Source organism: Streptomyces sp. NPDC059524, from assembly GCF_042749255.1.
Lineage (GTDB): Bacteria > Actinomycetota > Actinomycetes > Streptomycetales > Streptomycetaceae > Streptomyces > Streptomyces xanthii.
Genome location: NZ_JBHYTK010000018.1, coordinates 9915 through 64783, shown reverse-complemented (window position 1 = coordinate 64783; position 54869 = coordinate 9915). Strand labels below are relative to the sequence as shown.

57 protein-coding genes and 1 pseudogene (1 of these 58 only partly in view) are annotated in these 54869 nt (G+C 70.9%); 16 read left to right on the top strand and 42 right to left on the bottom strand.

Annotated elements, in window-relative coordinates:
• The 7 genes in view from ACFW9D_RS08205 to ACFW9D_RS08175 are tightly spaced (at most 35 nt apart) and all read right to left on the bottom strand, a layout consistent with a single transcriptional unit that may run on beyond the window.
• Positions 1–1355 carry the 5' portion of an NADH-quinone oxidoreductase subunit G gene (locus ACFW9D_RS08205; RefSeq protein ID WP_384619220.1) on the bottom strand. Its footprint begins 1147 nt before the window's first position, so 1355 of the gene's 2502 nt are visible here — the first part of the coding sequence; the start codon lies at positions 1353–1355; the stop codon falls past the left edge of the window.
• Positions 1352–2713 (bottom strand): NADH-quinone oxidoreductase subunit NuoF, encoded by a 1362-nt coding sequence (gene nuoF, locus ACFW9D_RS08200; protein WP_188337453.1) that lies wholly within the window; start codon positions 2711–2713, stop codon positions 1352–1354. Before nuoF ends, ACFW9D_RS08205 begins: the two co-directional genes overlap by 4 nt.
• Complete coding sequence (gene nuoE / locus ACFW9D_RS08195; protein ID WP_384619217.1) at positions 2710–3570, bottom strand: NADH-quinone oxidoreductase subunit NuoE; 861 nt, start codon at positions 3568–3570, stop codon at positions 2710–2712. The genes nuoF and nuoE overlap by 4 nt, the downstream gene beginning before the upstream one ends.
• Positions 3567–4889: an NADH-quinone oxidoreductase subunit D gene (locus tag ACFW9D_RS08190; protein WP_188337455.1), complete on the bottom strand. Its 1323-nt coding sequence runs from the start codon at positions 4887–4889 to the stop codon at positions 3567–3569. Before ACFW9D_RS08190 ends, nuoE begins: the two co-directional genes overlap by 4 nt.
• Positions 4889–5626: an NADH-quinone oxidoreductase subunit C gene (locus ACFW9D_RS08185; RefSeq protein ID WP_188337456.1), complete on the bottom strand. Its 738-nt coding sequence runs from the start codon at positions 5624–5626 to the stop codon at positions 4889–4891. Before ACFW9D_RS08185 ends, ACFW9D_RS08190 begins: the two co-directional genes overlap by 1 nt.
• Positions 5623–6177, bottom strand: coding sequence for an NADH-quinone oxidoreductase subunit B family protein (locus ACFW9D_RS08180; protein ID WP_016640165.1), 555 nt, complete (start codon positions 6175–6177; stop codon positions 5623–5625). The genes ACFW9D_RS08185 and ACFW9D_RS08180 overlap by 4 nt, the downstream gene beginning before the upstream one ends.
• A 35-nt stretch (positions 6178–6212) precedes the next feature.
• Complete coding sequence (locus ACFW9D_RS08175) at positions 6213–6572, bottom strand: NADH-quinone oxidoreductase subunit A (protein WP_003956195.1); 360 nt, start codon at positions 6570–6572, stop codon at positions 6213–6215.
• A gap of 686 nt (positions 6573–7258) precedes the next feature.
• On the opposite strand from ACFW9D_RS08175, the gene ACFW9D_RS08170 reads away from it, so the two are divergent.
• Positions 7259–8074: a C40 family peptidase gene (locus tag ACFW9D_RS08170; protein ID WP_384619214.1), complete on the top strand. Its 816-nt coding sequence runs from the start codon at positions 7259–7261 to the stop codon at positions 8072–8074.
• A 110-nt stretch (positions 8075–8184) separates the two neighbouring features.
• Here ACFW9D_RS08170 and ACFW9D_RS08165 read toward each other — a convergent pair whose 3' ends face one another.
• Both ACFW9D_RS08165 and ACFW9D_RS08160 read right to left on the bottom strand, forming a co-directional pair.
• The gene (locus tag ACFW9D_RS08165) at positions 8185–8511 is read right to left on the bottom strand and encodes a putative quinol monooxygenase (RefSeq protein WP_188337458.1); all 327 of its coding nucleotides are present in this window, start codon (positions 8509–8511) and stop codon (positions 8185–8187) included.
• Between the two features lie 77 nt (positions 8512–8588).
• On the bottom strand, positions 8589–9884 hold the full coding sequence (locus tag ACFW9D_RS08160) for a geranylgeranyl reductase family protein (protein WP_188337459.1): 1296 nt from the start codon (positions 9882–9884) through the stop codon (positions 8589–8591).
• A 96-nt stretch (positions 9885–9980) separates the two neighbouring features.
• Here ACFW9D_RS08160 and ACFW9D_RS08155 point away from each other — a divergent pair, with 96 nt between their 5' ends.
• Complete coding sequence (locus ACFW9D_RS08155) at positions 9981–10484, top strand: GNAT family N-acetyltransferase (protein WP_188337460.1); 504 nt, start codon at positions 9981–9983, stop codon at positions 10482–10484.
• Positions 10485–10499: 15 nt separating this feature from the next.
• Here ACFW9D_RS08155 and ACFW9D_RS08150 read toward each other — a convergent pair whose 3' ends face one another.
• The 10 genes and pseudogenes from ACFW9D_RS08150 to ACFW9D_RS08105 form a co-directional block, all read right to left on the bottom strand.
• A complete protein-coding gene (locus ACFW9D_RS08150; RefSeq protein WP_384619233.1) occupies positions 10500–12917 on the bottom strand; it encodes a hypothetical protein in 2418 nt (805 codons plus the stop codon).
• A gap of 162 nt (positions 12918–13079) precedes the next feature.
• Positions 13080–13148: pseudogene (locus ACFW9D_RS08145) on the bottom strand (zinc-ribbon domain-containing protein); the annotation flags it as partial.
• 125 nt (positions 13149–13273) lie between these two features.
• Complete coding sequence (locus tag ACFW9D_RS08140) at positions 13274–13963, bottom strand: demethylmenaquinone methyltransferase (protein ID WP_188337462.1); 690 nt, start codon at positions 13961–13963, stop codon at positions 13274–13276.
• Between the two features lie 457 nt (positions 13964–14420).
• Positions 14421–15017: a hypothetical protein gene (locus ACFW9D_RS08135; protein ID WP_384619209.1), complete on the bottom strand. Its 597-nt coding sequence runs from the start codon at positions 15015–15017 to the stop codon at positions 14421–14423.
• A 1-nt stretch (position 15018) separates the two neighbouring features.
• Entirely contained in the window at positions 15019–16224 is a 1206-nt protein-coding gene (gene mqnC, locus ACFW9D_RS08130) for a cyclic dehypoxanthinyl futalosine synthase (RefSeq protein WP_188337464.1), read from the bottom strand.
• Between the two features lie 68 nt (positions 16225–16292).
• Complete coding sequence (locus tag ACFW9D_RS08125; RefSeq protein WP_384619206.1) at positions 16293–16994, bottom strand: prepilin peptidase; 702 nt, start codon at positions 16992–16994, stop codon at positions 16293–16295.
• 1 nt (position 16995) lies between these two features.
• The gene (locus ACFW9D_RS08120; RefSeq protein WP_384619203.1) at positions 16996–17532 is read right to left on the bottom strand and encodes a hypothetical protein; all 537 of its coding nucleotides are present in this window, start codon (positions 17530–17532) and stop codon (positions 16996–16998) included.
• Positions 17533–17612: 80 nt separating this feature from the next.
• Positions 17613–19304, bottom strand: coding sequence for a serine/threonine-protein kinase (locus ACFW9D_RS08115; RefSeq protein WP_384619201.1), 1692 nt, complete (start codon positions 19302–19304; stop codon positions 17613–17615).
• 54 nt (positions 19305–19358) lie between these two features.
• Positions 19359–20714, bottom strand: a complete 1356-nt coding sequence (gene gdhA, locus ACFW9D_RS08110; RefSeq protein WP_384619198.1) for an NADP-specific glutamate dehydrogenase — start codon at positions 20712–20714, stop codon at positions 19359–19361.
• 351 nt (positions 20715–21065) lie between these two features.
• The gene (locus ACFW9D_RS08105; protein WP_188337469.1) at positions 21066–21962 is read right to left on the bottom strand and encodes a menaquinone biosynthetic enzyme MqnA/MqnD family protein; all 897 of its coding nucleotides are present in this window, start codon (positions 21960–21962) and stop codon (positions 21066–21068) included.
• Between the two features lie 350 nt (positions 21963–22312).
• Here ACFW9D_RS08105 and ACFW9D_RS08100 point away from each other — a divergent pair, with 350 nt between their 5' ends.
• Complete coding sequence (locus tag ACFW9D_RS08100; protein ID WP_003998944.1) at positions 22313–22516, top strand: cold-shock protein; 204 nt, start codon at positions 22313–22315, stop codon at positions 22514–22516.
• A 120-nt stretch (positions 22517–22636) separates the two neighbouring features.
• Here the strand turns inward: ACFW9D_RS08100 and ACFW9D_RS08095 are convergent, their stop codons facing one another.
• Positions 22637–23215, bottom strand: coding sequence for a helix-turn-helix domain-containing protein (locus tag ACFW9D_RS08095; protein WP_384619194.1), 579 nt, complete (start codon positions 23213–23215; stop codon positions 22637–22639).
• 99 nt (positions 23216–23314) lie between these two features.
• Between ACFW9D_RS08095 and ACFW9D_RS08090 the strand changes: the two genes are divergently transcribed.
• On the top strand, positions 23315–24046 hold the full coding sequence (locus tag ACFW9D_RS08090) for an AzlC family ABC transporter permease (protein ID WP_384619192.1): 732 nt from the start codon (positions 23315–23317) through the stop codon (positions 24044–24046).
• Complete coding sequence (locus tag ACFW9D_RS08085; RefSeq protein ID WP_188337472.1) at positions 24043–24357, top strand: AzlD domain-containing protein; 315 nt, start codon at positions 24043–24045, stop codon at positions 24355–24357. The genes ACFW9D_RS08090 and ACFW9D_RS08085 overlap by 4 nt, the downstream gene beginning before the upstream one ends.
• Here the strand turns inward: ACFW9D_RS08085 and ACFW9D_RS08080 are convergent.
• Together ACFW9D_RS08080 and ACFW9D_RS08075 are read right to left on the bottom strand one after the other, a co-directional pair.
• Entirely contained in the window at positions 24323–25549 is a 1227-nt protein-coding gene (locus ACFW9D_RS08080; protein ID WP_384619190.1) for an MFS transporter, read from the bottom strand. The two genes, ACFW9D_RS08085 and ACFW9D_RS08080, sit on opposite strands and share 35 nt — an antisense overlap.
• Positions 25550–25636: 87 nt before the next feature.
• Positions 25637–26107, bottom strand: coding sequence for a DUF2000 family protein (locus ACFW9D_RS08075; RefSeq protein WP_384619188.1), 471 nt, complete (start codon positions 26105–26107; stop codon positions 25637–25639).
• A 49-nt stretch (positions 26108–26156) separates the two neighbouring features.
• Here ACFW9D_RS08075 and ACFW9D_RS08070 point away from each other — a divergent pair, with 49 nt between their 5' ends.
• The gene (locus ACFW9D_RS08070) at positions 26157–26984 is read left to right on the top strand and encodes an AraC family transcriptional regulator (protein ID WP_384619185.1); all 828 of its coding nucleotides are present in this window, start codon (positions 26157–26159) and stop codon (positions 26982–26984) included.
• Positions 26985–27973: 989 nt separating this feature from the next.
• Here ACFW9D_RS08070 and ACFW9D_RS08065 read toward each other — a convergent pair.
• Positions 27974–29392: an MFS transporter gene (locus tag ACFW9D_RS08065; protein ID WP_384619182.1), complete on the bottom strand. Its 1419-nt coding sequence runs from the start codon at positions 29390–29392 to the stop codon at positions 27974–27976.
• A 219-nt stretch (positions 29393–29611) separates the two neighbouring features.
• On the opposite strand from ACFW9D_RS08065, the gene ACFW9D_RS08060 reads away from it, so the two are divergent.
• The gene (locus ACFW9D_RS08060; protein WP_384619179.1) at positions 29612–30451 is read left to right on the top strand and encodes a helix-turn-helix domain-containing protein; all 840 of its coding nucleotides are present in this window, start codon (positions 29612–29614) and stop codon (positions 30449–30451) included.
• 25 nt (positions 30452–30476) lie between these two features.
• On the opposite strand, the gene ACFW9D_RS08055 is transcribed toward ACFW9D_RS08060, so the two are convergent.
• Positions 30477–31781, bottom strand: coding sequence for an acetyl-CoA C-acetyltransferase (locus ACFW9D_RS08055; protein ID WP_384619177.1), 1305 nt, complete (start codon positions 31779–31781; stop codon positions 30477–30479).
• A gap of 88 nt (positions 31782–31869) precedes the next feature.
• Here ACFW9D_RS08055 and ACFW9D_RS08050 point away from each other — a divergent pair, with 88 nt between their 5' ends.
• Complete coding sequence (locus ACFW9D_RS08050; RefSeq protein ID WP_384619174.1) at positions 31870–33213, top strand: 3-oxoacyl-ACP reductase; 1344 nt, start codon at positions 31870–31872, stop codon at positions 33211–33213.
• Positions 33214–33245: 32 nt separating this feature from the next.
• Positions 33246–34112: a MaoC/PaaZ C-terminal domain-containing protein gene (locus ACFW9D_RS08045; protein ID WP_384619172.1), complete on the top strand. Its 867-nt coding sequence runs from the start codon at positions 33246–33248 to the stop codon at positions 34110–34112.
• On the opposite strand, the gene ACFW9D_RS08040 is transcribed toward ACFW9D_RS08045, so the two are convergent.
• The 3 genes from ACFW9D_RS08040 to ACFW9D_RS08030 form a co-directional block, all read right to left on the bottom strand.
• The gene (locus ACFW9D_RS08040; protein ID WP_384619230.1) at positions 34109–34732 is read right to left on the bottom strand and encodes a TetR/AcrR family transcriptional regulator; all 624 of its coding nucleotides are present in this window, start codon (positions 34730–34732) and stop codon (positions 34109–34111) included. The genes ACFW9D_RS08045 and ACFW9D_RS08040 overlap by 4 nt on opposite strands.
• Positions 34733–34892: 160 nt before the next feature.
• Positions 34893–36239, bottom strand: coding sequence for a dicarboxylate/amino acid:cation symporter (locus tag ACFW9D_RS08035; RefSeq protein WP_384619169.1), 1347 nt, complete (start codon positions 36237–36239; stop codon positions 34893–34895).
• Between the two features lie 427 nt (positions 36240–36666).
• Positions 36667–36960, bottom strand: coding sequence for a DUF4229 domain-containing protein (locus ACFW9D_RS08030; protein WP_384619167.1), 294 nt, complete (start codon positions 36958–36960; stop codon positions 36667–36669).
• Positions 36961–37067: 107 nt separating this feature from the next.
• Between ACFW9D_RS08030 and ACFW9D_RS08025 the strand changes: the two genes are divergently transcribed.
• A complete protein-coding gene (locus ACFW9D_RS08025; protein ID WP_384619165.1) occupies positions 37068–37592 on the top strand; it encodes a GNAT family N-acetyltransferase in 525 nt (174 codons plus the stop codon).
• Between the two features lie 19 nt (positions 37593–37611).
• On the opposite strand, the gene mqnE is transcribed toward ACFW9D_RS08025, so the two are convergent.
• Together mqnE and ACFW9D_RS08015 are read right to left on the bottom strand one after the other, a co-directional pair.
• Positions 37612–38775 carry an aminofutalosine synthase MqnE gene (mqnE, locus tag ACFW9D_RS08020; RefSeq protein ID WP_384619164.1) on the bottom strand — a complete coding sequence of 388 codons (1164 nt, stop codon included), beginning with the start codon at positions 38773–38775 and terminating at the stop codon, positions 37612–37614.
• A gap of 92 nt (positions 38776–38867) precedes the next feature.
• Entirely contained in the window at positions 38868–39323 is a 456-nt protein-coding gene (locus ACFW9D_RS08015) for an Lrp/AsnC family transcriptional regulator (RefSeq protein WP_188337482.1), read from the bottom strand.
• Positions 39324–39472: 149 nt separating this feature from the next.
• On the opposite strand from ACFW9D_RS08015, the gene ACFW9D_RS08010 reads away from it, so the two are divergent.
• Positions 39473–39607, top strand: coding sequence for a hypothetical protein (locus tag ACFW9D_RS08010; RefSeq protein WP_262928338.1), 135 nt, complete (start codon positions 39473–39475; stop codon positions 39605–39607).
• Here ACFW9D_RS08010 and ACFW9D_RS08005 read toward each other — a convergent pair.
• The gene (locus tag ACFW9D_RS08005) at positions 39604–40284 is read right to left on the bottom strand and encodes a UbiX family flavin prenyltransferase (protein ID WP_384619162.1); all 681 of its coding nucleotides are present in this window, start codon (positions 40282–40284) and stop codon (positions 39604–39606) included. The genes ACFW9D_RS08010 and ACFW9D_RS08005 overlap by 4 nt on opposite strands.
• 91 nt (positions 40285–40375) lie before the next feature.
• Here ACFW9D_RS08005 and ACFW9D_RS08000 point away from each other — a divergent pair, with 91 nt between their 5' ends.
• A complete protein-coding gene (locus ACFW9D_RS08000; protein ID WP_384619160.1) occupies positions 40376–40978 on the top strand; it encodes a rhomboid family intramembrane serine protease in 603 nt (200 codons plus the stop codon).
• Here the strand turns inward: ACFW9D_RS08000 and ACFW9D_RS07995 are convergent.
• The 3 genes from ACFW9D_RS07995 to ACFW9D_RS07985 form a co-directional block, all read right to left on the bottom strand.
• Complete coding sequence (locus tag ACFW9D_RS07995) at positions 40969–41547, bottom strand: Uma2 family endonuclease (protein ID WP_384619157.1); 579 nt, start codon at positions 41545–41547, stop codon at positions 40969–40971. The two genes, ACFW9D_RS08000 and ACFW9D_RS07995, sit on opposite strands and share 10 nt — an antisense overlap.
• A gap of 76 nt (positions 41548–41623) precedes the next feature.
• Positions 41624–41887: a hypothetical protein gene (locus tag ACFW9D_RS07990; RefSeq protein WP_384619155.1), complete on the bottom strand. Its 264-nt coding sequence runs from the start codon at positions 41885–41887 to the stop codon at positions 41624–41626.
• The gene (locus ACFW9D_RS07985; protein WP_384619152.1) at positions 41884–42207 is read right to left on the bottom strand and encodes a hypothetical protein; all 324 of its coding nucleotides are present in this window, start codon (positions 42205–42207) and stop codon (positions 41884–41886) included. The genes ACFW9D_RS07990 and ACFW9D_RS07985 overlap by 4 nt, the downstream gene beginning before the upstream one ends.
• Before the next feature lie 155 nt (positions 42208–42362).
• On the opposite strand from ACFW9D_RS07985, the gene ACFW9D_RS07980 reads away from it, so the two are divergent.
• The gene (locus ACFW9D_RS07980; protein WP_188341391.1) at positions 42363–42638 is read left to right on the top strand and encodes a GntR family transcriptional regulator; all 276 of its coding nucleotides are present in this window, start codon (positions 42363–42365) and stop codon (positions 42636–42638) included.
• Between the two features lie 260 nt (positions 42639–42898).
• Here the strand turns inward: ACFW9D_RS07980 and ACFW9D_RS07975 are convergent, their stop codons facing one another.
• The 8 genes from ACFW9D_RS07975 to ACFW9D_RS07940 form a co-directional block, all read right to left on the bottom strand.
• Positions 42899–43534, bottom strand: coding sequence for a hypothetical protein (locus tag ACFW9D_RS07975; protein WP_384619151.1), 636 nt, complete (start codon positions 43532–43534; stop codon positions 42899–42901).
• Between the two features lie 3 nt (positions 43535–43537).
• Positions 43538–45880, bottom strand: coding sequence for a hypothetical protein (locus ACFW9D_RS07970; protein ID WP_384619149.1), 2343 nt, complete (start codon positions 45878–45880; stop codon positions 43538–43540).
• A gap of 13 nt (positions 45881–45893) precedes the next feature.
• Complete coding sequence (locus ACFW9D_RS07965) at positions 45894–46361, bottom strand: hypothetical protein (protein ID WP_384619146.1); 468 nt, start codon at positions 46359–46361, stop codon at positions 45894–45896.
• A 67-nt stretch (positions 46362–46428) separates the two neighbouring features.
• Complete coding sequence (mycP, locus tag ACFW9D_RS07960) at positions 46429–47760, bottom strand: type VII secretion-associated serine protease mycosin (RefSeq protein ID WP_384619143.1); 1332 nt, start codon at positions 47758–47760, stop codon at positions 46429–46431.
• Between the two features lie 14 nt (positions 47761–47774).
• The gene (locus ACFW9D_RS07955; RefSeq protein ID WP_384619141.1) at positions 47775–49313 is read right to left on the bottom strand and encodes a hypothetical protein; all 1539 of its coding nucleotides are present in this window, start codon (positions 49311–49313) and stop codon (positions 47775–47777) included.
• Between the two features lie 55 nt (positions 49314–49368).
• The gene (locus ACFW9D_RS07950; RefSeq protein WP_384619138.1) at positions 49369–49782 is read right to left on the bottom strand and encodes a hypothetical protein; all 414 of its coding nucleotides are present in this window, start codon (positions 49780–49782) and stop codon (positions 49369–49371) included.
• Between the two features lie 327 nt (positions 49783–50109).
• A complete protein-coding gene (mqnP, locus tag ACFW9D_RS07945; protein WP_384619136.1) occupies positions 50110–51012 on the bottom strand; it encodes a menaquinone biosynthesis prenyltransferase MqnP in 903 nt (300 codons plus the stop codon).
• The gene (locus ACFW9D_RS07940) at positions 51009–52466 is read right to left on the bottom strand and encodes a menaquinone biosynthesis decarboxylase (RefSeq protein ID WP_384619134.1); all 1458 of its coding nucleotides are present in this window, start codon (positions 52464–52466) and stop codon (positions 51009–51011) included. Before ACFW9D_RS07940 ends, mqnP begins: the two co-directional genes overlap by 4 nt.
• A gap of 88 nt (positions 52467–52554) precedes the next feature.
• On the opposite strand from ACFW9D_RS07940, the gene ACFW9D_RS07935 reads away from it, so the two are divergent.
• The 3 genes from ACFW9D_RS07935 (at position 52555) to ACFW9D_RS07925 (ending at position 54228) form a co-directional block, all read left to right on the top strand.
• Positions 52555–52944, top strand: coding sequence for a PLD nuclease N-terminal domain-containing protein (locus tag ACFW9D_RS07935; protein WP_188337492.1), 390 nt, complete (start codon positions 52555–52557; stop codon positions 52942–52944).
• A gap of 2 nt (positions 52945–52946) precedes the next feature.
• Positions 52947–53402, top strand: coding sequence for a nucleoside deaminase (locus tag ACFW9D_RS07930; protein ID WP_384619132.1), 456 nt, complete (start codon positions 52947–52949; stop codon positions 53400–53402).
• Between the two features lie 232 nt (positions 53403–53634).
• Entirely contained in the window at positions 53635–54228 is a 594-nt protein-coding gene (locus ACFW9D_RS07925) for a TetR/AcrR family transcriptional regulator (protein ID WP_384619130.1), read from the top strand.
• Positions 54229–54271: 43 nt separating this feature from the next.
• Here ACFW9D_RS07925 and ACFW9D_RS07920 read toward each other — a convergent pair whose 3' ends face one another.
• Positions 54272–54775, bottom strand: coding sequence for an SRPBCC domain-containing protein (locus tag ACFW9D_RS07920; RefSeq protein ID WP_384619128.1), 504 nt, complete (start codon positions 54773–54775; stop codon positions 54272–54274).
• Positions 54776–54869 lie beyond the last annotated feature (94 nt).

Genomic DNA, 54869 nt, shown 5'->3' with positions numbered 1-54869 from the left:
GGCAGCAGCGTGCCGCCGGCCTTCTCCAGGCCGCGCGTCTCGTGCGTGGCCAGCGAGAACACCTTCTGGCCGTGCTGACGCCACGCCTTGCGGAGCTTCAGGAAGACGCCGGGCGCCTCCTCCTCGGACTCGAAGCCGACGAGCAGCACGGCGGGCGCCTGCTCCAGCTTCGTGTACGTGACGCCGCTGCCGTCGAGGTCGCGGCCCCGTCCGGCCACGCGCGCGGCGAGGAAGTCGGACTCCTCGCCGCTGTGCACGCGCGCGCGGAAGTCGATGTCGTTCGTGGCGAGCGCGACCCGGGTGAACTTGCTGTACGCGTAGGCGTCCTCGACGGTGAGCCGGCCGCCGGTGAGGACACCGGCCCGGCCGCGCGCCTCGGTGAGCCCGCGCGCGGCGGCCTCCAGGGCCTCCGGCCAGGACGCGGCGCGCAGTTCGCCGGTCTCCGCGTCCCGCACCTGCGGCGTGGTGAGCCGGTCGGGCTTCTGCGCGTACCGGAAGCCGAAGCGGCCCTTGTCGCAGATCCACTCCTCGTTGACCTCGGGGTCGTTGGCCGCGAGGCGGCGCATGACCTTGCCGCGCCGGTGGTCGGTGCGGGTGGCGCAGCCGCCCGCGCAGTGCTCGCACACCGACGGCGAGGAGACGAGGTCGAAGGGCCGGGAGCGGAATCGGTACGCCGCCGAGGTGAGCGCGCCGACCGGGCAGATCTGGATGGTGTTCCCGGAGAAGTACGACTCGAAGGGGTCGCCCTCGCCGGTGCCGACCTGCTGGAGCGCGCCGCGCTCGATCAGCTCGATCATCGGGTCGCCCGCGATCTGGTTCGAGAAGCGGGTGCAGCGGGCGCACAGGACGCACCGCTCGCGGTCGAGCAGCACCTGGGTGGAGATCGCGACCGGCTTCTCGTAGGTGCGCTTCCTGCCCTCGAAGCGGGAGTCGGCCTGTCCGTGCGACATCGCCTGGTTCTGCAGCGGGCACTCGCCGCCCTTGTCGCAGACCGGGCAGTCCAGGGGGTGGTTGATGAGCAGCAGCTCCATGACCCCCTTCTGCGCCTTCTCGGCGACCGGGGAGGAGAGCTGGCTCTTGACGACCATGCCGTCGGTGCAGGTGATCGTGCAGGAGGCCATCGGCTTGCGCTGGCCCTCGACCTCGACGATGCACTGGCGGCAGGCGCCGGCCGGGTCGAGGAGCGGGTGGTCGCAGAACCGGGGGATCTCGATGCCGAGCAGTTCGGCGGCGCGGATGACCAGGGTCCCCTTGGGGACGCTGATCTCGATGCCGTCGATCGTCAACGAGACGAGGTCCTCGGGCGGGACCGCCGCCGCGCCGCCCCCGGAGGGAGCGCCCGTGGTCACAGTCATGCGTTCACCTCCGTGCGGTGCTGGTCGGCCCACAGGGTCGACTTGGCCGGGTCGAAGGGGCAGCCCTTGCCCGTGATGTGCTGCTCGTACTCGTCGCGGAAGTACTTGAGCGAGGAGAAGATCGGCGAGGCGGCGCCGTCGCCGAGGGCGCAGAACGACTTGCCGTTGATGTTGTCGGCGATGTCGTTCAGCTTGTCGAGGTCGTCCATGGAGCCCTTGCCGGCCTCGATGTCGCGCAGCAACTGGACGAGCCAGTAGGTGCCTTCGCGGCAAGGCGTGCACTTGCCGCAGGACTCGTGGGCGTAGAACTCGGTCCAGCGGGTGACGGCGCGCACGACGCAGGTCGTCTCGTCGAAGCACTGCAGGGCCTTGGTGCCGAGCATGGATCCGGCGGCGCCGACGCCCTCGTAGTCGAGGGGCACGTCGAGGTGCTCCTCGGTGAACATCGGGGTGGAACTGCCGCCCGGGGTCCAGAACTTGAGGCGGTGGCCCGGCCGCATGCCCCCGCTCATGTCGAGCAGCTGGCGCAGCGTGATGCCGAGCGGCGCCTCGTACTGGCCGGGCGAGGCGACGTGGCCGCTGAGCGAGTAGAGCGTGAAGCCCGGGGACTTCTCGCTGCCCATCGACTTGAACCAGTCCTTGCCGCGGTTCACGATCGCGGGAACCGAGGCGATGGACTCGACGTTGTTCACGACAGTGGGGCACGCGTACAGGCCCGCGACGGCCGGGAAGGGGGGACGCAGTCGCGGCTGGCCGCGGCGGCCCTCGAGCGAGTCCAGGAGCGCGGTCTCCTCACCGCAGATGTACGCGCCGGCGCCCGCGTGCACGGTGAGTTCCAGGTTGAGGCCGGATCCCAGGACGTTCTCGCCGAGGAAGCCGGCTTCGTAGGCCTCGCGGACGGCCTCGTGCAGACGGCGCAGTACGGGGACGACCTCGCCGCGCAGGTAGATGAAGGCGTGCTCCGAGCGGATCGCGTAGCAGGCGATCACGATGCCCTCGATGAGGCTGTGCGGGTTGGCGTACAGGAGCGGGATGTCCTTGCAGGTGCCCGGCTCCGACTCGTCGGCGTTGACGACGAGGTAGTGGGGCTTGCCGTCGCCCTGCGGGATGAACTGCCACTTCATGCCGGTGGGGAAGCCCGCGCCGCCGCGTCCGCGCAGGCCCGAGTCCTTCACGTAGGCGATGAGGTCGTCCGGTGTCATCGCGAGGGCCTTGCGCAGTCCCTCGTAGCCCTCGTGCCGGCGGTAGACGTCCAGGGACCAGGACCGGTCCTCGTCCCAGAACGCCGACAGGACCGGCGCGAGCAGCTTCTCGGGGCTGGACTCGTTGTTCTCGATCTCGGCTGCCAAGGTCATCACTCCCCCTCCTCGGCGGTCGGACCCGCTGGGTGGTCGGGGTCGGAGGCCGATGTGTCCTGCGGCGCGTCGTGCGAGCTCAGGTGTTCCGTGGGCGAGGGCTCGTGGGGCTGTTCGCCCTCGGGCGCCGCCGCGCGCGGGTGGACCACGCGGGCGGGCGGGGTCTCGCCCTTGGCCAGGCGCAGGCCGACGAGCGAGGCGGGGCCCGCGCTGCCGCCGGCCTCGACGGCGCCCTCGCGCGCGTCGGGGAAGCCGGCGAGGATGCGCGCGGTCTCCTTGAAGGTGCACAGCGGGGCGCCGCGGGTGGGCGACACCTCGGCGCCGGCGCGCAGGTCGTCGACGAGCCGGGTGGCGGACTCCGGCGTCTGGTTGTCGAAGAACTCCCAGTTGACCATCACCACGGGAGCGAAATCACAAGCGGCGTTGCACTCGATGTGCTCCAGCGTGATCTTGCCGTCCTCGGTGGTGCCGTTGTTGCCGACGCCGAGGTGCTCCTGGAGCGTCTCGAAGATGGCGTCGCCGCCCATGACCGCGCACAGGGTGTTGGTGCAGACGCCGACCTGGTAGTCGCCGCTCGGCTTCCTGCGGTACATCGTGTAGAAGGTCGCGACCGCGGTGACCTCGGCGGTGGTGAGGTCGAGCAGGTCGGCGCAGAACTGCATGCCGGTGCGCGTGACGTGCCCCTCCTCCGCCTGCACGAGGTGCAGCATCGGCAGGAGCGCCGAGCGGGAGCCGGGGTAGCGGGCGATGATCTCGCGCGCGTCGGCCTCCAGGCGGGCGCGGACGTCGTCCGGGTAAGCGGGCGCGGGCAGTTGCGGCATGCCCAGGCTGACGCCCTGCTCCGAAGAACTGGTGGTCACCGGTCGACGCCTCCCATCACGGGGTCGATGGAGGCGACGGCGACGATGACGTCGGCGACCTGGCCGCCCTCGCACATCGCCGCCATGGCCTGCAGGTTGGTGAAGGACGGGTCGCGGAAGTGGACCCGGAAGGGGCGGGTGCCGCCGTCGGACACGGCGTGCACCCCGAGCTCGCCCTTGGGCGACTCCACGGCGGCGTACGCCTGTCCCGGCGGGACGCGGAAGCCCTCGGTCACCAGCTTGAAGTGGTGGATGAGGGCCTCCATGGAGGTGCCCATGATGTTCTTGATGTGGTCGAGCGAGTTGCCGAGCCCGTCGGGCCCGAGGGCCAGCTGGGCGGGCCAGGCGATCTTCTTGTCGCCGACCATGACCGGGCCCGGGGCGAGCCGGTCCAGGCACTGCTCGACGATGCGCAGCGACTGGCGCATCTCCTCCAGGCGGATCAGGAAGCGTCCGTAGGAGTCGCAGGTGTCGGCGGTCGGGATCTCGAAGTCGTAGTTCTCGTAGCCGCAGTACGGGTCGGTCTTGCGCAGGTCGTGCGGCAGGCCCGCCGAGCGCAGGATCGGTCCGGTGGCGCCGAGGGCCATGCAGCCGGCCAGGTCGAGGTAGCCGACGTCCTGCATACGGGCCTTGAAGATGGGGTTGCCGGTGGCGAGCTTGTCGTACTCCGGCAGGTTCTTCTTCATCTTCTTCACGAACTCGCGCAGCTGGTCCACCGCGCCGGGCGGCAGGTCCTGGGCGAGTCCGCCGGGCCGGATGTACGCGTGGTTCATGCGCAGGCCGGTGATGAGCTCGTAGATGTCGAGAATCAGTTCACGATCACGGAAGCCGTAGATCATGATCGTGGTCGCGCCGAGCTCCATGCCTCCGGTGGCGATGGCGACGAGGTGGGAGGACATCCGGTTCAGCTCCATGAGGAGCACGCGGATGACCGAGGCCCGGTCGGGGATCTCGTCGGTGATGCCGAGCAGCTTCTCGACGGCGAGGCAGTACGCCGTCTCGTTGTAGAACGGCGTCAGGTAGTCCATGCGGGTCACGAACGTGGTGCCCTGCGTCCACGTCCGGTACTCGAGGTTCTTCTCGATGCCCGTGTGCAGGTAGCCGATGCCGCAGCGGGCCTCGGTGACCGTCTCGCCGTCGATCTCCAGGATCAGCCGCAGCACGCCGTGCGTGGAGGGGTGCTGGGGACCCATGTTGACGATGATGCGCTCGTCGTCGGACTTGACCGCGGACTGGACGACCTCGTCCCAGTCTCCGCCGGTGACCGTGTAGACGGCACCTTCGGTGGTCTCGCGGGGCGATGCAGAAGGAGTAGACATCAGCTGTACGACCTCCGCTGGTCCGGAGCCGGGATCTGGGCGCCCTTGTACTCGACGGGGATGCCGCCGAGTGGGTAGTCCTTGCGCTGCGGGAAGCCCTGCCAGTCGTCCGGCATCATGATCCGCGTCAGCGCGGGGTGGCCGTCGAAGACGATGCCGAAGAAGTCGTACGTCTCGCGCTCGTGCCAGTCGTTCGTGGGATACACGGAGACCAGGGACGGGACGTGCGGGTCCGTGTCCGGCAGCGAGACCTCGAGGCGGATCAGCCGGCCGTGGGTGAGCGAGCGCAGGTGGTACACGCAGTGCAGCTCGCGGCCCTTGTCTCCGGGGTAGTGCACGCCGGAGACGCCGGTGCACAGCTCGAAGCGGAGCGCCGGGTCGTCGCGCAGGGTCTGGGCGACCCGCACCAGGTGCTCGCGCTCGATGTGGAAGGTGAGCTCGTCGCGGTCGACGACCGTCTTGTCGATGGCGTTCTCGGGGACGAGGCCCTGTTCCTCCAGGGCGCCCTCCAGCTCGTCGGCCACCTCGTCGAACCAGCCGCCGTAGGGGCGGACGGCCTCGCCGGGCAGCCGGATCGAGCGGACAAGTCCGCCGTAACCCGACGTATCGCCACCGTTGTTGGCGCCGAACATGCCGCGCTGGACGCGGATCTCCTCGCCCTGGTCGCCTCGCTGCCCCGGGAGGTTGGAGGCGCTGAGGTCCTTCTCGGGGTTCACCCCGTTGTTCTCGCCGCTCACCGCAGCAGCCCCTTCATCTCGATCGTCGGGAGCGCCTTGAGCGCCGCTTCCTCCGCCTCGCGGGCCGCCTCCTCGGCGTTCACGCCGAGCTTGGAGGTCTGGATCTTCTGATGGAGCTTGAGGATCGCGTCCATCAGCATCTCGGGCCGCGGCGGGCAGCCGGGCAGGTAGATGTCCACCGGCACGACGTGGTCGACGCCCTGCACGATCGCGTAGTTGTTGAACATCCCGCCGGACGAGGCGCAGACACCCATGGAGATGACCCACTTGGGGTTGGGCATCTGGTCGTAGACCTGGCGCAGGACGGGGGCCATCTTCTGGCTCACGCGTCCGGCGACGATCATCAGGTCCGCCTGGCGGGGCGATCCGCGGAACACCTCCATGCCGAACCGCGCCAGGTCGTAGCGGCCCGCGCCGGTCGTCATCATCTCGATGGCGCAGCAGGCGAGCCCGAACGTGGCGGGGAAGACGGACGACTTGCGCACCCATCCCGCGGCCTGCTCGACGGTGGTCAGAAGGAATCCGCTCGGCAGCTTTTCTTCGAGTCCCATAGCTCAGTGGCTCCTGTCCTCCCCTGTACGGGGGCTCAGTCCCATTCCAGGCCGCCGCGCCGCCACACGTACGCGTAGGCGACGAAGACGGTGAGCACGAAGAGCAGCATCTCCACGAGCCCGAAAAGCCCCAGGGCGTCGAAGGAGACGGCCCAGGGGTAGAGGAAGACGATCTCGATGTCGAAGACGATGAAGAGCATCGCCGTCAGGTAGTACTTGATGGGGAAGCGCCCGCCGCCGGCCGGCGTGGGGGTGGGCTCGATGCCGCACTCGTACGCTTCGAGCTTCGCCCGGTTATACCGCTTTGGACCGATAAGCGTGGCCATGACCACGGAGAAGATCGCAAAGCCTGCCCCGAGGGCTCCCAGTACGAGGATGGGCGCATACGCGTTCACCGCTCCTCGCTCCTCTCAGTCGGCGCTGACTGCTGGCGGTTGCAACGGACTCGGGACCCCCCTTCCCCTGCGCGCGATCCGAAGATCGCTTACATGTGAAGCAGGTCACAAGCCCGACGTGTCCCGCATCCTATGCCCGGGACTCTGTGATCTGCGACACGGGGTGCGCCAACTAGTTTGTGATCTCCACCACCTGACGAAGGATCATGAAGTCGGATGAGCGGTGATCTTCACACGCGAAGCACCTGAGTGATCACCAGAGGTGACAACTTGCCGCGTTACTGCTGGCAGAAGGCTCGGTGCACTATCAAGCCAGTGCCTCGGCAGGCAAATTGGTGCTGGACGCCACTGGCTGATAGTGGATCCCGTTCACACATCAGGGGGACCCGGAGGTCCCTAGGTGGACGCGAGCACTCCCCTTAGGGGTATCTGTGTGACCTGCGTCACGTGCTACGTAACGGCTCGGAAACCGGGCTTGGCCAACGGCCTCAACGAGTGGTAAGCGTCGGGCAATTCGGGCGTATCACAGAAAGCCAATGATCACAGCGTTGTGCGGCCCTGTCCGGATTGCCCGTTACGGCGTCAATAAGGGCCGCCACGCCCGGGATTCACGTCTCGGTTTCACAACTGTGGCGCACCACACGTTTCTTGAAGGGAACGGTGAAGCCCTGATAGCGGTTGTACTCATGTCCCACACCGCTCACATACCCAGCCACCGGAAGCCCCGCCGCAGCGCCTCGAAGCTGGCCCTGCGCGCCGGAGTTACCGGTGGCGTCCTCAGCACCCTGGCAGTGGCTGGTGCGTCCGGTGCGGCGAACGCTGCCGAGCCGGTCACGCAGACCATCGAGCTGCCCACGCTGACCTCCGACCTCGCCTCGCAGGTCGCCGAGTCGGCGGACGCCACGCAGCAGGCCGCGGCGAACTACCAGCTCCAGGCCGAGCGCGACGAGGCGTTCGCCAAGGCCGCCGACCAGGCGAAGAAGGACCAGCTCGCCGCCGAGAAGAAGGCGGAGGCCAAGAAGAAGGCCGAGGCCGCCGCCAAGGCGAAGGCCGAGCGCGAAGCCGCCGAGGCCGCCGCGTCCCGCTCCAGCGAGCGCAGCACGCTCTCCACCGCGTCCGCCACGGCCGACGCCCCCGCGCCCGCCAGCGGCTCCGTGGGCGCCGTCATCGGCTTCCTGAAGGCCCAGCTCGGCGACGCCTACGTCATGGGCGGCACCGGCCCCAACTCCTGGGACTGCTCCGGTCTGACCCAGGCCGCGTTCCGCCAGGCCGGCGTGGACCTGCCCCGCACCTCGCAGGAGCAGTCCACCTTCGGCACCCCGGTCTCCCTCTCCAACATCCAGGTGGGCGACCTCCTGTACTGGGGCGGCGCCGGCTCGGCGTACCACGTCGGTGTCTACATCGGCAACGGCCAGTACCTGGACGCCGCGAACCCCTCGAAGGGCGTCGTCATCCAGGACCTGTCCGGATACCCGGCGAGCGGCGCGGTCCGCGTCCTCTGAGGCACCCGCACACATACGACGAAGGCCGCCGTACCCTACGAAAGGGGCACGGCGGCCTTTGCCGTGAAAAGCCGCAACCGGCGCAACCGGCACGACCGGGGGCGTAAGGGTCAGTCCTCGACGGCCAGTTCGCCCATCGGGCCGAAGCCCTCGTTCGGGATGTCGCAGTGGATGATCTCCGGGGTGCGGGCGATCAGCGGGGCCATCGACTCCAGGCCGGCCTTGAAGTGGTCGGTGGCGACGTGGGCGGCGCCCGCCGCCGCGTCCCGGAAGCCCTCGACGAGGACGAACTGGTTCGGGTCCTCGACACTGCGGGACCAGTCGAAGAAGAGGTTGCCCTCCTCCGCGCGGGTGGCGGCGGTGAACGCGGCCGTCTTCTCCAGCCAGGAGCCGGCGTGCTCGGGCTTGGCGGTGAACTTCACGACGATGAGAATCATGCGTCCACCCTGCGCCCGAGCACCCGGCGAGGACAAATCAGGCCAGGCCGCCAGGTCTGTCAGACCTGTCAGGCCCGTCAGGCCTTCGGGGCGACCTTGCTCAGACCGTTGATGATGCGGTCCATCGCGTCGCCGCCCGTCGGGTCCGTCAGGTTCGCCAGCATCTTCAGCGTGAACTTCATCAGGACCGGGTGGGTCAGGCCGCGCTGCGTCGCGATCTTCATGACCTTGGGGTTGCCGATGAGCTTCACGAAGGCGCGGCCCAGCGTGTAGTAGCCGCCGTAGGTGTCCTTGAGGACCTTCGGGTAGCGCTGGAGGGCCAGTTCGCGCTGGGCGTCCGTCGCGCGGGCGTGGGCCTGCACGATGACGTCGGCGGCGATCTGCCCGGACTCCATGGCGTACGCGATGCCCTCGCCGTTGAACGGGTTGACCAGGCCGCCCGCGTCGCCGACCAGGAGCAGGCCCTTGGTGTAGTGCGGCTGGCGGTTGAAGGCCATGGGGAGGGCGGCGCCGCGGATCGGCGTCGTCATGTTCTCCGGCGTGTAGCCCCAGTCCTCCGGCATGGACGCGCACCAGGCCTTGAGGACCTCACGCCAGTCCAGCTCGCGGAAGGCCTTGGAGGAGTTGAGGATGCCGAGGCCCACGTTCGACGTGCCGTCGCCCATGCCGAAGATCCAGCCGTAGCCGGGCAGCAGCCGGTCCTCGCCCGGGCCGCGCCGGTCCCACAGCTCCAGCCAGGACTCCAGGTAGTCGTCGTCGTGGCGCGGCGACTCGAAGTACGTGCGGACCGCGACGCCCATCGGGCGGTCCTCGCGGCGGTGCAGGCCCATGCCGAGCGACAGACGCGTCGAGTTGCCGTCGGCGGCGACGACGAGCGGGGCGTGGAAGGTGGTCGGCGTCTTCTCCTCGCCCAGCTTGGCGTGCACGCCGGTGATGCGGCCGGTGCGCTCGTCCGTGATGGGCGCGCCCACGTTGCACCGCTCGTACAGGCGCGCGCCCGCCTTCTGGGCCTGGCGGGCCAGCTGCTCGTCGAAGTCGTCGCGCTTGCGCACCAGTCCGTAGTCCGGGTACGAGGCGAGCTCCGGCCAGTCGAGCTGGAGGCGGACGCCGCCGCCGATGATGCGCAGCCCCTTGTTGCGCAGCCAGCCGGCCTCTTCGGAGATGTCGATGCCCATGGCGACGAGCTGCTTGGTGGCGCGCGGGGTGAGGCCGTCGCCGCAGACCTTCTCGCGCGGGAACGCCGTCTTCTCCAGGAGCAGGACGTCCAGACCCGCCTTCGCCAGGTGGTAGGCGGTCGCCGAGCCCGCCGGTCCTGCCCCGACGACGATGACGTCTGCGCTGTGCTCGGAGAGGGGCTTGGGCTGCTCGGTCACGGCGGGTTCTCCCCAAGGGTCGAAAACGGTGTGCCGTCCGGCACGGACATGGGCAGTCTATTTGGCGGCACCGCTCACCGACCGAAGGGTCAGCCCATGACTCGAGTTCTGCCCGCCGTGGATCTGCGGGTCCCCACCCACGAGGACGCCTTCGCCTGGCACCGGGTGTTCGACGACCCCGACGTGATGGAGTTCCACGGGGGCGCCTCCGCCGAGCTGTCCGTGTACGAGGAGCTGACGGCGCGCCAGCGGATGCACGACGCCGAGCACGGCTTCTGCCTGTGGACGATGACGGACGGCGCGGGCGAGGTCGTCGGCTTCACGGGCGCCCAGCCGTGGCCGCACGCGTGGGGTCCGGCCGGGCAGATAGAGATCGGCTGGCGGCTCGGGCGTGCCCACTGGGGGCGCGGCTACGCGACCTCCGCGGCGCTCGCCACGCTGGAGCGGGTGCGGGCGGCCGGGGTGCCGAGCGTCGTCGCGATGGTCGACGCGCGCAACGCCCGGTCCATAGCGGTCACGAAGCGGCTCGGCATGGATCTCGCCGAGACGTTCGTGACGCCGACCGGGCGCCGCGGGCACTGCTTCCGTCTGGAGCTGTAGCCGGACTCCTGTCGCTCAGTCCGTGTCCGTGAGCCGCCAGGAGTCGAGCGCGATCCGGTACATCTCCTGTGCCGAGGTCCAGTCCGGCTCCGGGGCGGTGAGCAGGATCGCGTACTCGGTGCCGCCGGCGGCCACGTACGCCTGGTCGATGCCGTGGACCGTGGTCCCGGAGGCGTCCTCGTAGGTGTACTCCCAACGGGCCCCCGCACGCCCCTGGAAGGTGTTCCGCTCCAGCTCGAGACGCTGGTAGTTCTTCTTGTTCTTGTCCGCCTCGAGGCGCTTCTCCATCAGCAGCATGTTGTCGTACGAGGTGTAACCGGCGTCCGGGATGACGCCGACCAGGTAGCCCGACATGCCGGTGCTGCCCGCGTACGTGACCTGGCTGCCGTTCTTGACGCCCTGACGGTCCCAGACCTCGGGGACGGCGAAGGAGAAGCCCAGTTCGTCGTAGACCTGGTGGTAGCCGGCGGGAGCGGTCGGCAGGTCGGTCGGTTCGCCGGTGGCGGTTGCCGTGGCGGCGGCCGTGTCCGAGGGCGTCACGGCGGAGGCGTCGGCGGACTGCTGTGCGTCCGGCGACTCCTGTGCCTCCTGCGACTGCTGAGCAGAGGGTGCTCCCTGTGCGCTCGCGCCCTTGCCGTCACCCTTCTTCGCGCCGCCCCCGTCGTCGTGGAGCAGCACGACACCGGCCGCGGAGCCGCCGCCGATCACGAGCGCCCCGGCGAGCGTGGCCACCCAGATCCAGGCGCGGCGGCGGTTGTTGCGGGGCGGCTGGGGCTGGGTTCCGTCGTGGGGCGGGGTGGAGACGAGGCCGATGGTGTGGGGGTCGTACGGGGCCTGCGGCGCGGGTGCGGGGGCCGGGAACGGGGTGTGCGGGGTCTGCTGGGGTGCCTGGACCTGTTCGGCCTGCCCGGGCTGGTCCGGCTGCTGCGGGGCCGGAGCGTCCTCCGGGGACTTCTGGAGCGGCACGGGCGGTTGCGCCGGCGGATCCTGCGGGGCCTGCGGGGCCTGTTCAGGGATCGCGGGCGGGGCGGGCATCGGGGACGCGGCCGGGGCCGGGGGCATGGGGCCGGGCCCCTGTGCCGGGGGCATCGGGGGCCAGTACGGGCCCGGCGCCGGGGGCGTCGGGGACGGGGTGAGGCCCAGGGCGCGGGCCACGTGCGGGCCCACGAGCGCGGCGCCGCCGACCCACAGCAGCCCGAACAGCAGCACCTCGGGCACGTCGAGCCCCAGGTCGAACTGCCCGGCCCCGGTGCCCAGAAGCTCGATGTCGCCGCGGAACTCGGCGCCCAGACCGCCGATCCCGGCGAGCAGCAGGAGCAGGCCGAAGAAGACACCGGCGGACAGGAGCTGCTCGCGCCGGTCGGCGGAGCGCCGGGCCGCGACGACGCCGACGATCAGGGCGCAGACGAGGCCGACGCCGAGCGCGTACACGACGGACCCGGAGCCGAGTTCGTCGCCGAGCCGGGACAGGCCGAACGACTCCTTCTCGTAGCCGCCTCCGAAGCCGGAGGTGCCGCGCGCCTCGACCTCCAGGGACCCGCCCCAGCACAGGCCGAGCACGGCGAGCGCGAAGTTGGGCAGCAGCATCAGGAAGGTGCCCACCCCGGCGGCATCGGAGCCGCCGAACTCCTCGTCGCCGAGGTCCGACGGGGAGCCGCCGCCCTCGCCGAAGATCGCGAGCCCGATCCAGCCGAGGAGGAGCGCGACGACGAGGACGAGGCCCATGGCACGCACGGCCGTGCCGACGGCGCCCACGGTCATCCGCACGCCCGGCCGCGCGGCGGCGACCCTCCCCCAAGCTCTCGGCTCCGCTCGAGCAGGGGGGACCCCCATTTTGAGGTCGTCGGCATGCAGGACGCCGCCCGCGACGACCAGGGAGAGCAGCAGCGTCCACACGACCGTCAGGAACGGCGCCGAGGACACGGACACCTCGGCGATGTCCGGCTGCGCGAACAGGGCGAGGACGAGCGTCCCGAGCGTCGTCGCGATCGCGACCCGCACGGCGGCCTCCAGGCCGCTGGTGGCGCCGTCCGGGGCGCCGGGCACGACCCGCGCGTACAGGCGGGAGCGGAGCATGCGCGTGCCGATGACGAGCGCGACGATCCACAGGACGGTCACCAGGAGCGGGACGACCGAGATCGCGGCGGAACCGGAGCCGCTCGGGCCGTAGTCGCCGCTGCCGTAATCGCTGCCGTCGTACGCGGGGACGCCGCCGCCCGAGCCGCCCGCGGAGAGTTCGAGGCCGCCGCCGACGCCCTGGAGCAGCACGGCGAGGGCGAGGCGCATGCGGTCGCCGAAGCCGACCACGACGTCGCCGGGGTCCTGCCCGTACGAGGGGATGCCGAGGGCGACGGCGGCGAACAGCACGAGGCCCACCGGCCACAGCGCGGCCTGCACCGCGCCGGCCCAGTCGCCGCGCAGGGCCCGGCCCATGAAGGCGCCGAAGGCGGAGGGCTGGGCGGGGGCCGCCGGTGCGTAGGCGGGCGGCGGGACGTTCGGCGGGGGTGTGACAGGTGCCGCGGGTGCTGCGGGTGCTGCGGGTGGGGGCGGCGGTGGGGCGGAGCTCTCCGGGCCCCCGCCCGCGGACCGTTCCCGCCCGCATCTCATGCAGAATCGGGCTTCTTCGGGAGCCTCGGCTCCACAGTGCGGGCAGTGCGACGCCATCGGGATGCTCCGTGATGATCCGGGGACGATCGGGTGACGCCCCGTCACCGGTCGTCACCGTCTAATCAACGGACTCATCTTTCCCGTCGGCCGGTTCCCGTCAACTGCAATACGGGAGCCGTGACTTACTTGATGCCGCGGTGCAGGGCCACGACGCCGCCGGTGAGGTTGCGCCAGGCCACCTTCTGCCAGCCGGCGCCCTTGAGGCGGTCGGCGAGCTCGGGCTGGGTCGGCCAGGCGCGGATCGACTCGGCGAGGTAGACGTACGCGTCCGGGTTCGAGGACACGGCGCGGGCGACGGGCGGCAGGGCGCGCATCAGGTACTCGGTGTAGACCGTGCGGAACGGGGCCCAGGTCGGGTGGCTGAACTCGCAGATGACGACGCGGCCGCCGGGCTTGGTGACCCGGTACAGCTCGCGCAGCGCCTGGTCGGTGTCCTGGATGTTGCGCAGCCCGAAGGAGATCGTCACCGCGTCGAACGTGTCGTCCTTGAACGGCAGCTTCGTGCCGTCGCCGGCCGTGAACGGCATCCAGGGGTGCCGCTTCTTGCCGACCCGCAGCATGCCGAGCGAGAAGTCGCAGGGCACGACGTACGCGCCGGCCCGCACGAACGGCTGCGAGGACGTGGCCGTGCCGGCCGCGAGATCGAGCACCTTCTGCGCGGGGCGGGCGTCGACGGCCTTCGCGACCTCCTTGCGCCACAGCCGCGCCTGTCCCAGGGACAGCACGTCGTTGGTGAGGTCGTACTTCTCCGCCACGTCGTCGAACATGGAGGCGACTTCGTGGGGCTGCTTGTCCAAGGATGCACGGGTCACCCCTGCATTGTGGCAGCACGCCCTTCACCTCCGGCGGACCGGGACCCGTCTGCGATGCTGGGCCCGTCCGGGCGGATCTGACTCAGGGGTGGGGAGCTTGGCGGTGCGGGGGCGGATTCTCGTGTGGGCGTGGGGGGTGCTGGTCGTCGGCGGGTTCGGGGCGACTCAGGTGCTCGGGGGTGGGGTCGCCCCGACGGACGGGGCAGGGCCCGAGCGGTCGGCTCCGCCGTCGCCGACGCCGATTCAGCTCCCTGAGACGTGCCCCAGCCCGTCGCCCAGGCCCAGCCCGTCGGAACCAGGCCGGTTCTCTGTCGAGTTCCGTGACGGGGCGCGGGACTGCGCCGTGATCACCACGCGTTGACTCCGTCTGCGGGCCGGTGGGGGCTGGTCGCGCAGTTCCCCGCGCCCCTGGAAGGCATGCGGCTTCGCCGCGCCTTCCCCAGATGAAAGGACCGGCTCAACGGCCCCGGTACACCAGCCGGCCCGCCACCACCGTCGCCACACACGTCCCGGCCCCCTGGGCCACCAGTTCCTCGCGGGACGGGACGTCGAAGATCGCGAAGCGGGCCGGGCCGCCCACCGCGAGGGCGGGGAGCAGGACCATCGGGCGCGGGGAGAGGGAGACCGGGCCGGGGAGGCGGTCGGGGCGGGCCCCGAAGGCCAGGCCGGAGCGCTGGGCCACCTCCAGGACGGGCCGGGACCTGAGCTCACCGGCGATCGCGACCGTGCCGTGGGCGAACAGTCGCTGGACACCGCGCCGCGCACTCGCTCCGACCCGCGACGGATCGGCCCGGAAGATCGCGCGGGCCCGCTCGCCCCCGATCGGAGCCGTCCCGTACGTGTCGGCCTCACGGGGATCGGGGTGGTAGGTGCCTTCGAGGATCTCGGGACCGTACGGGTTGAGCAGCCCGGGCGTGAGGATGCCGGGCCACTCCCGCACCCGTACCCCGGGATGCGCCGCGACCAGTTCGCCGGCGGAGCCGAGCGCGGCGATGCGCTCGCCGTCGACGAGGACGGCGGACCCGTCGGCGGCGCAGGTGTGCAGGGTGCGCACGTCAGCCCTGGTCGGAGGAGACGAGCTTCAGCTCGGGGTGCGCCGTGCCGCCCTCGATCGCGATGGAGGAGATGTGCGAGGAGACGCGGTCGTCGACCGGGTCGTTCGCCGGGTCGTCGTGCACGACGAGGTGCTCGTACGTGGTGGCGCGCTGCGCGGGGACGCGGCCGGCCTTGCGGATGAGCTCGATGATCTCCATGCGGTTCGAGCGGTGCTTGGCACCGGCCGAGGAGACGACGTTCTCCTCCAGCATGATCGAGCCGAGGTCGTCGGCGCCGTAGTGCAGGGACAGCTGGCCGACCTCCTTGCCGGTGGTCAGCCAGGAGCCCTGGATGTGCTGGACGTTGTCCAGGAAGATCCGGGCGATCGCGATCATGCGCAGGTACTCGAAGAGCGTGGCCTGCGTGCGGCCCTTGAGGTGGTTGTTCTCGGGCTGGTACGTGTACGGGATGAAGGCCCGGAAGCCGCCCGTCCGGTCCTGCACGTCGCGGATCATGCGCAGGTGCTCGATGCGCTCGGCGTTGGTCTCGCCGGTGCCCATGAGCATCGTGGAGGTGGACTCGACGCCCAGCTTGTGGGCCGCCTCCATGATCTCCAGCCAGCGCTCGCCGGACTCCTTGAGCGGGGCGATGGCCTTGCGCGGGCGCTCCGGGAGCAGCTCGGCGCCGGCACCCGCGAACGAGTCGAGACCCGCGGTGTGGATGCGCTGGATGGCCTCCTCGACCGACACCTTGGAGATGCGGGCCATGTGCTCGATCTCGGACGCGCCCAGCGAGTGGATCACGAGCTGCGGGAAGGCCTTCTTGATCGCCGAGAAGTGGTGCTCGTAGTACTCGACGCCGTAGTCCGGGTGGTGGCCGCCCTGGAACATGATCTGGGTGCCGCCCAGCTCGACGGTCTCCGCGCAGCGGCGCAGGATGTCGTCGAGGTCGCGGGTCCAGCCCTTCTTGGTGTCCTTGGGGGCCGCGTAGAAGGCGCAGAACTTGCACGCCGTCACGCAGACGTTCGTGTAGTTGATGTTCCGCTCGATGATGTACGTGGCGATGTGCTCGATGCCCGCGTACTTGCGGCGGCGGATCGCGTCGGCGGCGGAGCCGAGCGCGTGCAGCGGCGCGTCGCGGTACAGGGCGACGGCCTCCTCGGGGGTGATGCGCCCACCGTCGGCGGCGCGGTCGAGGACGGACTGAAGCGCGGCCTTCTCGGTCACCGGGCGGGCCCCTTTCGGAGTGTTCGCGGCACGTGCGCACCGCGGCTGAGCTGAAAACTCAGCGTACGTCAGGCGGCCAGGGCGCCCAGCAGAACCCCCGTGTAGGCGCCCAGGATCATGAAGGGGCCGAAGGGGATCTCGGTCTTGCGGCCCGCGCGCCGGGCGACGACGAGGACGAGCGCGTACAGCGAGTTGAACAGGACTCCGGCGAACGCGCCGAGGAACAGCACGCCCCAGCCGTACCAGCCGAGCGCCGCGCCGAGCCCGAGCGCGAGCTTCACGTCGCCGAAGCCCATGCCCTTGGGGTAGGCCAGCAGGAGCAGCAGGTAGCCGCCGCCGAGGGCGAGGGCGCCGAGGAGCGCGCCGGTCCAGGACCCGCCGGCCTCGGGCAGGACGGCGGCCCCGCCGAGCGTGAGCAGGGCGAGGGCGGCGAGCGGGTAGGTGAGCACGTCGGGCAGCCGGTGCACGGCGAAGTCGACGGTGGCGAGCAGCACGGCGGGCGGCGCGAGCAGCAGCCAGGCGGCCAGTTCGGGCCGGGTGCCGGTGGCGGCGGCGAGCAGGGCGCAGACGGCGGCGGTGAGCGCGGCGAGCAGGAGCGGGCGGGGCCCGGGCCGGGGGCCGAGCCAGCCGCGCAGGGGCCGCCCGTCGGGCCGGGCGGACCGCCAGGGGTCCTCGGGTTCGACGGACAGGCGGTACGCGGGGCGCGGCAGCAGCGCTCCGGCGGCGGCGCCCCACGCGGCGGCGATCAGGACGAGAAGCTGGTCCGGCACGTCAGACGACCGTCTCGCCCGCGCGGTACCGCCCGACGGGCCGGGCCGCCTTCTCGCCCCGGCGGCGCACGCCCGCGGAGTAGGTGCCGAGCCCGGCCGCGGCGAAGAGGGCGGCGGCGATGCCGAGGTTCAGGCCGTCGACGGTGCCGGCGCCGGTGGCGGGCTCGACCCACGGGTCGAGGAGTCCGGTCGGGTCCTCGTGGAGGACGACGTGCTCGCGCGGGGCGAACTGGCCGTGACAGTTCTGCTGTTCGGACAGGTCCGTGATCTTCCCGGAGGCGTCCACGACCCGGCACACGGACAGCGTGGTCGTCCGCTTCACGCCCCGCTTCTCGCCCGTGTCGAGCACGACCGCGGGCACCCGCTCCCCCGCCGTCTTCACGTACACCTCGTAGAGCGCGGACCCGGCGAACAGCGGCAGCACGAGGAGTGCCCCGCAGACCAGCACGGCGGCGCCCGCCCGGTGCCAGACGCCGCCGAGCAGGATCGCGGCGGCGGCGAGCACGGCGCACACGAGGAGCGCGCCGACGTAGAGCATCCCGTACGGGTACTGGCTCAGGAACCCGGCGCCCGCGGCGGCGCCCGGCAGCAGGAGGGCCCACTTGAGGCTGTTGCGCTTCAGGGCTGCTCCACTCGGCTCAGATCGGCCTTCGGGTTCCCGGCCTGCGGATACTGGGAGCTGTACTTGACGGTCTTGCCGACGCGCTCGAGGTGCACGGTGTGGGGGCCCTTGGCGCAGGTGCCGCCGTTGTCGGGGGACGCCGCGCCGGAGGCGATCAGCTCCGTGGCGGAGGCCGACTTGAGGGTGAGGACGTCGACGCAGGTGACGCCGAGCGGGTCGGTGGAGGTCACCGTGCCGAGCCGCTTGCCGACGGCGGCCTGCTTGATCCGCACCCGGTACGTGTCGAACTGGACGTCGCCCAGCGCGGTGGTCGCGGTGGCCTTGCCCTCCCACGTGCCGACGTAGAAGGGCGGCACCACACCCTTGGGGGTCGGCGCCTTCGAGGGGGCGGCGGTCGCGGCGGGGGGCGGCTCGGCGCCCGCGTCGGCGCCGCCGCCCGTCTCGGTCCGGGTGTTCAGGAACACGATGCCGCCGACGGTGACGGCGGCCATGGCCCCGGCCACCGCCAGCGCCACCGAGCAACTCACCTTGCGGCCGCGCCCGCCGGCGCTCGTCGGGGCGGAGGTCGCGGACACGGAGACCGAGAGCCGTCCCGGCTTGGCGTCCGCCGTCCCCTTCCCCTGCTCCTGGCCCCCGGCCTCGGCGTCCTCCCTGGGCTGCGGCAACGCCGCGTACGAGGGGTCCGGCGGGCCGAAGACCCCGGGCCGCGGGGCCGCCTGCGATCCGCCGGTGACCGACGGGCTGCTGAAGCCCACGGGCCCGGACGCCGGTTCGGCCGGTCCCGCCGGGACGGCCGTGTCCAGGTCCAGGAGCTGCACGGCGCTGCGCGACACCTGCTCGACGAGCGCGCCGGGCAGCCAGCCGGCCGCGACGAGCCGGGCCGCGCCCTCCGGGGCGAGTACGCGCGCGACCTCCTCGGGGGTGGGCCGGCCGGCCGCCTCCTTGGACAGGCAGGCCGCCGCGACCTCCTTCAAGTCGCCGCTCAGGGCGTCCAGTTCCGGCTCCTCGTGGACGACCTTGTAGAGGAGCGCGGCCGAGGAGTCGCCGAGGAACGGGGACCGGCCCGTCGCCGCGTACACGAGGACCGCGCCGAGCGAGAACACGTCGGCGGCGCCCGTGACGCCCTTGCCGAGGATCTGCTCGGGCGCCATGTAGCCGGGCGAGCCGATGGAGACGCCGGTGGAGGTGAGGGAGGCGGTGCCGTCGGTGGCCCGCGCGATCCCGAAGTCGAACAGGCGCGGGCCGTCGACGGTCAGCAGCACGTTCGACGGCTTCACGTCGCGGTGCACGAGCCCCAGCCCGTGCACCGCGGTGAGCGCCTCGGCGAGGCCCGCGCCGAGGACCCGTACGGAATGCGCGGGCAGCGCGCGCCCCTCCCCCGCGGCCTGTGCGAGCGAGGGCCCGGCGACGTAGCCCGTCGCCACCCACGGGACCCGGGCCTCCGGGTCCGCGTCGAGCACCGGCGCCGTCCACGTCCCGCCGACCCGGCGCGCGGCGTCCACCTCCCGGCGGAACCGCGCCCGGAACTCGTCGTCGAGCGCGAAGTGCGGGTGCACCACCTTCACGGCGACCGTGCGGCCGCCGGCGCTGCGGCCCAGATACACGCGGCCCATGCCGCCGTGCCCGAGCCGGCCGAGCAGCCGGTAGGGCCCCACGGTCGTCGGTTCGTCCGCCTCCAGCGGCTGCATGGTGACCTCCCCCGTCAGTCAGCGCGCTCCAGGCGAGCCTAGGCCGTCAGGGGATCAGATGACGCCCTGGGCCAGCATCGCGTCGGCCACCCGCTCGAACCCGGCGATGTTCGCGCCGGTCACGTAGTCGCCGGGGGCGCCGTAGCGCTCGGCGGTCTCGTGGCAGGTGGCGTGGATGTCGTTCATGATGCCCGCGAGCTCGTCCTCGACCCGCTCGGCCGTCCACGACGTACGGGCGTGGTTCTGCGCCATCTCCAGGGCGCTGACCGCGACACCGCCCGCGTTGGCCGCCTTGCCGGGGCCGAACGCGACGCCGGCCCGCTGGAGCAGGTGGACGGCCTCGGGCGTGGTCGGCATGTTGGCGCCCTCGGAGACGGCCTTCACGCCGTTGCGGATCAGGGCCGCCGCGTCGTTCTCGTCCAGCTCGTTCTGGGTGGCGGACGGCAGCGCGATGTCGGCCGGCACCTCCCAGACCCGCCCCTTGGGCACGAAGCGCGCCGAGGCGCCCCGGCGCTCCGCGTACGTGTCGACGCGGCCCCGCTCGACCTCTTTGATCTGCTTGAGCAGCTCCAGGTCGATGCCCTTCTCGTCGACGACGTAGCCGGACGAGTCGGAGCAGGTGATCGCGTTGGCGCCGAGCGCGGCCAGCTTCTCGATCGTGTAGATCGCGACGTTGCCGGAGCCGGACACGACCGCGGTCTGCCCCTCCAGGTCCTCGCCTCGCTCGCGCAGCATGGCCGCCGCGAACAGCACGTTGCCGTAGCCGGTGGCCTCGGGACGGATCAGCGAGCCGCCCCAGCCCTGGCCCTTGCCGGTCAGGACCGACTCCCACCGGTTGGTGATGCGCCGGTACTGGCCGAACAGGTAGCCGATCTCGCGGCCGCCGACGCCGATGTCACCGGCCGGCACGTCCGTGTGCTCGCCGATGTGCCGGTACAGCTCCGTCATGAAGGACTGGCAGAACCGCATGACCTCGGCGTCGCTGCGCCCGTGCGGGTCGAAGTCGCTGCCGCCCTTGCCGCCGCCGATACCGAGCCCGGTCAGCGCGTTCTTGAAGATCTGCTCGAAGCCCAGGAACTTGATGACGCCCAGGTTCACCGAGGGGTGGAAGCGCAGACCGCCCTTGTACGGGCCGAGCGCGCTGTTGAACTCGACGCGGAACCCGCGGTTCACGTGCACGCGCCCCTTGTCGTCCTGCCACGGCACCCGGAACATGACCTGGCGCTCGGGCTCGACGAGCCGCTCCACGAGTCCGGCCTGCCCGTACTCGGGGCGGGCCGCGAGCACCGGCGCGAGCGTCTCCAGGACCTCGTGGGCGGCCTGGTGGAACTCGGGCTGGGCGGGATTGCGGTGTTCGATCTCCGCGAGAAGGTCGTCGAGGAGGGACTGGGTCTCGGAGCGAGTCGTCACAGAGGGCCTTTCTGGCACGGCTGTGTCACCGGATCCGCACGGGTGCGGCGCGCTCGGGTCCGGTCCACTGACGGGTGCTACGGCGCCGTTGCCGCACACGGGACGGGCTAAGTGTTACGCGCATGTAAACGCCTGACCAGAGCCCCGGGCCGGGATCGCTCACGATGTGAGACCGCGTTCCGGGCCCGGAGTGCGTTCATCTGGATTTCATCCGAGGTCCGGGAAATCGGAAGAAACGTTCACGAATTCCCGTCCGGAACGGTGCGGATTCACCCGATGATCCGCTGTCCGGGGTTCCTGTACGGGCCCCGGTGCGGACCTCCGCGCGGAGGGAAGCGGGAAAGGGCGGATTCACCGCGGAAGCAGTTCCACCTTCACGTCCGCGGGAAATCCCGTGGTCGGTCCGACCCGCCGCGCGAACTCCGTGACGCCTTCCAGCTGAGCCGCCCCGAACCGGAAGTCGAGCGTCGTGAAGTACTCCTCCAGAACGGCCTCCCCGAAGACCTCCCAGCGCGCCGCCTGCTCGGCGACCTTGGCGACCTCCACCAGCGACAGGTCCCGCGAGGACAGGAACGCCTCGTGCACCTGCCGGGTGATCTCCGGCTCCCGTGCCACGTACTCCTTGCGCGCGGCCCACACGGCGAAGACGAACGGCAGCCCCGTCCACTCCTTCCACATGGCGCCGAGGTCGTGGACCTGGAGGCCGAGCCGCGGCGCGTCGTGCAGGTTGGCGCGCAGCGCGGCGTCGCCGATGAGCACGGCCGCCTCCGCGTCCTGCATCATCAGGCCGAGGTCGGGCGGGCAGGTGTAGTACTCGGGCCGCACCCCGATCTTCTCCTCGAGCAGCAACTGCGCGAGCCGCACCGAGGTGCGGGAGGTGGAGCCGAGCGCGACGCGCCGGCCGTCCAACTCGTCGAGCGGCACCTGCGACACGATGACGCAGGACATGACGGGGCCGTCGCAGCCGACCGCCAGGTCGGGGAAGGCGACGAGGTCGTCCGCGGCCTTGAGGAACTCGACCAGGGTGATGGGCCCGATGTCGAGCCGCCCGTCGACCAGCCGCTCGCTGAGCTTCTCGGGGGTGTCCTTCGTCAGCTCGAAGTCGAGCAGGGAGCCCGTGCGGGCGAGGCCCCAGTACAGGGGCATGCAGTTCAAGAACTGGATGTGGCCGACGCGCGGACGGGTGCGCCGCGCGGCCGCGAGGTTCTCGTGCTGGGTCTCATGCTGAGTCTCGGGAGAATTGTCCACATCGCGAGGCTAGACCCAGTGCGGTACGGTGCAGGATCCGGGGCGTCGCCGACACGAGCGACCTCGGCCCCGAGTGAGCGGCCAGGCCCCGCGCCCGGCAGTCTTGAACGGCACCGGTCAATCCCCTTCCGGGACTCCGTCAAACCTGCGGGTGACGTGATCTTGCCCTCTATTGCTTTCGGCTGCCCGCGTGCTAGGCTCGCCGCAAGTTGCAGTTTGGTTTCCCTTGCAGTACAGAGCCTGCGGAGCATGTAACCGCGGGCTCTCGTCGTTTTCAGACTTTTGCAGTTGTTCGCAAGCGCATTTGCAGGTTCTGGAGCAGGGCGACCCTTTGGCCCATAGGAGGGCTTATGGCTACCGGAACCGTGAAGTGGTTCAACGCTGAAAAGGGCTTTGGCTTCATCGCCCAGGAAGGCGGCGGCCCGGACGTCTTCGTCCACTACTCCGCGATCAACGCAAGCGGCTTCCGCTCCCTCGAGGAGAACCAGGCCGTGAGCTTCGACGTCACGCAGGGCCCCAAGGGCCCGCAGGCGGAGAACGTCACCCCCGTCTGATCTTCTGATCACATGGCAGGTGCCGTGATCTGATCCGGAACCTAGCGCAGTACCCAAGGAGCCCCGCGCCGCAAGGCAGCGGGGCTCCTGCCTGTTTTCCGGCGATTCCCCGGGTTCAGTTCAGGTGAACTGCATCAGCAGCACGCACGTGGTGCCCGGCTCCAGGGCCCGGCAGGTGTGCGGCAGGTCGCCGGGGTACGTGATGCAGTCGCCGGGGCCCAGTTCGACGGGGTCGTCCTGCGGTCCGGCCAGGACGCGTCCGGTGGCGACGACGAGGTGCTCGACCGTGCCCGGGTTGTGCGGGTCGGAGTCGCGGGCCGCGCCGGGCTCGACGTGCAGCCAGTACAGGTCGCGGCGGGCGCCGGGCGGGCAGGCAGAGAGCAGGGTCGCCGCGTAGTCCGCGTGCTCGGAGGGGACGGTGACGCCCTGGCCGGCCCGGACGACCTGGACGGTCGGGCGAGGAGGGTCCAGGAGCAGGCTCGGCGGCACGTCGAGGGCGACGGCGAGGGCCCACAGCGTCTCCAGCGTGGGCTTGCCGGCCGCGGACTCCAGCTGGGACAGGGTCGACTTGGCGATCCCGGCCCGCTTGGCCAGCTCGCTCAGCGAGATCCCGGCACGGGTGCGTTCGCGGCGCAGGGCGGCGGCGATGCGGTCGAGGGGCAGCGGGCTCTTGGGCGGGTGCGCGTCGGTGTCGGTCATGGCGGCCTCACTCTACGGCAACGGACACCCCCTGCGTTCGCTGCGGCGGACCGCTCGTTCGACTTGACGAACGCGGCCGCCCGGGGTCACGCTACCGGTATGCGTACGGCACAGCGAACACTCGGCCCGGCACACCGAACGCCCGGAGCCCGGAAGCCCGGCTCCGCCCCTGCCACTGCCACTGACCCTCGTCTGGTCCGCGATGTCGCCCTGGTCTGTCTGGCCGACGGCGTCGTGGGACTGTCGTTCGGGGCGGTCGCGGTCGCGAGCGGGCTTCCGGTGTGGCTGCCGGTGCTGATGTCGCTGCTGGTGTTCGCGGGCTCGGCGCAGTTCAGTGCCGTCGGGGTGTTCGCCGCCGGGGGCGGTCCGGTGGCCTCCGCCGCGACGGGGCTGCTGCTCAACACCCGTACCGCCGCCTTCAGTCTGGCCGTCGCCGACGCGCTCGGCCGGTCCTGGCCCGCGCGGCTGGTCGGCGCGCACCTGGTCACCGACGAGACCGCCGCGTTCGTGCTGGCCCGCACCGATCCGGCGGCCCGCCGCCGCGCCTTCTGGATATCGGGGCTGGGCCTGTTCGCGGCCTGGAACGTGAGCGTCCTCGCGGGCGCGCTCGCCGGGTCGGCGCTCGGCGACACGGACCGCTTCGGGCTCGACGCGGCGTTCCCCGCCGTGCTGCTCGCCCTGGTCCTGCCCGCGCTGCGGGACAGTCGGGGCGTGCGGCGAGCCGCCGCGGCCGGGGGCGCCGTCGCGGTCCTCGCCACACCGTTCCTGCCCGCCGGAGCGCCCGTGCTCCTCGCCCTCACCGGCCTGCTGCTCGCCCGGAGGCCCGCATGAACCCGCAGCTCGTCGCCGTGCTGGCCCTCGCGGCCGGCACCTACGCCTTCCGCCTGGCCGGCCCCGCGCTGCACGGCCGCGTGGAACTGCCCGCCCGGGTCCAGGAGTTGCTGACGACCGCCGCGACCGTGCTGCTCGTCGCGCTGCTGGCGACGGGGGCGCTCATGGCGGGCCACGAGTTCGCCGGGTGGGCGCGTCCCGCCGGGGTGCTGGCCGGCGGTGTGCTCGCGTGGCGGCGGGCGCCGTTCGCGCTGGTGGTCGTGGGCGCGGCGGCGGTCACCGCGCTGCTGCGGCTGGCCGGGCTTCCGTGAGGCCGCGCGTGCGCCGAGCCCAGCGGGTCGCCGGGCCGAACGCCGCGCCCGCCGCCAGGAACACGGCGCCGAGCAGCAGCCAGCCCGGCACGCCCCACGTCACCAGGAGCGCGGTCAGGACCAGAGGCCCGACCGTACGGGCGAGCGGGACGCCGGTGCCGAAGAAGCCCTGGTACTGGCCGACTTGGTGCGCGGGCGCGAGGCTGAACGCCAGCTGCCAGGAGCCGGCCGACTGTCCCATCTCGCCGACCAGCAGGAACACCGAGGCCAGTACGAGCACGGCGCTCGCGCCCCACACCCCGAGCCGGTCCTGCGCCGAGACCGCGAACACCACGCACGACAGGGCGAGCATCGCCCCCGCCCGGCGCAGTCCGCGCGTCGCCGCCCCGGCCCCGTCGATCCCGCGCGCGGCCCGCACCTGGAACGCCGTCACGCCCAGAGTGTTGAGCACGAACAGCGCCGAGACCAGCCAGCCGGGCGCGTCCGTGCGGGACACGATCCACAGCGGAACGGCCAGCGAGAGCAGCGGCATCCGCAGCAGCAGCACGGCGTTGAGCAGCGTCACGACGGCGTAGGGGCGGTCCCGCATCACCGCGAACCGGGCCTCCCGCACCTCGGGCACCGCGACCGGCGCGGCCTTCGGCAGCCCCGCGAGCAGTGCCGCGCAGATCACGAACCCGGCGCCGTCGAACACGAACACCGCCAGATAGCCGCCGGTCGTGTCGTGCTGCAGGGCGAGCCCACCGATCCCCGCCCCCACCGCGAGGCCCGCGTTGAGGACCGACTGCAGCCGGGCCAGCACCGCCGTCCGCTCGCCGGGCCCGACCAGCCCCGCGAGCAGCGCCTGCCGCGCCGCGGCGAGCCCGCACTGCGCGACCGCGTACGCGGCGGCGGCCAGCAGGAACGCCGGGTACGAGCGGATCACCAGGAAGGACAGCACGGCCGCCGCCGTGGCGAGCGCGAGCCCCACGGACACCCCGCGCGGACCGCGCCGGTCGGCGAGCGCGCCCAGCGGCACCCCGGCCACGGCGCCGATCGCCCACGCCACGGTCAGGGCGAGCCCGATCCGGGTGGGCGACAGTCCGACGACACGGGTGAAGTAGAGGGCGGAGGTGACGTAATAGGCCCCGTCCCCGAGCGAGTTGGCCAACTGGGCGGCGGCGAGACCCCGTACCGGGGAGCGCTTCGACATGCCCCCACGCTACGAAGAAATGGCCCAGCCCCCATAGGCAACCTCCGCCTCGGACGACTGGGCCAATCGGCGCCGCGGCCGTGCGCCTCACGGGTGCATCCGCGCCCCCTTGAGCACCTTGTCCACCGCGTTGCGCGGCCCGTGCACGACGATCCCGACGAGATCCAGATCGGCAGTTCCCACGGCCCGTACGGCGGCGCGGTTGTCCCGGTCGTTGCCGGTGGCGAACAGGTCCGACGTGAAGACGGCACGCGGCAATGCCCGGCGCAGCGCCCGCTCATGGGCGGCCCTCAGCATCTCCTTGCCGCCCTCGAAGACCAGTACGGGCTGCCGGAACATCGGCAGGTACTGCGTTCCGTCCGCGTCCTCGTACGGCTCCCCCACCACCTCGGGCAATTGCGTCCCGAGCCCGCTCACGAGGAACGCGGTGACGTTCAGCCGCTGCCAGGTCTCCAGGTCGTCCCGGAGCAGGACAGCGATCTTCGTGTCGAAGCGGATCTCGGAACGGGGCTCGGTGGACATCTCGGTCAGGGTCTCGGTGGGGGTCTCCGTGTTCATGCTCTGAGACTGCCCCGCCCGCTCCGGCCGGGTCTTGTACGTTCTTTGCATGGCTGCCGGCGGCGCCTCTGGCGAGGAGATCACCGCGTGGCGCCCGCGGGTCGAGGGCGTCACGGAGGTCTTTCACGCGCACTTCACGCGGCACGCGTACCCGATGCACGTGCACGACACGTGGACCCTGCTGATCGTCGACGAAGGCGCTGTCCAGTACGACCTGGAGCGGCACGCGCACGGCACCCCGCTCGGCACGGTCTCGCTGCTGCCGCCGCACGTCCCGCACAACGGGTCGGCGGCGACGCCGCACGGGTTCCGCAAGCGGGTGCTGTATCTCGACGCGGCGGACGGCGGGCCGCTCGACGCCTCGTTCATCGGCCCGGCCGTGGACACGCCCGATCTGGAGGACCCGCTGCTGCGGCGCCGGATCGGGCAGTTGCACGCCGCCCTGGCCCGTCCCGGGGACGAACTGGAGGCGGCAGCCCGCCTGACCTTCGTCACCGAGCGTCTGCGGGAACGGCTCCGCCCGCGCCTGGCCGAGCCCCCACGCCGGGCTCCCGACCGCCGACTCGCCGCGTCTCTGCGGGAGTTGCTGGACGCGCGGCTAGTACCCGGGGTCGAACTGGCTGAGGCGGCGGCCCTGTTGCACGCCCATCCCGCCCATCTGGTCCGCTCCTTCAGCGCCGCGTACGGGATCGCTCCGCACCAGTACCTGACGGCACGGCGCGTGGACCGCGCCCGCCGCCTCCTCCTCGACGGCGTCCCCCCGTCAGAGGTGGCCCCCGCCACGGGCTTCCACGACCAGCCCCACCTGACCCGCCACTTCAAACGCCTCGTGGGCACACCCCCGTCCCGCTACGCCCACTCAGCCCCACGCCGGTGACACCCCGGTGCCCCGGGGTACGGGGCTGGGGGCTCGGGGCTGCACCCGATCAGCAACCCCGTCGCGGGGCGCGACGAGCGGCCCTGGGGCCCACGAAGTGCCCTTCAGGGGCACGGGGCTGTTCCGATGTGCGGCTCCGCCGCCTGGGCGGCGCACGAAGCGTGCCGTCAAGGGCGCGGGGCTGTTCTGATCTGCCGATCCGCCGCGCGGGCGCAACTCCAACCGCCCTGAGCGGCGCACGAAGCGTGCCGTCAGGATCGCGGGGCTGTTCTGATCTGCCGATCCGCCGCGCGGGCGCAACTCCAACCGCCCTGAGCGGCGCACGAAGCGTGCCGTCAGGATCGCGGAGCTGTTCTGATCTGCCGATCCGCCGCGCGGGCGCAACTCCAACCGCCCTGAGCGGCGCACGAAGCGTGCCGTCAGGATCGCGGAACTGTTCTGATCTGCCGATCCGCCGCGCGGGCGCAACTCCAACCGCCCTGAGCGGCGCACGAAGCGTGCCGTCAGGGGCGCGGGGAACTGCGCGAGCAACCACGACGGCGGCGCAGTCGGTGACGACGCTCGGCCCCTACGGCGGCGCCGTAGCCCAGGCCCAGGCCCACCGCATCGCGCACTGAGGTGCTGCCCGAGGCCGGGCGCGCCGGGCCGACGCCCCCGGAGGGGGCGGGCGGGTGGGAGAAGGCGGCAGGCCAGGCCAGAGGCACTGGTACCGAGTCAGGATGCACAGGGGCCCAGGCCTGAACCGCTGACCCGGAACGCCGCGTGCCCCGCACTGAGGTGCTGCCCCAGGCCGGGCGCCGGGCCGACGCCCCCGGAGGGGGCGGGCGGGTGGGAGAAGGCGGCGGGCCAGGCCAGAGGCACTGATGCCGAGTCAGGATGCACAGGGGCCCAGGGCTGAACCGCTGACCCGGAACGCGTGCCCCGCACTGAGGCGCCGCCCCGGGCCGGGCGCCGCCCACCCGTACCGGAAGCCGCGCCCCGGTGAAGGATCAGGAACCCGCGGCGGCCCGCTGTCGCCCCCGGGGCAGCAGGACTCCGGCCACCCCCGCGGTAGCGCAGAGCACCACCCCCGCCACCACCAAGCCCACCCGCATGCCACCGACCGAGAACCCGGCCGAACCCTCGGCGACCAGCGCCCCGAACAGGGCCACCGACAGGGCCCCGCCCGTCTGGCGCAGCGCGTTCAGCATTCCCGAAGCCGTCCCTACCCGCTCCCCCGGGACGGAGTCCATCAGCATCGCCGTCACCGCCGGGACGGCGAACGCCCCGCCCATCCCCGTCGGCACGAGCAGCAGGAGCACCAGCCACAGCGGCGTCCCCTCCGCCAGCGGCAGCAGCGCGAACATGGCCAGGGCCAGCACCAGCGTGCCGGTCACGACGACCCGGCGCCGCCCCATCCGCTCGGCGGCCCGTGGCGACACGAGGTTCGTGGCCGTGATGATCACCGCCATCGGGACGAACATCAGGCCCGCCGCCGTCGCGGACATCCCGCGCAGCTGCTGGAGGTACAGGCCCAGCAGGAACACGACCCCGTAGAACCCGAGGTTGAGGGCGAAGCCGACCACCAGCGACACCGAGACCGTCCGCTGCCGCAGCATCCCGAGCGGCACCATCGGGGCCCGCTGCCGCCGCTCGGCGACGTAGAACCCGGCGCCGCTCACCACGGCGAGCGCGAGCGCCCCGAGCACCGGCGCAGAAGACCAGCCGCCGTGCCCGCCCTCGATCACGGCGAACGTCAGCCCCGCGAGCGCGAGCACGGCGGTGATCTGCCCGGGCAGGTCCAGCGGAGCGGCCCGCCGCGGCGAGCGCGCGACCTTCGTGAGCAGTGCCAGGATCGCCGCGCCGACCGGCAGGTTGAGGAAGAACACCGCGCGCCAGCCGACGTGTTCGGTCAGCACGCCGCCCAGGACGGGCCCGGCGGCCATGGACACCGAACCGCCGACCGTCCACAGCGCCACCGCCCGCGCCCTGCGCACCGGCTCCTCGTACGCCTGCCGGATCAGCGCCAGCGACGCCGGCATCAGGACGGCGGCCGCCCCGCCCTGCACGACCCGCGCCGCGACGAGCGCCCCGAGCCCGGGGGCGAGGGCGCAGGCCAGGGAGGCGACGGTGAACAGCGCGGTGCCCCAGGCGTAGGCGCGGCGCGCCCCGGTCCGGTCGCCGAGCGCGCCGGCCGACAGCATCAGCCCGGCGAACATCAGCGTGTACGCGTCCGCGACCCACTGCAGTCCCGTCATCCCGGTGTGCAGGGACTCCTGGATGCCGGGCAGCGCGATGTTCACGGCCGACACGTCGATGGTGATGACGGCGAAGCCGAGCAGCGCGGCGAGCAGCGCCGCGCCGCCGCCACGGCGGGTGTCCGCCACAGCCGCGGCCGCCGGGGCCTCGGTTCGGATGAGAGTGGTCACGCGGTCCTCCTGGAACGGGCGTCGAAGTGCGGGTGGGCGGCGGGCCCGGGACGCGGACCTGTGCCGTGCACTCCCTGGGCCCGGCCCGCCGGCCACCCGCAACGCACTCCACTCTGGGGCCGTCCGCGCACGGGTGGCAGGCCGCGTTCCACCGGGGTGCCGTGTTCCTGGCCCTGACACAGCCCCCCACCGAAGATCGCCGCCGGGGACAATGGACGTATGGCTGAACACTCCGGCACCGAACTCGGCACGTACCTGCGCGCCCGCCGCGCCCTGGTCACCCCGGCCGACGTGGGCCTGCCCGCCGGCACGGGTCTGCGCCGCACCCCGGGCCTGCGCCGCGAGGAACTGGCGACGCTCGCCGGCGTCAGCGTCGACTACTACACGCGCCTGGAGCGCGGCCGTGAGACGAATCCGTCCAGCGCGGTCATCGACGCGATCGCCCGCGCGCTGCGGCTGTGCGGGGACGCGCACGTCCGCCTGCACGAGCTGGCCGAACTGGCCTCGGGGCGGTTCACCGAACCGCGGCCCACGACGGACGACACCGTCCGCGACTCGGTGCACCAGATGCTGGAGGCGCTGCGGCCGATGCCCGCGTACGTCGTCAGCCGCTTCAACTACGTCCTCGCCGCGAACCCGGGCGGCCGGCGCCTGCTGCCCGGCCTGTGGGACTGGCCCGCCGAGCAGCGCAACGTGACCCGGTACGTCTTCCTGCACCCCGCGGGACGGACCCTGTACGTGCCCTGGGAGGAGACGGTCGCCCTGTCGGTGGCGCACCTGCGGGCGGTGGGCGGCGCGGACCCGGACGATCCGCGCCTGACCAACCTGGTCGGCGAACTCCTCCTGAAGTCACCGGAGTTCGCGGAGATGTGGAACCGGTACGAGGTCCTGGAGCGCGGCGGCGGCACGAAGCACTTCGCCCATCCCCAGGTCGGCGACCTGACCCTGACCTACGAGATCATGCAGCTCTCCCGCACGGGCGGCCAGCGCCTGGTCGTCTACCAGGCCCCAACGGGGAGCCCGGCGGAAGCGGCGGTGCTGAAGCTGGACGTCCCGTAAGGAGCGCGGGGCCCGGCGGGCCGGGTCAGGCCCGCTCCAGGATCGCCGTGACCCCCTGGCCGCCCGCCGCGCAGATCGAGATCAGGCCGCGCCCCGAACCGCCCCGGTCCGCCAGCAGCTTGGCCAGCGTCGCCACGATCCGCGCGCCGGTCGCCGCGAAGGGGTGTCCCGTGGCCAGGGAGGAGCCGGCCACGTTCAGCCGGTCCCGGTCGACGGGCCCGAGTCCCGCCTTCTCCCAGGCGGCGAGCGTCGCCAGCACCTGGGACGCGAACGCCTCGTGCACCTCGAAGAGGTCGAAGTCCTCGATCCCGAGACCGGCCCGCTCCAGCATCCGCGGCACGGCGTACGCGGGAGCCATCAGCAGCCCGTCGCCGCCCCCACCGGTGACATCCCCCGACACGAAGTCGACGGCGGCGGTCTCGTAGGCCGTCAGATAGGCCAGCGGTTCGAGCCCGCGCGCCGCCGCCCACTCCTCGCTCGCGAGCAGGACGACCGCCGCCCCGTCCGTCAGCGGCGTCGAGTTCCCCGCGGTCATGGTCGGCGACGGGTCCTTCACCCCGAACACGGGCTTCAGCGTGGCGAGTTTCTCGACGGTGGACCCGGGCCGCAGGTTCTGGTCGCGGTCGAGCCCGCGGAACGGGACGACGAGGTCGTCGAGCAGCCCGCGCTCGTACGCGGCGGCGAGCCGCTGGTGCGAGGCGGCGGCCAGTTCGTCCTGCGCGGCCCGGGTGACGCCCCATTCGCGTGCGGTGACGGCGGCGTGCTCACCCATCGAAAGTCCGGTGCGGGGCTCGGCGTTGCGCGGGATGTCGGGCACGAGGTGGCCGGGCCGGATCCGGGAGAGGGCCTTGAGGCGGGCGCCCGCGGACTTGGCGCGGCGCGCGGCCAGCAGGATCGTGCGCAGGTCGTCGTTGACGCCGAGCGGCGCGTCGCTGGCGGTGTCGGAACCGCCCGCGACGGCGCTGTCGAGCTGGCCGAGCGCGATCTTGTTGGCGGCGGCGATCACGGCCTGGAGCCCGGTCCCGCAGGCCTGCTGGATGTCGTACGCGGGTGTGCGCGCGTCGAGCCCCGAGCCGAGCACGGTCTCGCGCGCGAGGTTGAAGTCCCGGGCGTGCTTGAGGACGGCGCCGGCCACGAACTCCCCCACGGCGCCCGGCTCTTGCAGGTCGAAGCGGTCGACGAGCCCGTCGAGGGCGGCGGTGAGCATCTGCTGGTTGGACGCGGTCGCGTACGGGCCGTCCGAGCGGGCGAACGGGATCCGGCTGCCGCCGACGACGGCGACGCGGCGGGGGGCCGCGCCGAGGACGGGGACGTTCTTCGTGCGCACCATCTCGGCAGCTCCTGACCTCTCGACAAGTTCTGACTGTTGAGTAACCTTACTCCGAAGTAAATTTACGACCGAGCAGGGAGCTTGGACAATGGCCGACCGCTATCTGAACTTCACCGGCACGGCCCCCGGCCGCTTCCTGACCAAACGCCTCGGCCTGCCCCAGCCCGCCCCGCTGCGCCGCTGGAGCCCCGAACACCCGGCGCTCGACGGCCCGTTGCTGCACTTCACCGCCGGCACCTCCGCCCACCACGAGGAACTGTCCGCCGTCCTCGCCCGCACCGGCCTCGACGTCCGCGGCTCCCTGTCCGGCGGCGCGGCCGACCGGCCCGCCGCCATCGTCGTCGACGCCACCGCCGTCACCGGCCTCGGCACCCTCGCCGAGGTGCACGCCGCCCTGCACCCCTGCGTGCGCTCCCTCGCCCCCGGCGGCCGCGTCGTCGTCCTCGGCGCCCGCCCCTCCGCCGACGACCACCACCAGGCCGCCGTCCAGCAGGGTCTGGAGGGATTCGTCCGCTCCCTCGGCAAGGAGATCGGCCGCGGCCGCACCGTCAACCTCGTCCGCCTCGACGGCGCCTCGCCCGAGGCCGCCGAATCCACCCTGCGCTTCCTGCTCTCGCCCCGCTCCGCCTACGTGAGCGGCCAGGTCGTCGAGATCGGCGCCCCGCAGGACCCCGTAGCCGCCCCCGAGAACTGGGACCGCCCGCTGGCCGGCCGGACGGCCCTGGTCACCGGCGCCGCCCGCGGCATCGGCGAGGCCGTCGCCGAAACCCTCGTCCGCGACGGCGCGCAGGTCGTCCTTCTCGACGTTCCCTCCGCCGAGGCCGACCTCAACCGGGTCGCCGAACGGCTCGGCGGGCGCGCCCTGCCGCTCGACATCACCGCCGACGACGCGGGCGAGCGCATCGCCGCCTTCACCGCCGAGCCGGGGCTCGACGTGCTCGTCCACAACGCCGGCATCACCCGCGACCGCCGCCTCGCCAACATGCCCGCCGAACGCTGGAGTTCGGTCCTCGACGTCAACCTGGCCAGTGTCCTGACCACCACCGACGCCCTCCTCAAGACGGGCGCGATCCGGCGCGGCGGCAGCATCGTCACCACCGCCTCCATCGCCGGCATCGCGGGCAACACCGGCCAGACCAACTACGCGGCCAGCAAGGCCGGAATCATCGGCCTCGTCCGCTCCCTCGCCCCGCGCGCCCTCGCCGAGCACGGCGTGACCCTGAACGCGGTCGCCCCCGGCTTCATCGAGACCAAGATGACCGCGGCCGTCCCCCTCTTCATCCGCGAGGCCGGCCGCCGCATGAACTCCCTGGGCCAGGGCGGACTCCCCGTCGACGTGGCGGAGACGACCGCCTGGTTCGCCTCCCCCGCCTCCGGCGCGGTCAACGGCCAGATCGTGCGCGTCTGCGGCCAGAGCCTCCTCGGCGCCTGACACCGCACGCCCCACCCGAACCAGGAGCCCCGATGACCTCCGGCACCCCGCGCACCGTCACCCTCGACCGCGTCCCGTCCCTGCTCCCCCTGATGCTGCGCGGCGCCGCGCTCTCCCCGCTCAAGCGCCCCCGTCCCGGCGCCCACGCCCCCACGACCCGCCTGACCGTCCCGGCCCTCCCCGTCGACCAGGCCCACCTCACCGCGTACGAGCGGCTCTGCGGCTTCCCGACGGGCCCCGCCGGACTCCCGGTCACCTACCCGCACGTCCTCGGCTTCCCGCTCTCCATGCGCCTGATGACCGACCGCGCGTTCCCGCTCCCGGTCCTCGGCCTCGTCCACACCACCCTCGAGATCACCCAGCACCACGACCTCTCCCCCACCGACCGGTACGACCTCACGGTGACGATCCCCGAGCTGCGCCCGCACCGCCGCGGCACCGAAGCCCTCGTCGTCACCGAACTGACCGCGCACGGCGAGACCGTATGGACCTCGACCAGCACCTACCTCGCCCGCCACACCACCACCGCGCCCCCGGCCTCCGCACCGGCCACTGAGGACGCGCCGCCGCTCCCCACCCTCACCGAGTGGCCCCTCCACGCCGACCTCGGCCGCCGCTACGCCGCCGTCTCCGGCGACCGCAACCCCATCCACCTGCACCCGCTGACCGCCCGAGTCCTCGGCTTCCCGCGCGCGATCGCCCACGGCATGTGGACGGCGGCCCGCTGCCTCGCCGAACACGGCGCCCGCGGGCCGGTCCAGGTACGGGCCGCCTTCAAAGCCCCCGTGCTGCTCCCCGGCACGGTCGCCTACGCGGCGAAGGACGACACCTTCGAACTCCGCTCCGCGAAGAACGACCGCCTCCACCTCACCGGCGAGGTCACTCCACTCGCGGTCTAGGAGGCGTCCGGCACGGACCAGCGGGCGCCGGCCATCAGATTGCCGAGCCCGGCCCAGGCGAAGTTCATCATGGTCGCGGCGGCCTCCCGCGCCGAGACGGAGTCGTCCCCGTTCGCCCATCCGGCCAGCGCCTCCGCCGCCCCGACCAGCGCCTGCGCGAGCCCGGCGACCTCCCGCTCGGCGAGCTCGGGATCGCCGTGCGCCTCCCGTGCCGCGGCCGCGATCAGGGACGTCACGAACGCGACGATCTCCTCGCGCATCGCCACGACCTCGGCGACGAACGGGTCCCCGCCCGACCGCGCCTGGCTGTGCAGCACCGCCCACCCGTCCGGATGCTCGGCGGTGTGCGCGAAGAAGGCGGTCAGCCCGTCCCACAGCTGCCGGTCGGCCGGCACGTCGACCCGCACACCGGCCCGCACGGCCGCGATGAGCGCCGCCGCCTCCCGCCGGATGCAGGCGGTGAACAGGTCTTCCTTGGAGTTCAGATACAGGTACACCAGCGGCTTGGACACCCCGGCCAGCTCGGCGATCTCGTCCATCGACGCCGCCCGGTACCCGCGCTCCCCGAACACGCGCACCCCGGCGTCCATCATCTGCCGCTCCCGCTCGGCCCGCGGCATCCGCTTCTGCCCCGTCCCCGCACCCCGTCGGCCGCCCACCCCGGTCACCTCTCCACCCCGCACATCCACGTTCTCCACCCGCCAGCCTACGTCCGCACATGACGGCGCCCCGCCCCGGAACCTGGGTTCCGGGGCGGGGCGCGGTCGGTGGCGCGGTGCGTCAGGCGGCGGCCGTGACGGGCTCGGCCTGGTCCGTCTTGGTGTGCTCGTAGACCTCGATGTCGTCGTCGAAGCCGGACGCCTTGGCGTTGTCGTACTTCGTGCGGTCGAGGATCTTCTCGCGGGCCGAGACGATCACCGGGACGAGCGCCTGGCCGGCCACGTTCGTCGCCGTCCTCATCATGTCCAGGATCGGGTCGATCGCGAGGAGCAGGCCGACGCCCTCCATGGGCAGGCCCAGGGTGGAGAGGGTCAGGGTCAGCATCACGGTCGCGCCGGTGAGGCCGGCGGTGGCGGCGGAGCCGATCACCGAGACGAACGCGATGAGCAGGTACTCCTTGATGCCCATGTGCACGTCGAAGATCTGGGCGACGAAGATCGCGGAGATCGCCGGGTAGATCGCGGCGCAGCCGTCCATCTTGGTGGTGGCGCCGAACGGGACGGCGAAGGAGGCGTAGTCCTTCGGGACGCCGAGGCGGATCGCCGACTGCTGGGTGACCGGCATGGTGCCGACCGAGGAGCGGGAGACGAAGGCCAGCTGGATGGCGGGCCAGGCGCCCTTGAAGAACTGCAGCGGGTTCAGCTTGGCGACGGTCGCGAGGAGCAGCGGGTAGACGCCGAAGAGGACCAGGGCGCAGCCGACGTAGATGTCGATGGTGAACGTCGCGTAGTTGCCGAGGAGGTCCCAGCCGTACTGGACGATGGCGTTGCCGATGAGGCCGGCGGAGCCGATCGGGGCGAGCAGGATGACCCACCACAGGGCCTTCTGCAGGAGCTCCAGGACGGACTCGGAGAGGTTGAGGATCGGCTGGGCCTTCGTGCCGATCTTCAGGATGGCGATGCCGGCGACGACGGCCATGAAGACGATCTGCAGCACGTTCAGCTCGGTGAACGGCGTGATGATGTCCGTCGGGATGATGCCCGTCAGGAAGTCGAGCCAGGAGCCGGCATGGTCGGGCTTGGCGCCGTCGGCCGGGGTGAGGTCCGAGCCGTTGCCCGGGTTGGTCAGCAGGCCGATCGCGAGGCCGATGACGACCGCGATGAGCGAGGTGATCATGAACCAGAGCAGGGTGCGGGTCGCGAGGCGGGCCGCGTTGTTGACCTTGCGCAGGTTGGTGATGGACACCAGGATCGCGAAGAAGACGAGCGGGGCGACGGCCAGCTTGAGGAGCTGGACGAAGATGCCACCGACCTTGTCGAGCGTCGTGGCGAGCCACGAGACGTCGTAGGTGCGGGCGACCCAGCCGAGGATCAGGCCGACCACGAGGCCGAGCAGAACCTGGGCCCAGAACGGGATCGGTATGCGGAAGCCGCGCTTCTGTTCGACTTCAGGGGTGTTCGCGGACACGGAGGCACTCCAGTGATGACGCGGGGGGACAAGACGGGGACGTACTGGAGCGGCGACCGCGAGACGGATCGGCGGCGCCGCTGCATGGGGAAGTTCGCGTCAGGCGCGACACGCCGCGGACATGCAGCGGCAGAGATCGACATGCAGGCGCGCCACGAGCGGGACGCTCATGGCCGTTCGGTGCGCTGCGGATGTCTTCATGTCAGGAACGTTAACACCGCGTCTTTGGGAACATCAAAGGGTTTCTTTGAGGTAACTTCACCCGTCCGACGGCTCGAAAGCCGCAAATGCCTTGAAAACGCAGGCAACCCCGGCATCTGAGCGATGCCGGGGCCCTACGAGGTGTGACGCAACTTACGTGGCGCTTACATCTGGATCATGTCCCGCGTCCACATCCTGGACGGCCGGGCGCCGCGACCCTTGACGACTAGGCGCCGTGCGCGCGGGCGGCGTCGTCCGCGCTGTCCTCCATGGTGCGGTTCGCCTCCATGTTGGCCTTGGCGCGGTCGACGCGGGCGACGATCTTCTCGGAGGCGCGGTCCCGCTCCTTGCGCAGCAGCACGAAGCTGAGGGGCGCGGAGATCACCAGCGCGAGCAGGATGATCCACAGGTAGTTGGAGCCGCCGAGGCCGCGCGGGACGATGCCGGTGGCGACGAGACCCCAGACGACGAGGAAGCAGCCCGCGAAGATCCCGAGGCGCATCAGCGTGTAGCGGAGCATGTCAATCCACTCTTCCGTTGCGAACGTTGCGAAATGGTCCCCCCAGTGAAGCACGCCCGCCGGAAAGCCCGTTGAGCGGTCCCCGCCGTAATGGGTACGGTCGAGTTATGACTCTTACCTTCACCCTGGACCCGGCGATCGATCCGGAGCTGCGCGACGACGTGCTCGCCCTGTGGGCGGACGTCTCCAACGCGGGCGGGGCCGTCGGCTTCGTCCCGCCCGTCACCCCGGAGGACGTCCGCCCCGAGCTGGCCCGGCGCCTGACCGAGATCGAGGAGGGCGGGACCCGGCTGCTGGTGGGGCGGGACGCGGACGGGACGGTCACGGCGACCGCGTTCCTCGCGTACACCCCGCACCGTCTGATGCGCCACCACCTGTGGGTCTACGTGGTGATGGTGCACCCCAAGCACCAGGGCCAGGGGTACGGCCGGGCCCTGATGGCCGCCGTGGAGGAGGCCGCGCGAGGCTTCGACGGGATCGAGGCGCTGCGCCTGACCTGCCGCGGCGGGACCGGGGCCGACCTCTTCTACACGGCGTGCGGCTACCGGGAGGTCGGCCGGGTGCCGGGGGCGATTCGGGTGGCCCCCGGCGACGACCGGGACGACGTCCACATGATGCTGCCGCTGACCTGAGGCCGCGGACGGACCGGAGTCAGAGGCGCATGGCCTGCGGCTCGTCGCGGCGGGCCGGGTCGGGGCCCTCGTACTCGCGGATGATCTCGTAGCGCGTGTTGCGCTCGACGGGGCGGAAGCCGGCGTCGCGGATGAGGTCCAGGAGGTCCTCGCGGGTCAGCTTGTTCGGCGTGCCGTAGTTGTCGGCGTCGTGCGTGATCTTGTACTCGACGACCGAGCCGTCCATGTCGTCGGCGCCGTGCTGGAGCGCGAGCTGCGTGGTCTGCAGACCGTGCATGACCCAGAAGCACTTCACGTGCGGCACGTTGTCGAACAGGAGGCGGGAGACGGCGAAGGTCTTCAGGGACTCGGCGCCGGTGGCCATGGTCGTGCGCGCCTGGAGGCGGTTCCTGACCTTGCCGTCCTTCATGTCCACGAAGTCGTGCTGGTAGCGCAGCGGGATGAAGACCTGGAAGCCGCCCGTCTCGTCCTGCAGTTCACGCAGGCGCAGCACGTGGTCGACGCGGTGACGGGGCTCCTCGATGTGCCCGTACAGCATCGTCGCCGGCGTCTTGAGCCCCTTCTCGTGCGCGAGGCGGTGGATGCGCGACCAGTCCTCCCAGTGGGTGTCGTGGTCGACGATGTGCTGCCGGATCTCCCAGTCGAAGATCTCGGCGCCGCCGCCGGTGAGCGACTCCAGACCGGCCTCGATCAGCTCGTCGAGGATGTCGGAGGCGGAGAGCCCCGAGATCTTCTCGAAGTGGTGGATCTCGGTGGCCGTGAACGCCTTGAGGCCGACGTCCGGCAGGGCCTCCTTGAGAGCCTTGAGGGAGCGCGGGTAGTAGCGCCACGGCAGGTTCGGGTGCAGGCCGTTGACGATGTGGAGCTCGGTGAGGTGCTCCGACTCCATCGCCTTGGCGAGCTTGACGGCCTCCTCGATGCGCATCGTGTACGCGTCCTTCTCACCCGGCTTGCGCTGGAACGAGCAGTAGGCGCAGGAGGCGGTGCAGACGTTCGTCATGTTGAGGTGACGGTTCACGTTGAAGTGGACGACGTCGCCGTTCTTGCGCGTCCGCACCTCGTGGGCGAGTCCGCCGAGCCAGGCCAGGTCGTCCGACGCGTAGAGCGCGATGCCGTCCTCGCGGGACAGCCGCTCGCCGTCCCTGACCTTCTGCTCCAGCTCGCGCTTGAGCCCTGCGTCCATGCCCGTACCTTTCCTCACCGGAGGATTCGCCTCACCCGGAAAACTCGCTCCACCGTACGCCCCGCCACCGGGGCCTGATCCGCGACCTCGGCTCAGGCCTCCTCGGGCAGTTCGCCCACCCTGTTCTCCCACTTGGTGGAGAGCACGATCGTGGTGCGGGTGCGGGAGACGCCCTTGGTGCCGCTGAGCCGGCGGATCGTCTTCTCCAGCCCGTCCACGTCCCCGGCGCGCACCTTGAGCATGTACGAGTCGTCGCCCGCGATGAACCAGCAGTCCTCGATCTCGTGCAGGTCCTTGAGGCGGCGCGCGACGTCCTCGTGGTCGGCGGCGTCCGACAGGGAGATGCCGATGAGGGCGGTGACGCCGAGACCGAGCGAGGCGGAGTCGACGGTGGCCCGGTAGCCGGTGATCACTCCGGCGGCCTCGAGGCGGTTGATGCGGTCGGTGACGCTGGGGCCGGAGAGGCCCACGAGACGGCCCAACTCGGCGTACGAGGCGCGGCCGTTCTCGCGCAGGGCCTGGATGAGCTGCCTGTCCACGGCGTCCATAGGACCAAAGCCTTTCATTGTTCAGCGTTGACGCGAGTTTACGTGTAGAATCTAAGGCATGCGGGGCTGACGCACCGCAAAACCTAAAGTCACATCACTGGATCGCTTCAGATCCATCGAAACCAACGATTCTCAGGAGTGTTGTCACCGTGTTCACGACGATCGAGATGGCCTACGCCCGCATGCGCGAGATGCAGGACCAGGCCAATCGTGCGCGTGTCCACCAGTCCGCCATCGACGCCCGCCGCGCCGCCAAGAAGGCCGCGCGCGCGAAGAAGCGCTAGCTCTCCCGAGAGCCTCCCCCCAGCTCTCCCTCCCAACGGCGGTACAGCGTGTGCGGCACTCCTGCCGCGTCCAGCGCCCGCCCCGCGACGAAGTCCACCAGATCCTGGATGTGCGTCGCCCCCGCGTAGAACGCCGGCGAGGCGGGCACCACCACGGCGCCCGCCTCGTCCAGCGTCACCAGAGCCTTCAGCGTCTGCCCGTTCAGCGGCGTCTCCCGCACCGTGACCACCAGCCTGCGCCCCTCCTTGAGCGTCACGCTCGCCGCACGCTGCAGCAGGTCCTTCGACAGCCCGAGCGCCACGCCCGCCACGCACGCCGTGGACGCGGGCACGATGATCATCCCCTTGGCCCGGTACGACCCCGAGGACGGGCCCGCCGCGAGATCCCCGGCCGGCCAGTACCGCACCCCGCCCAGGTCGATCCCCTCGAACGTGCCCGGCTTGCCGTCCGCCCCGCGCGCCAGCCACTCCCCCAGGTCCTCGCGCCAGTGCGCGTCCCGGAAGGAGATGCCCGTCTCGTCGAGCAGCGTCAGGCGCGAAGCCCGCGAGACGACCAGATCCACGGCCTCACCGGCCGCGATCAGCGCGCGCAGCACGGACGCCGCGTACGGGGTGCCGGAGGCGCCGGACACCCCGACGACCCAGGGCCTGCGGTCTTCTGCTTTCACGTGCTCCACACCACGAGCCTATCCGGCGGTCCACAATGGGGAATTGAGCAGGGGCCACGGGCGTGAGGCCCGGCCGAGGGAACCCAGGGGTGGGGACGAGATGACGTACGAGAGTTCACAGGACACCGTGCCGCGGTGGTCGGCGCGCGACCGGATCCTGCCGGCGGCCAAGCTGATGCTGGGCTGGGTCGCCCTGCTGTGGGCGCTGGAGGCCGTCGACGCCGTCACCGGCCACTCCCTCGACCGCTTCGGCGTCCAGCCCCGCGACCCCGCCGAACTGGTCGACGTGGTCCCCTCCTCCTTCATCCACTTCGGCTTCGCCCACCTCGCGGCGAACTCGCTGCCGCTGCTCGTCCTCGGCTTCGTCGCCGCGCTCAGCGGCCTGCGCCGCTTCGTGTACGCCGTCGTGATGATCGCCGTCGTGGGCGGGCTCGGCGTCTGGCTCGTCGCCCCGGCCCACACGAACACGGCGGGCGCCTCTGGCGTGATCTTCGGGCTCTTCGGCTTCGTCCTGTTCAGCGGCTTCTTCGAGCGCCGCCCGCTCGGCATCGTCGTCGGCGTCCTGGCCGCCGCCTACTACGGCGCCGGCATCCTCGCGGGCCTCTCCCCCCTCCAGCAGGGCGTCAGCTGGCAGGGCCACCTGCTCGGCCTCGCGGCGGGGGTGGGGGCGGCGTTCGTGTTGCGGCGGCGGCCTCAGCCCTGATCGGGCCGCGGGCTCTTGGGGTCGACCGGGAAGCGGGCCGTGTCGATCGTCAGGCTGCCGAGCGGGGAGTCGACGGTGACGTCCGTGCCGTACGGGATGGTGTCACGGCCTCGATAGCCTTCAGAGCCGGGGTTCCACATGGTGACGCACTGCCCCTTCAGCGGGTCGAGGATCACGTAGTTCGCGATGCCCCGGGAGGCGTACCAGCGAGGTTTGGTCTCGTAGTCACGCCGGATGCTGCCCTTGGAGACGACCTCGACGACGAGTTCGACGAGGTCGGGGTCGTACGCGCTCTCGTTCTTCGCGACTTCCGGCGCGGGGATGACCGCCAGGTCGGGGCAGAACTCGTTCTCGCCGTCGAAGACGAAGGCGACATCGCTCGTGAAGCCCCACGCCGGGCCCACCTGGGCCTCCAGCATGTTCCAGACCAAGCGGATGGTCTCCGCATGGTGAGGCTTGACCGGACTCATCATGATGTTGCCCTCGACAATCTCGACGCGATAGCCGGGGAACATGTCCTCGAACCGGCTGAGCTGCGAGCGCAGGCGGTCGATGTCCGCGATGGTCACGGTGGCCTCCCTGAGTCCTGCTCCCGATGGTAGGCCGCACGCTACGGATGCGTGCGGCCGTCGGTGCCCCGGTCCGCTACGGCTTCGCCCTTGAGGCGATCCGCAGCGTGTCGGCCAGCGCGCGCGTCAGCTCGGTCGCCAGGTGCCGCAGCTCGGCGGGGCCCGCCTCGTCGACCATCTGCCGGGCGTGCGCGAGCAGCACTCCGGCCATCTCCAGCTGTACGGATTCGACGGTGTCCGCGCGCCTGGACACTGGCCCCGGCGCATCCGGGTCCGCGACCACGAACACCGCCCTGCCGTCCTCCCCGCTCCAGGGCACCCGCCTCAGTCCCTCGCTCACGCGACCTCCAGCCCGTGGATGACGTACGGCCCGGGCCCGTCCAGCCCGAAGTCGGCGAGCAGCAGCTCCTTGCGCCGGGCGGCCTGTTCGGCGGCGATGACATAGGGACGCACGAGGCGGCTCGCGTCGGCGTTCAGCGGGGGTTCTTCGGGGCGGAGGCCACCCCATGCGGGCCATGCCACCCAGCGGACCGGTTCAGCGGCGCGCCGGTGCCGGCCGCGCGGCGGGGGCAGTGTCTCGCGGACGAGCGAGGCGAGGACTCCGAGGGAGGCGAGGAAGAAGGCAACCCAGGGCAAGGCCCGGGCGGTAAGGTCGGACATGCGTCAACTCCTTGAGCTAGTTGATGCCACGCCCCGGGACGGTTGCCTCCGTCGCCGGGGCCTTCTTGTACGCCAACCTAGCGAGGGAACGACAGGCATGCTAGGGGTGACATAGCTCGCACATCAGTCCACAGTGCACTCATCATGGTGGCGTGATGGAGTTCGAGCCTGATATCCCGCGCTGGCGCCAGGTGGCCGCGATCATCAAGAGCCGGATCGAGGACGGTACGTACGGCCCCCGGACGCGAGTGCCCTCCGTGATCCAACTTGGCGAGGAGTTCGGCATCGCGAACGCGACGGCCCAGAAGGTGAACCAGAACCTGAAAAAGGAGGGCCTTGTCTACACCGAACCCGGCCTGGGCTCCTTTGTCTCCCGCGATGCCGCGGGAACGCTCAAGAAGGCCCGTACCGAGGCGGACTCAGCCGGCTGACTCAGCGCCAGGAGCCCCGCACGTCCAACCCGAGGCGAGCACGGCCTTCTGCATCGGGTCCCGCATTTAGTTCGAGTCGAAGTCGAGGGAGTAGACACGCCGGCGACGGCCGTCGGGGCCCTTCTCGTAGCGCCAGCTCCGTGACAGCACCCGGGCGCGCGGGCGGACCGCACGTGCGAGCGGGACTGCGGCGGGATGCCGTCAGCCGGGTAACGGGTGGCCGTCCACCAGTCCTTGATGCGGCCCTTGGTCAACGCCCCTCACGAACCTGGCTTCTCGGGGATCACCGGATTGTTCTCACATTGCATGATCTTGCGGACGGAACGAGCAAGGTCGAGGGCCAGAGACCTTTGAAATCCGGGTGAATCTACAGACCTAGGAACGCCCCCGACCCCGACTTCCAGCGGTAGTGCGTCTTCTTGCCCGTCTGCAGCACCTGGAATCTGGCAGGGGAAGGCCAGGGCTGCACTACCGCCCACACTCCCCGACTTGGCGAAGTAAGCATCTCCAACCGGCTCCTCCCACCGCTCCTTGGACTTGATTCGCTTCATGGAATCTTTCGACCACTCCACAGTGAAAAGGTGAGTGGATTCATCTGAAACGTCGCAGACGATGTACTCGTCAAGACTGATGGGCGGAGAGCCCGGGGTCCAACCTTCGATTTCTTTGCGGAGGGCTTTTCGCAGTTGCGCCGGCGCTACCGGTTTGTAATACGGATCGCGCGGCTTACCCAGCCGGGTCGAGTTCTTCTCACTGAGGTAGTTCTTGCACGCGCGACCACCGGCTCCAGCTTCGCGCTGCGAATCCCCTCCGCCACCGGAGCATCCGGCCAGAACGGATACTGCAAGAGAGAGGGGTATCACCACGAAGGTGAGCGATTTGACTTGACGGAGCATCTATCAACTCACCTTACCCAGCTCCTGGTCAACAAAATTGCGCCCCTGATCGTACTTGTCCTCGACGGCAGATTTCGCGTCACGCGCGTCCTGGACCGAGAAGTCTTCAGACCGGCCGTAGTTCTCGACAGGAATCCACGTGGCCCGCTCTCCGATATCACGCACGTTCTGCATGTCCTGAATGGCCTGCCCGTCGTTGTTGCTCTCATTCTCCTTCAGGTAATCCATCGTCTGATTTCCGTAGACGGTATCGATGATCGCACCGCCACTCTCTACCACCAACGGAACCGCTGTGGCGGCTGCGAAACCGGCCGCAGGGCCAAGGATCATTGCTGTTCCACCTCCTGCCGCCACCGCGATCGCGCCACTCATTGCAGTCTTCTTCCATTCGGCATGCTTCTCGTTCGCGAGGTCCTCCTTCTCTTCGGCATCCTTGTAGTCGACATGAATCTGATGCTCCCGAGACGCGTCAAGAATCCCGTTCACCTCGGCAGAATTTGCCGCGAACTCTATCCCGTGCTCCTTTTGCCCCTCGAATGCGGCGAGCCCACTCCCGGCGTAGAGCTGCTGCGCACTCGACAGAGCCTTGTAACCGTCCTCATCGCCCGCTACCAACATCATGAAGCTTCTGGCGGGCGACTTGTGGAAGTCAGTCCTAGGCGACCCGTCACTGCTGTTCGCAAACAATGCGTTACGATCGGTCATCTCCGAAGATCCGCCGAACTCGTAGGTCGAATAGTTCAAGTCGTCGATGTAGGAGGCCCCCATTTTTGCAAGGCTGTCCATCATCGGGTCCGGCGGCGACCCCTTGGTGATGTTGTACTGTTCGATGACCCTCTTCATGATTTCGCCGGTTTGTTCGTCCCGATGCAGTACCGGGTTGCTCGCGTCGTATGCATGTCCCGTGGTCGCCGCTTCGAGAGCGTGGCCGAGCGCGTCCGCCCCGACATCTCCCAGTCTCGCCTCACCGTCACCTCGGCCGGCATTTCCTTCGGGCATCCACTTGAAATCCTTGTCCGTCAACTCGTCAAAGTAGTCGTAGTCGATCCGCTCGGACTTGTTGATCGTCCCGTCTTCGTTGTACGCGTACGGCTCATCACCGAGCTCCGGCTTTTTGAAGAACTCCTTCGCCGCCTCAGGGCTGTGCCCGAGCCCTTCCAGGACGCTGGGCAGGGGGTCGTATCCCTCGCCGACCTTGCCTGAGGGATTGAACCCCCAGTGGTCGTCCTTGCCCATGGACATGGGCGCGCTCTGCGTGAAGAAGTTCGGGTCGTCGTGGTGCAGTTGGACGAGGTGCCCGGCGATGGGGTTGATGAACTTGGGGTCGTAGTTTCCGTAACGGAGCAACCCGCCGAGCACCTGGTATCCATACGGCGAGTTCGGGCCGTTCGTCGGGTACTCCCCGAGTTGCAGCTGCTGCGTCCCCAGGCGGCGGAACTCCGTTCCCCAGCTGGCCGGCAGGTGCGGCCAGCTGGGATCCTTGCGCCCCGGCACGTCCGTCGCCGTCGCCAGGGCCACACCCATGTTGCGCTGAAGATCCTTGGTGAGCTCGAGGCGCGCTTTGTCCAGGTTGGTATCTGTGCCGTCCAGCGACATCCGACCGTAGAACTCCAGCGTTTCCTTCGGGCCTCCGAGTGACCTGTAGAACGCCGTGCTGAACTCGTGGTCCCGGCGGTTCCACTTCAGGATGTTGTTGAACTCCTCGAACTGCTTGTTACTCATCTTCGGGCCGAGCTTCGCCAGCTCCGACGCGCGTTGTTCCTGAGCATCGTCCAGGGACTTGTACGTCTCGTGCCCGAAGTCATGCTTGTCGCCACCGTGACTCTTGCGCAGTGCCCGAGCCACCGAGGCGTCGATCTCCTGAGCGTGCGCCACCAGGTTGGCGATCCGGGTCGCGAGATCTCGCGCCTTGTCGAGCTCTTCCTGAGTGTGCGTGTCGTCCGTGGTGCGGTCGTGAGGGAAGAAGACATGGATGGTCGGCCCGTCTCCCCCGTTCCCGTAGTCCTCGACCTTGACTCCGAGTGCCGAAGCTTCCTTGTGCAGCGCCAGGTGCAGCTTCTTCTGGATATCGACTAGTTCCGTGTGGGCGTCGCTGAGGACCTGATAGATGCTGTCGGCTTCCGCGCGGGCGTCCTCGAACTCGTTCGCAGTCTTGCGGACGAACGCCTTGGTGACATCCGAGTTGACGCCCGCCCACCGGGCCGACTCCGATTTCCCCAGCAGGCCCTTCTCGGCCCGGTCGGCCAGCTCCTTCAGATTGCCGACGACCTTCTTCCAGTCGGCGACGCTTGTCTCAAGCTTTCCGAGATTGACTTCGGACAGGTTCGTCATCGTGATGCCGGACACGGGCCTCCCCCTACTACTTGAAGTACTTGTTCAGCTCTGAGACCGACATGGTCGAACCATCGGAGTTCCTCACTGACGCCGCGATCGTCGCGTCGTCCTGCGCATGGGCCTTCTTGGAGTAGTTCAGGTGATTCGAAATGTGCGCGCACGCCTGCAGCAGAGAATCCACCTGGCTCGACCACGTCCGGACCGTCTCCGCCAGTGCTCCGCCCATGGTGAAGTTCTGCCCCTTGAGCTCTGCGGCAGCCTGGCCCGAGGGCCCGTTCCCCTGTTTGTCAGCACCCATACCGTCGACATCCGCCTGCTTACGCAGGTCGCCGTGCAGACCGTGGGCCTCGTGCCCGACCTCCCCGAGGTCATCGTCGTACACCATCAGGTTCCGCCCGCCGCCGCCGGACTCCGCCAGCTGGTTCAGCTGCATCTGGGTCGAACTCCGCTCAGAGGCCTGCTGCTTGAGCTGCTCCCACTCGTCCCATGCCATATGTGTTTTCTCCCCGTGATCCTGGTTCGGTGCCAGGTGTTGTGTGCCGTACCAGCGCGCTCGTGTCCTAAAGCGGTCGCTGCTGGTCCGTCGGACCCTGGCCATACGGGCTCGTCGGGCCTCCCTGCGGCGCGGCCCCGTACGGCGGGTGAGGCGGGTACGGCCCCTGAACCTGACCACCGAAGGCCGCGGCCGTATGCGTCGGCGGTCCAGAGCGCCGGCGGCGCCGCACGACGACCCAGACCACCGCTCCGCCCAGAAGTGCGACACCGCCCGCGCCGATGACGACGCCGAGCAACGTGCCCGAGTCATCGGCCTGCCCCGCACGGGCGCCCGCCGACACCGCCGGCGACGGAGCCGCACTCCCCTTCGCAGGAAAGCCCGGCAGCGGGTATTCGTCCGCCGGGCCCGGGTCCCCGGGTTTTGTCAGCGCGATGCGTGGGCGCACAGCTCCGTAGCCGATCTCGTCCGTGCGCTTCTTGCCGCTGACCGGGCCACTGGCCGTGTTCACCAGGACGCGGAGGACCTGGTTGTTCGTCCAGGTCGGGTGCTTGGACCAGATCAGGGCGGCGGAGGCGGAGGCGATGGCCGTGGCGTCGCTGGTTCCACTGGTGACACACACACCAGACTTGGCGTCTGAGCACGCGGCGACCATCTCGTCGCCCGGCGCCACAAGGTCTACTTGTGGCCCGCGCTGGGAAGCTGCGGTCTTCTTCAGGTCCTTGCCGATCGCTCCCACACCCACGACGCCCGGCGTGGCTGCCGGGTACTGCAACGGGTTGGTCCCCCTGCCCAGGTTGCCCACTCCCGCGAAGATCAGCTTGTTCTTCGACAGCGCGTACTCGACGGCTTTCGCCAGCTCCGGAGAATTCCACTCGCTGGCCTGCGAGATGTTGATGATCTGGGCATCCGAGTCCGCGGCATAACGGATCGCCTTCGAAATGAACGTGGGATAGCTGTCCGGATTGCCGTCCTTACGGGCGTTCTCGATGAAGTCCGGGATGCGGATCGGGAGGATCTTCGCCCCAGGGGCCAGGCCGTACGTGCCGTTCTGCGCCCCCGCAGCTCCGGTCCCGGCGATCAGTGCGGCCATGCCCGTGCCGTGGCCGTCGTAGTCCGTGTGCTCATCACCAGGGCGCCAAGAGAGGTCCTTGCCCGGAAGTACCCGACCGCGCAGGTCCGGCAGCCTGGGATCCACTCCCGAGTCGACAACCGCCACCGTGACACCCTTGCCCGTGCTGGTCTTCCACATCTCATCGGCGTGCATGGCGTCCAGGTGCCACTGGTCCTCACGCGCGGTCGCGGCATCCGCAGACGGCGTCACGGCCCCCACCAGCACCGCGCCGGACAGGGCGGCCAGCAGTCGTATGCCACGGAGCTTCCGGGCTCTGGTGTGCATGGTCATCCTTCGTGTCACGCCTGGTCGTCGTCGGGCAGCTGCGGATGGCGCGGAGGCGGCTCGTCCCGGTCGGAACGCGCACCATCCTTACGCGACGGAACCAGGGGGACAGCAGCAGGACTGGTATGCCCTGCTGTGACTGGAGCTTTCCCTGCGCTTCCGCTTCCGGCCTGCGCGGAACCCGAAGGCGCGCCCCGCGTCGGCTTGGCCTGCCGGGGCTGCCCGCCCGCCACCCCGTCCGGGTGCGCAGCCATGGGCGTTCCTCCTGCCGCGCTGGGGCCGGTGCGCCCTGTGATCGGGGCGGCCCGGCCACCGGCAGATCCCCCTGCACGCGGCGCGGTCGGCGCACCGGCACCGGTGCGTGCCCCTGGCTCCTGCTGCGCCGGGGTACCGCCCACCACTGTGCCGCGTGGCACCGCACTCCCTGTCCGGCCCGCCTGCGGGGGCAGGGGACGGCCACCCGAGATCCCGTTCGACGGGCGTCCGGGTTGCGCCGTACCAGGGGTGCGCACCGACGCCTGGCTCCCTGTCCCCCCAGGCAGGCCAGGACCTGTCACTCCGGGTACGCCGCGTCCTGGTGCCCGCGGGGGAGTTGGGCCGGATGTTCCTGGGGTGCCATTCGCCACCGGCGTTCCCATCGGCCCCCGGATCCCGGACTGCTGGCCAGGTCGGCCCATGCTGGTGAACATCTGCGGTTGCGGCGTCGGAGGGGGCGTCCCCGGTCCCGAGATCGCGGTCGGCAGGTGAGAAGGCGGTGTCGTCGGGGATGTCGCCGGAGGCGTCGCGGTCGGCAGGACAGCGCGGTCGAGCGACGTGCTCGGGCCACCGCCCACAGGCAGTTCAGGGTTCGGCCTCGCTGGGCTCACAGGACCGGAACCACCCGATGCAAGGTCCGCGCTTCGGGCAGCCTCGCGCAAAGCGACTGCTCCGACAGCAGCGACGCCTGCACTGCCCACCGCCGCCGCGGTCCCGGACTCCGACGGCGCCGGATTGCGCTCTTCCCGGTCGTCGCGGACGTCTGTGGGCACGAACCGCTCCGGCATCTCCGGAAACACCGGCGCCTCAAGCCCGTTGATCCGCTCCGTGGACGCCGAGTACGACTGCGCCAGCTTGATCATCAGAAGAGCCGCCTCGGCGCGGTCGTTGTCGTACTGCTTCTGCGCCGAGGTCACCTCGGATTCCTTGGCGCCGTCCGCGTCCAGGACCGAACGCGCCGACGCACCCGAGCGCTTCAGGCGCTCCAGCTGCGGCTTGACCTCGTGCAACGTATCGGCCGCCGTCGCCATCGACTTGCCCGCGGCCTCGCTGTAGTCGCCGAGTCCGAGCGTGGCCAGCGCGGCCTTGCGGATCCAGCTGCGGAACGCGTCGCCGCCCTCGCCGTCCCACTCGACCGCTGTGCTGTGTTTCTTGAGGTCCTCGCCGATCTCGTTGATCGTCTTGGCCGCCGCGGTCAGGAGGACACCCAGGTCCGCGGGCGCCGAGCCGTCCGCCGGCTCGACCATCGTCCAGAGCTCTTCCGGCCCGTACATCATGAAGCGGTACTGCAGGGCCATGCCGGGGATCTGTGACCCGAAACCGCCGCTCACTTCGTGTCCCTCCGATACGCGCTCACAGGCCGCCCGCCGCACCGTCCGTCGCACGTGGCGCCGGGTCGCGCTCCCCCGCCGGGGAACGCCTGTGCGGGGAACCGTCCCCGGTCAGATCGTTGGCCCGCGAACGGATACGGGCCAGCTGAGCCCGTACGTCGTCGTCCAAGTTCTCGTATCCGGACTTCGACGCCTTCACCGTGACGCCCAGCGCCTCGATCTGGAGCGCCAGCATCTTGGAGAGGTTCTCCAGCTGGGTGTGCACGTGCGTATAGGCGGAGTGGAGGTCGTCGGCCTCGTCGAACGCGCCCAGCCGACCCTTGGCCAGGCGGCCGTTCCCGATCGAGTGCGGGGCCGCCTTCGACCCGTCCAGTTCGCGCAGCAGCGCATCGACCCGCCGCTTGAACCCCGCGAGGGTCTCGCCCTCAACCTTCATCGCCGCCCTCGCCGCCGCACCACCGACGGCGATCACAGACGCCCAGGCACCACCGGACGACGCCTCCCCCGAACCGCCAGACACTGCTCTCACTCTCCCCCGCGCGGCTACTGATGTTCCCATCAGTAGCAGAAGCAATCACGAGGAAGGTAGTCCGTGCGTCACACTCCGTAGGGGGCGTGGGTCCGCTTCCGGGGACGCGGTGGCCGGAAGTCGACCATGGGGGAACGCCACAAACACCTGCGCGGGCCCGCCCACGCGCAGGCCGGAGGGCGCCACGGTCCAGTGGCCAGGATGGCTGGAATCCGGTGCCCGAGGCCGGGGCAGCTAGACCGTCAACCCCCGCACCAGCAGATCCAGCAGCGCGCACACGAACAGGGCGATCCCGATGAAGCCGTTGACCTGGAAGAAGGCGCGGTTCAGGCGGGAGAGGTCGTGGGGCTTCACGATCGTGTGCTCGTAGAGGAAGGCGCCCGCGACGATGACGAGGCCGGCCCAGAAGAAGGTGCCGGCGTCCGTCGCCAGGGCGTACCAGACGAAGAGGGCCGTGGTGACGGTGTGGCAGGCGCGGGCGCCCCAGATGGAGGCGGGGATGCCGAAGCGGGCCGGGACCGACTTCACGCCGACCTCGCGGTCCGTCTCCACGTCCTGGCAGGCGTAGATGAGGTCGAAGCCGCCGATCCAGACGCCGACCGCGAGGCCGAGGACGACCGCGTCCCAGGACCAGGAACCGGTGACGGCGATCCAGGCGCCGACCGGGCCCATCGCCTGCGCGAGCCCGAGGATGGCCTGCGGGAAGTTCGTGAAGCGTTTCCCGTAGGGGTAGACGACCATCGGGATCACGGCGATGGGGGCCAGGGCGAGACAGAGCGGGTTCAGCAGGGCCGCCGCGCCGAGGAAGATCACCAGGGCGATCAGGGCGCCGGTCCACGCCGACTTCACGGTCACCGCGCCGGTGACGAGCTCGCGGTGCGCGGTGCGCGGGTTACGGGCGTCGATCTCGCGGTCGATGATCCGGTTCGCCGCCATCGCGAACGTGCGCAGGCCCACCATGCAGATGGTGACCAGGAGCAGCCGTCCCCAGTGGATGTTCTTGTCCAGCTGGAACATCGCGGTCAGGGAGGCGATGTAGGCGAAGGGCAGCGCGAAGACCGAGTGCTCGATCATGACCAGGCGCAGGAAGGCCTTGGTGCGTCCCGGCTGCGGGAGTAGTCCTTCAGCTGCGCTCACAGCCCGTACTCCTTCCAGCGGCGGTCCACGAGGGACGCCGTACGGGGGTCGGAGGCGACCATCTCGGGCCAGCCCCCGTCCCGGGTGTAGCCCTCCTCGGGCCACTTCTTCGTGGCGTCGATGCCCGCCTTGCCGCCCCAGAACTGCTGGTAGGAGGCGTGGTCGAGGTGGTCGACCGGGCCTTCGACGACGGTCAGGTCACGGGCGTAGTCCGTGTTCCCGAGCGCGCGCCACGCGACTTCGTGAAGGTCGTGCACATCGCAGTCGGAGTCGACGACGACGATCAGTTTGGTCAGCGACATCATGTGCGCGCCCCAGATCGCGTGCATCACCTTCTGGGCGTGCTTGGGGTACTTCTTGTCGATCGAGACGATCGCGCAGTTGTGGAAGCCGCCGGACTCGGGCAGGTGGTAGTCCACGATGTCGGGGACGATCACCTTCAGGAGCGGCAGGAAGAAGCGCTCCGTTGCGCGGCCCAGCGGGCCGTCCTCCGTCGGCGGGCGGCCGACGACGATCGACTGGAGCAGCGGACGCTTCCGCATCGTCACGCAGTCGATCTTCAGGGCCGGGAAGGGCTCCTGCGGCGTGTAGAAGCCGGTGTGGTCGCCGAAGGGGCCCTCGGGCAGCATCTCGCCGGGTTCGAGCCAGCCCTCGATGACGACCTCGGCGTTCGCCGGGACCTGGAGGGGGACGGTCTTGCAGTCGACCATCTCGACGCGCTTGCCCTGGACGAACCCGGCGAGCAGGTACTCGTCCATGTCCCCGGGCAGCGGGGCGGTCGCCGCGTACGTGACGGCGGGCGGGCAGCCGAAGGCGATGGCGACGGGCAGCCGCTCGCCGCGCTTGGCGGCCACCTGGTAGTGGTTGCGGCTGTCCTTGTGGATCTGCCAGTGCATGCCGATGGTGCGCTTGTCGTGGCGCTGGAGGCGGTACAGGCCCAGGTTCCGCACACCGGTCTCGGGGTGCTTGGTGTGGGTGAGGCCCAGGTTGAAGAAGGAGCCGCCGTCCTCGGGCCAGGTGAACAGGGCCGGGAGCCGGTCCAGGTCGACGTCGTCGCCGGTGAGCACGACCTCCTGCACGGGCGCGCTGTCGGACTTCACCTTCTTCGGCGGCACGTGCGCCATCGCGCCGAGCTTGCCGAACGCCTCGCGCACACCGACGAAGCCCTGCGGCAGCTCCGGCTTGAGCAGCCCGCCGATCTTGTCGCTGATCTCGCCGTACGACTTGAGCCCGAGGGCCTTCAGGAGGCGCCGGTCGGTGCCGTACACGTTCATCGCGAGGGGCATCGAGGAGCCCTTCACGTTCTCGAAGAGCAGGGCGGGGCCGCCGGCCTTGTTCACCCGGTCGACGATCTCACCGACCTCCAGATACGGGTCGACCTCGGCCTTGATGCGCTTGAGGTCGCCCTCGCGCTCCAGCGCCCGGAGCAGCGAGCGAAGATCGTCGTAAGCCATGCCGTCCAGTATCCGGCACCGGCTAACCTGGGCCGGTCACCGGGGGCCACGTGGCCCTCCGCACCGCTCCTTGGGGGATCGCGACACCATGCTCCGCCTGCTGCCGTTCCTGCTCGTCCTGGCCTTGTTGATCTACGCGTTCATCGACTGCATCAACACGCCGGAGGAGGAGGTGCGCGGGCTGCCCAAGGTGGTGTGGCTGATCATCATCCTGCTCTTCGGCGAGATCCTGGTCGGACCGATCCTCTGGTTCGTGGTCGGCAAGCAGCGCCGTGTGCCGGCCGGCGGTTCGACGCCGTCCGAGTGGCACCGCGGGCACCGCGCCACGTACGTCGCGCCGGACGACAACCCGGAGTTCCTCCAGTCCCTCAAGAAGGAGAACCAGAAAGACGAGGCTCTCCTCAAGGACTGGGAGGCGGACCTGCGCCGCCGCGAGGAGGAGCTGCGCCGCAAGGAGCAGGGCGAGGACAAGGACTGACGATGACTCTGGACCCGGATCTCGCCCGTACGTGGCTGGCGACCGCCGTCGAGGAGGCGCGGGCCTCCCTCGCGGAGGGCGGCATCCCGATCGGGGCCGCGCTGTACGGCGCCGACGGGACGCTGCTGGGCCGGGGCCACAACCGGCGGGTGCAGGACGACGACCCCTCGGTGCACGGCGAGACCGACGCGTTCCGCGCCGCGGGGCGGCAGCGCTCGTACCGGGGCACGACGATGGTGACGACGCTCAGCCCCTGCTGGTACTGCTCGGGGCTGGTGCGCCAGTTCGGCATCTCACGGGTCGTGATCGGCGAGGCGCGGACCTTCCACGGCGGGCACGACTGGCTGGCCGGGCACGGCGTCGAGATCGTGCTGCTCGACGACCCGGAGTGCGTGGCGCTGATGACGGAGTTCATCGCGGCGCGGCCGGAGCTGTGGAACGAGGACATCGGCGCGTAGGCCGGTCCAGGGGCGTGCGGGCGGGCCCGGGCGCGGATGTCCCCTCCGGCATCCGCGCCGCGCAGGCCTCCCGTGTCCCGGCCGGTGCCGCCGAGCGGTCCCCCGTACTGCTCGACGGCACCGGCCGGGGAAAGATCAGTGTGACCCAAACGGACGCCGAACTGGAGTCCTTTTCTAGAAATTCACTTTAGGAAGCACGGCGGAATCCGGTGTTCTAGGCTGATCGGTAACCATGAGTCCCAAGCAGCGGCGCGGCGCGGAGACCGCCGAGCGCCTCCTCGACGCCGCGTTGACGGTGTACTCCGAGGCCGGTGAACAGGGCGTCACCGTCAGCGCCCTGACCCGCACGAGCGGTGTGAGCCTCGGCAGCCTCTATCACCACTTCGGCAGCGTCGACGGGCTGATGAACGCGCTGGTGGTCCGCTGGCTCGGCCGGCTCCTGGAGCACCTCGGCGGCGCCCTCGCCGAGCCCCGCGGCGCCCGCGCCGGGATCGAATCGATCGTCCACGCCTACCTGTCCTTCGTCCGCGACCACCCGGACGAGGCCCGCCTGCTGCACTCCGCGTACGCGGACCGGCTCGGGATGGAGCAGGCCCGGCAGCTGCGGGACGCCCAGGAGGCGCGGCTCTCCCCGCTGACGCGGTGGCTGGAGGGGTACGTGGCGGCGGGCGAGATCGCCGATCTGCCGGGGCCGGTCCTGGAGGCGCTCGTCCTCGGACCGGTGATCGGCTTCGCGCGCGGCTGGCTCGCCGGGGTCTCCGGCGTTGCGCCGGACGAGGCGGCGCGGCTGCTCCCGGACCGGATCTGGCGCTCGCTGGAGCCCTGAGTCCTGTCCGCCCCCTCAGAGGTCAGGAGTCAGAGGTCAGGGGTCAGGGGCGCTGGGCGTCGTACGTGTCGCGCAGGGTCTGCCAACGTTCACGGGTCCAGGCGGCCCAGCCGTCGGCGGTCATGGGGCGGCCGTCGAGCGCGTCGGCGAGCATCAGAAAGTGCTCGTGCCAGCCGGCGAGACAGTCCAGGCGCAGCGCGTCGTTGCCCTCGAACTCGTTCGTGAACCGCAGGATCGTGCCCGGCTCCAGGTGGAAACGGATCCGGCCGTGCAGCCCTTCGAGCGTGTACTCGGCGACCCGCTCCACGTCCCACGCGGTGACCCGGCCCCGGTACGCGGCTCCGCCGTTGAGCCAGCGCAGCGTCACCGCGCCGCCGAGCCTGGGTTCGAGGACGTCCGCCGCGGCGAGCCAGCCGGTCAGGCCCTCGGGCGTGGCGACGGCGGCCCAGACCTTCTCGACGGGGTGGGGCAGGGTCAGCGTGAAGTGCAGGGTCCGTGTGGTGCCTTCGGTGCGGCTGGTGCCCTGCTCGATGCGGCTCTCGGTCATGGAACCAGCGTGGGGGGGGGGGGGGGGCGCGGGGGGCCGGCGCGGGGGAGGGCGGGGCGCGCGAGGGGGGGGGCGTGGCGGCGCGCGCGCGCGC

Coding starts and splice junctions, on each gene's coding strand:
- ACFW9D_RS07980 (WP_188341391.1), top strand. CDS start 42,363: ATGGAGTTCGAGCCTGATATCCCGCGCTGGCGCCAGGTGGCCGCGATC.
- ACFW9D_RS08115 (WP_384619201.1), bottom strand. CDS start 19,304: ATGCAGCCGCTGGAGGCGGACGAACCGACGACCGTGGGGCCCTACCGG.
- ACFW9D_RS07935 (WP_188337492.1), top strand. CDS start 52,555: ATGCTCCGCCTGCTGCCGTTCCTGCTCGTCCTGGCCTTGTTGATCTAC.
- ACFW9D_RS08055 (WP_384619177.1), bottom strand. CDS start 31,781: ATGGTGCGCACGAAGAACGTCCCCGTCCTCGGCGCGGCCCCCCGCCGC.
- ACFW9D_RS08015 (WP_188337482.1), bottom strand. CDS start 39,323: ATGGACGCCGTGGACAGGCAGCTCATCCAGGCCCTGCGCGAGAACGGC.
- ACFW9D_RS08095 (WP_384619194.1), bottom strand. CDS start 23,215: ATGACCGACACCGACGCGCACCCGCCCAAGAGCCCGCTGCCCCTCGAC.
- ACFW9D_RS08070 (WP_384619185.1), top strand. CDS start 26,157: ATGGCTGCCGGCGGCGCCTCTGGCGAGGAGATCACCGCGTGGCGCCCG.
- ACFW9D_RS08085 (WP_188337472.1), top strand. CDS start 24,043: ATGAACCCGCAGCTCGTCGCCGTGCTGGCCCTCGCGGCCGGCACCTAC.
- ACFW9D_RS07930 (WP_384619132.1), top strand. CDS start 52,947: ATGACTCTGGACCCGGATCTCGCCCGTACGTGGCTGGCGACCGCCGTC.
- ACFW9D_RS07940 (WP_384619134.1), bottom strand. CDS start 52,466: ATGGCTTACGACGATCTTCGCTCGCTGCTCCGGGCGCTGGAGCGCGAG.
- ACFW9D_RS08120 (WP_384619203.1), bottom strand. CDS start 17,532: ATGCTCTACGTCGGCGCGCTCCTCGTGTGCGCCGTGCTCGCCGCCGCC.
- ACFW9D_RS08050 (WP_384619174.1), top strand. CDS start 31,870: ATGGCCGACCGCTATCTGAACTTCACCGGCACGGCCCCCGGCCGCTTC.
- ACFW9D_RS08025 (WP_384619165.1), top strand. CDS start 37,068: ATGACTCTTACCTTCACCCTGGACCCGGCGATCGATCCGGAGCTGCGC.
- ACFW9D_RS07975 (WP_384619151.1), bottom strand. CDS start 43,534: ATGCTCCGTCAAGTCAAATCGCTCACCTTCGTGGTGATACCCCTCTCT.
- ACFW9D_RS07925 (WP_384619130.1), top strand. CDS start 53,635: ATGAGTCCCAAGCAGCGGCGCGGCGCGGAGACCGCCGAGCGCCTCCTC.
- ACFW9D_RS08040 (WP_384619230.1), bottom strand. CDS start 34,732: ATGCCGCGGGCCGAGCGGGAGCGGCAGATGATGGACGCCGGGGTGCGC.
- ACFW9D_RS08090 (WP_384619192.1), top strand. CDS start 23,315: ATGCGTACGGCACAGCGAACACTCGGCCCGGCACACCGAACGCCCGGA.
- ACFW9D_RS08150 (WP_384619233.1), bottom strand. CDS start 12,917: ATGGGCCGGGCCCTGCGCGGCGACTGGGCCGGCGCGGTGCAGGCCGCG.
- ACFW9D_RS07920 (WP_384619128.1), bottom strand. CDS start 54,775: ATGACCGAGAGCCGCATCGAGCAGGGCACCAGCCGCACCGAAGGCACC.
- ACFW9D_RS08080 (WP_384619190.1), bottom strand. CDS start 25,549: ATGTCGAAGCGCTCCCCGGTACGGGGTCTCGCCGCCGCCCAGTTGGCC.
- mqnE (WP_384619164.1), bottom strand. CDS start 38,775: ATGGACGCAGGGCTCAAGCGCGAGCTGGAGCAGAAGGTCAGGGACGGC.
- ACFW9D_RS08045 (WP_384619172.1), top strand. CDS start 33,246: ATGACCTCCGGCACCCCGCGCACCGTCACCCTCGACCGCGTCCCGTCC.
- mycP (WP_384619143.1), bottom strand. CDS start 47,760: ATGCACACCAGAGCCCGGAAGCTCCGTGGCATACGACTGCTGGCCGCC.
- ACFW9D_RS08100 (WP_003998944.1), top strand. CDS start 22,313: ATGGCTACCGGAACCGTGAAGTGGTTCAACGCTGAAAAGGGCTTTGGC.
- ACFW9D_RS08165 (WP_188337458.1), bottom strand. CDS start 8,511: ATGATTCTCATCGTCGTGAAGTTCACCGCCAAGCCCGAGCACGCCGGC.
- ACFW9D_RS07985 (WP_384619152.1), bottom strand. CDS start 42,207: ATGTCCGACCTTACCGCCCGGGCCTTGCCCTGGGTTGCCTTCTTCCTC.
- ACFW9D_RS08180 (WP_016640165.1), bottom strand. CDS start 6,177: ATGGGACTCGAAGAAAAGCTGCCGAGCGGATTCCTTCTGACCACCGTC.
- ACFW9D_RS07950 (WP_384619138.1), bottom strand. CDS start 49,782: ATGAAGGTTGAGGGCGAGACCCTCGCGGGGTTCAAGCGGCGGGTCGAT.
- ACFW9D_RS07965 (WP_384619146.1), bottom strand. CDS start 46,361: ATGGCATGGGACGAGTGGGAGCAGCTCAAGCAGCAGGCCTCTGAGCGG.
- ACFW9D_RS08190 (WP_188337455.1), bottom strand. CDS start 4,889: ATGTCTACTCCTTCTGCATCGCCCCGCGAGACCACCGAAGGTGCCGTC.
- ACFW9D_RS07955 (WP_384619141.1), bottom strand. CDS start 49,313: ATGGCCCTGCAGTACCGCTTCATGATGTACGGGCCGGAAGAGCTCTGG.
- ACFW9D_RS08155 (WP_188337460.1), top strand. CDS start 9,981: ATGACTCGAGTTCTGCCCGCCGTGGATCTGCGGGTCCCCACCCACGAG.
- ACFW9D_RS08060 (WP_384619179.1), top strand. CDS start 29,612: ATGGCTGAACACTCCGGCACCGAACTCGGCACGTACCTGCGCGCCCGC.
- ACFW9D_RS08030 (WP_384619167.1), bottom strand. CDS start 36,960: ATGCTCCGCTACACGCTGATGCGCCTCGGGATCTTCGCGGGCTGCTTC.
- ACFW9D_RS08075 (WP_384619188.1), bottom strand. CDS start 26,107: ATGAACACGGAGACCCCCACCGAGACCCTGACCGAGATGTCCACCGAG.
- ACFW9D_RS08170 (WP_384619214.1), top strand. CDS start 7,259: ATGTCCCACACCGCTCACATACCCAGCCACCGGAAGCCCCGCCGCAGC.
- ACFW9D_RS08000 (WP_384619160.1), top strand. CDS start 40,376: ATGACGTACGAGAGTTCACAGGACACCGTGCCGCGGTGGTCGGCGCGC.